Raw genomic sequence first — 57,671 nt, forward strand, 5'->3', positions numbered from 1 at the left:
TTTCCAACTTCAATTTTAAAGCCCCAGTTTTGCATAAGTTGAATGGCTGGCTGGCATTCTTCCAACGTAATAAAACCGGCCGGGCAGGTGATTCCGATTGTGTGCCCAACCTGCAAATACGGCGGAATTTTGATGTGCCGGCGAAAATCTGTTTCACCCGCGTATAATTTTGCAGTAGAAAGTGTAAAAGCAGCTGGTAAAAGTGCAGACAAAAAGTGTTTACGTTTCATGTTGATGAACGAAAATTACAAAAAATCCGGTTCTGAAACGAAAAACAGACAATTGCCGTTTAGTTACCTGCTGAGGACTTTATACTAATCCATGAAATTTTTGAAACCACGCATACTGTTTTTACCCATGTTTTTTTTGCTGCTAAACGAAGCATCGGCACAAAAAAAAGTGGATTATACCAAATTAGTCGATCCTTTTATCGGCACCGGCGGCCACGGGCACACTTTTCCGGGCGCAACTTTACCGTTCGGGATGGTGCAATTAAGTCCGGACACAAGATTAAATGGCTGGGACGGCTGCTCTGGCTATTACAGTACAGATACGCTGGTTTACGGTTTTTCGCACACGCATTTGAGCGGTACCGGCATCCCGGATTATTGCGATATCTTGCTGATGCCCACCACCGGAAAACCAAGTTTGAACAACAAAGATTACCGGTCCGGCTTCCAAAAAAAGAACGAAGACGCGTCGCCCGGATATTATACCACGCATCTTGATAAATACAACATCACCGCCGAGCTGACTGCAACCACGCGCGCAGGTATGCACCGCTACACTTTTCCATCGGTAAAAGAAGCAAACATTATCATTGATCTGCAGCACCGCGATCCGGTTATTGATGCGTGGATGGAAGTTGTTAACGATCATGAAGTCCGGGGTTATCGCTGCTCCTCTTCCTGGGCCAAAAATCAGTCGGTTTATTTTTATGCCAAGTTTTCAAAGCCATTTAAAACCTATGGCCTGGCCAATGATGATCAAATCAGGGCAAACGAAAAAAAATTACAGGGCAAAAACACCAAGCTTTTTGTACAGTTTGATAATCCGGGCGAAGTAATTGTTAAAGTCGGTATTTCATCCGTAAATGCTGATGGTGCGCTGAAAAACCTGGATGCCGAAATGCCGGATTTTGATTTTAAAAAAGTAATGAAAACCGCCAAAGAAACCTGGCAGGCGGCATTGTCCAAAATTCAGGTTGAAGGTGGTTCGCCGGTTTTGCCTCCGCAGCAGCAATCCAACATGGGTTTTGGTTTCGGTGGTTTTGGCGGAAACCGGCCTCCGCAGCGAACAAAAACCATTGATTACGGCCGGCGCAAACAAACGATTTTTTACACGGCTTTGTACCATTCCATGCTTGCCCCAAATATTTACAGCGATGTGGACGGGCAGTATCGCGGCCTGGACCAGCAGATCCACAAAGCAGAAGGTTTTGATTATTACACCGTTTTTTCACTTTGGGACACGTACCGTGCAGAACATCCATTGCTTCTTTTAATCGATAAAAAACGGACGCTGGATTTTATTAAAAGCTTTATGGCGATGCAGGAACAGGGAGGCGTGCTACCGGTTTGGCCGCTGGCAAGTACCGAAACTTACTGCATGATCGGCAACCATTCCATCCCGGTTATTGTAGATGCATATGCCAAAGGTTTGCGCGGTTTTGATGCGGAGAAAGCTTTTAAAATGATGAAAGATGCTGTAAACCGAAATCAATTCGGTCTGGAATCTTACCGTAAAAATGGTTTGGTTTTGGCCGAAGATGAAAAGGAATCAGTTTCTAAAACACTGGAATATGCTTATGACGACTGGTGCATTGCCCAAATGGCTAAAATGTTAAAGCACGATGACGATTATGCTGATTTTATCCGGCGTGCCCAAAACTGGAAAAACGTGTACAACAAACAAACCGGTTTTGTGCAAGTCAAGATGAACGGTGCCTGGCTTTCCAACTTTAAACCAAGCGACGTGGACGATAATTTTACAGAAGGAAATGCCTGGCAGTTTTCGTTTTTTATGCCGCAGGACGTAAACGGTTTGATTAAAATATTGGGCGGAAAAGAAAACCTGGAAAATAAACTGGATGCTTTATTTGCCGCCAGTTCTGCGATGACGGGCAAAAGTTTGCCGGACATTACCGGAACCATTGGCCAGTATGTGCATGGCAACGAGCCAAGCCACCATATTGCTTATTTATATAATTTTACTGATGATCCTTATAAAACGCAGTATTACCTCAACAGAATTATGAACGAAATGTACAAAGCAACGCCGGACGGTTTGGCGGGAAATGAAGATTGCGGGCAAATGAGTGCCTGGTATGTGATGAACGCGCTCGGTTTGTACAATATTGCGCCCGGGCAGAATGATTTCCAAATCGGGATGCCGGTTTTTGACCGTGCAACGATCAACCTGGAAAATGGGAAAAAATTTGTGATCACTTCTTCCGGGAACTCCACCAACAGCTATTATCTGCAAGGGATGCAAATCAACCAAAAACCTTATAACAAGCTGTATTTGCCCTATGAAACTATAGCAAACGGCGGCAACTGGAATGTTTTTATCGGGAAACTGCCCAACAAATTGTATATGCAAGACCTGGAAAAACCGGTTTCGGCCATTACCGATCATCCGATTGTGATTAATCCGTACTTTGTTTATCCCACAAAAAACTTCAGCAAAAGTATGACCGTTTCGGCAACATCAGCACAAGACAGCGTTCAGATTTATTATACTTTGGATGGAAGCACGCCAAATCTGCAATCAAAATTATATACGCAACCGATCACGATCAGCAGCAGTACAACTATCAAAATTTTAACTGCTAAAAACAGCATCCTGAGCAAAGTGGTTTCGGCAGGTTTTGTTAAAACAAACGAAGCGGCAAAATCCGTGTCAGCCGTAAAAAATGAAGCAGCAAATTAACTTGTATCAATTTGGAAACAGCCGTTTGCAGCTTACGGTAATTTGGCTTAAATGTTTACGTTTGTACACCTCGAAAACGTTCGTTTAAATATGTTTACACGCTTAAAAAACCCGGTCCTGCGATACTTCGTTTACCTGGTATATTTTGTTATCATCCTGTTTTGTGCCGTCGAACTCAACTTTTTGTGGCTGTTCGGTTATTCACCTGATACACAGGATATTAAAAACCCAACGCTTTCTATTGCTTCCGATGTTTACACGGCAGACGGCAAGCTGATCGGCCGATATTACAAGGAAAACCGGCAACCGGTGGAGTTTGAAAAAATCTCCCCAAACCTCATCCATGCGTTGGTTTCTACAGAGGATACGCGCTTTTACCAGCATCACGGCGTAGATTTTTATGGTTTGATCAGCGGCATCGTTTCTACCGCGACCGGCGACAGGCGCGGTGCCAGTACCATCACACAGCAACTGGCCAAAAACCTGTTTCAAACCCGGAAAAAGAAATACCAGGGACCGATTTCACATATTCCGGTGTTGCGCACGGTGGCCTATAAGTTTAAAGAATGGCTTACGGCTTTTAAAATTGAACGGGCATATTCTAAAAACCAAATCCTGACTTTGTACTTCAACACTGTTCCTTTCGGCAACAATTCTTTCGGCATAAAAACAGCATCATTAAAATATTTCGACAAAAATCCCGACCGTGTAAATCCGGCCGAAGCGGCAACGTTGATCGGGATGCTGAAAGCAACTTCAACTTATAACCCGATCAAAAATCCTGAAAAATCCAAAGAAAGGCGGAATGTTGTGCTTTCGCAAATGGAAAAATACCATTACCTCAGCAAAAATAAATTTACTACTTACAGCGCAGAACCGATAAAATTGGATTTAAGTTATGTAGAAAATGAATCGCAGGGCGGTTCTTACATCCGGTCTGCCGTAGATAAATGGCTGGAAAAATGGTGCAAAGACAATGATTATGATCTGTATGAAGATGGTTTAAAAATTTACACCACGATTGATTCGCGCCTGCAGCAATACGCCGAAGAATCTGTTGCCGAAAAGATGAAATTGCTGCAAAAACGTTTTCAAAATGTTTGGGGGAAAGAAAACCCGTGGAGGACTTTGGACGGCAACGAAATCGTGGATTTTCCGCAGAAAGCCGTTCAGCGTTTACCGATTTACAAGATGCTGGAAAAGAAGTATAAAAACAATCCTGATTCAATAGAAGCTTATTTCAACCGCAAAAAAAGAATGCGGGTTTTCAGTTGGAAAAATGAAAATCAGGACACTACTTTTTCTACCTACGATTCCATTAAATATTATGCGCGATTACTGAACACCGGCATGATGACCATGCAGCCCGCAACCGGGGAAATCAAGGTTTGGGTTGGCGGTATCAACCACCAGTATTTTAAATATGACCACGTGAACCAGGCTAAAAGGCAGGCCGGTTCCACATTTAAACCGTTTGCTTACCTGGCCGCCATTGATAACGGTTATACGCCTTGCGATAAATTTACGGACAAGCCGGTTTCCATTAAATACACGCTTAAAAGTACCGGGGAACAAGAGGTTTGGGAACCAAAAAACGCGGATTTTCATTTCTCTTATAATGAAATGAGTTTGCGCTGGGCGATGGGCAAATCCGTTAATTCCATCACGGCACAAATAACTGAAAAAGTTGGCTGGGACAAGGTAGTTGAATATGCGCACAAATGCGGGATCGAAAGCGATTTGGAATCTGTGCCCTCGGTTTCTTTAGGGTCTAATGATGTTTCCGTTTATGAAATGGTGCGCGCTTACAGTACGTTTTTAAATAAAGGTGAGCGTATCGACCCTATCCTGGTTTCAAAAATCACAGACGATAAAGGCAACGTTTTGGCCGAATTTAAACCTACAAACACACCGGTTTTGAGTGAAGAAACAGCCTGGCTGATGTTGTATATGTTTCGCGGGGGAATGGAAGAACCGGGCGGCACATCGCAGGCTTTGTGGGAATACAATGATCTGTGGAAGAACGGCAATAACCAGATCGGGGGTAAAACCGGCACCACTTCCGGCTATGCGGACGGCTGGTATATGGGCATCACCAAAGATTTGGTGACCGGCGTTTGGGTTGGTGCCGATGAGCGCAGCGTTCACTTCAAAACCTCACAAACCGGTGAAGGCTCGCACACGGCTTTGCCAATTTTCGGTTTGTTTATGGAAAAGGTTTATGATGACCCGAAATCCGGTTTCGGCCCCGGCCCTTTCCCAAAACCCTGGAGCAAAATCACCAAACAATACAATTGCCCAACGCCGCGGCCGCGCGCAGATACCACAAAAACCGATAGCACAATTGTTGCACCGATAGATTCTTCGGCAGTACCTGTACCGGAAACTGAACCATGATAATTTTTTGGGTTGAACTACCGTTAAAAGGGTAATTCAAACTGAATATCCCGAAACCAAAAAAAGTATCATAAAAGAAGCATCACCCCAAACCGGATTTATGAAAAAAACGGATATCTTCAACTTTCTACCAAAAAAAATATTTTTACTGTTTGCTTTGGTGATGCTGTTTTTAGCACATAAAAATGCGCAGGCACAATACTTCGGGCAAAATAAAGTCCGTTATAAAAACCTGAAATTCAAGGTTTATCAAACGCCGCATTTCCAGATCTATTATTACCTCAAAAATGACAGCGTGATCAAGCGTTTTGCCCAGGAAACCGAACTTTGGTACACCATCCATCAGCAGGTTTTCCAGGATACTTTCAGAAAGTTCAACCCGATTATTTTATACAACGACCATCCTGATTTTGAGCAAACTACCGCCATCCAGGGCGAAATTGGCGTGGGCACCGGCGGCGTGACTGAAGGCTTAAAAAACCGCGTAGTAATGCCGCTGATGGAAACCAACCAGACCACACGCCATGTCATCGGCCATGAGCTGGTGCACGCTTTTCAGTACCATCTTTTGCTTGACCGGAATGGCAACGGCAATATCGGCAACCTGGGCAATTTGCCGCTGTGGATGATTGAAGGGATGGCCGAATATCTTTCCCTCGGTAAAAAAGATGCTTACACGGCAATGTGGATGCGCGATGCGTACCTCAACAAAGATATCCCAAGTTTAAAAGACCTGACAACCAGCAACAAATATTTTCCGTACCGTTACGGCGAGGCTTTCTGGAGTTATGTGGGTTCTACTTATGGCGATTCGGTAATTGTGCCGCTGTTCCAAAATACGGCACGTTTTGGTTTGGAATACGGCATCCGGAGAACGTTCGGCTATGATGAAAAAACGCTTTCCAGTTTGTGGAAAAACTCCATTGAAGCTACCTATAAACCCTATTTAAAAGACACCGTGCAAACGCCTGTTGGTTTTCGCGTGATCGATGATAAAAACAGCGGTAAAATGAATGTTGCCCCGGCCATCAGTCCGGATGGAAAATACATTGCTTTTTTATCCGAGAAAAATTTGTTCAGCATTGACCTTTTTCTGGCAGATGCCAAAACCGGTAAAATTTTGCGCAAGCTGACCAGCAAGGTCTCCAACACACATATTGATGAATTTAATTTTATCGAATCTGCCGGTGCTTGGTCGCCCGACGGGAAACGTTTTGCGTTCAGCGTTTTTAACGAAGGAAGGAATAAACTCGTTATTGTAGATGTTGGTTCCGGCCGGGTTTTAGAAGAAACTTCGATGGGCAAAGCAAAGCAGTTCAGTAATTTAAGCTGGTCGCCGAACGGAAACGACATTGTTTTCAATGCACTGGCAGAAGGGCAAAGCGATCTGTATTTGTACAATATCCCTACAAAAAAAGTAACGCAGCTAACCAATGATAAATACACCGATTACCAGCCCAGTTTTTCGCACGATGGAAAAAAAATCGTTTTCAGCAGTGATCGTACAACTTATGATCATTTTTTAACGCAAACCATTCCGTTTAACCTGGCGGTTTATGATCTTTCTACCAAAACCACCACGGATATTAAAGTTTTTAACGGGGCAAATAATCTTAATCCGGCTTTTTCTTCGGATGATCAATTTGTGTATTTTTTGAGCAACCGCGACGGCTTCCGGAATATGTACCGTTACAAGCTAATTACCGGCACAACCGAACAGATGACGGATTTGTTTACCGGGATTTCCGGCATTACCGAGTTTTCACCGGCGTTGAGTTTATCGGCCAATAATGATGTGATTTATTCTTACTACCGATCTCAAAAATATGCCATTTATAACGCAAAAGTTTCTGATTTTAAACCGAAACCAGTTGAAAACCAAGCCATAAATTTTGATGCGGCCTTACTTCCGCCGCCAAAATCAGTTGGTGTGGATTTGATCAATACAAACCTGAACAACTTCCTGGCTTATCAAAAAATCCCGGTTGATTCCATCAACAATATTCCTTTTAAACCGCAATTTAAGCTGGATTACTTGGGCAGCAGCGGCATTGGTGCTGGCGTGAGCCGTTATGGTGCCGGTTTGGCAAGTGGTATTCAGGGCTTGTTCAGTGATATCATCGGAAGAAATCAGATATATGCCGGTGCCGCCATAAACGGACAGATTTACGATTTTGGGGCGCAAGTGGCTTACATTAATCAGCAGGGCCGCTGGAATTTTGGCGTGGGTGCTTCTCATGTTCCGTATCAATACGCTACTTATCGGGAGGGCATTACCAATATCACCCAAAACAACAAACCGGTCAGTGTTTACGAAACGCGATATGATTTAACCCGCACTTTTCAGGATGCCTTGCAGGTTTTCACCTCCTATCCTTTCTCTAAAGTTACCCGGATTGAGTTTGGGGCAAGTGCTTCCCAATATTATTACCGGGTTGACCGGTACAGCACGTACTACAATTATGTTACTTCAAACAACTACATCACGCCAACAAATGGTTTATATTCAGATCATACCAAAATTTCACGCGAGCAATACCGAAACGAAACCGGTTATGATTTGATGCCTTTTAACTTGTACCAGCTTAGCACGGCTTTAATTGGCGATAATTCTTATTTCGGCATTGCTTCCCCATTGGCCGGTTATCGTTACCGGATTGGGATTGAAGGAAATGTTGGCGATTATAAATTCTTTGCCCCAACTATTGACCTGCGGAAATATGTGCGCACCAAACCCTTCACTTTTGCCGGTCGAATTTATGGTTACGGTCGGTTTGGCAACAGCAGCCAGGCATTATTCCCACTATTTATCGGTTATCCGTATCTGATCCGGGGTTATGAAGCAACCAGTTTTTACAACCACAATTCGCGCAACACGGGCAATTTTACCATTAATCAGTTGCAGGGAAGCCGAACGGCCGTAGCCAATTTTGAGGTACGTTTGCCGTTTACCGGACCGGAAAAACTATCGCAGATCAAATCCAAGTTTTTGTTTACCGAACTGAACTTCTTTTTTGATGCCGGTTTGGCCTGGAACGCCGGTGATAAAATCGCTTTTAAAAAAGAGCCTGACGCCAATCAGTATTTAGTTGATGCCAGCGGAAACCCGGTTTACGATCGTTTTGGCCAGTTGGTTTATCCTGCGGGATACAACCGCGTTCCGGCGTTTTCTACAGGTATTTCACTGCGGATAAATCTTTTCGGCGCATTTGTGCTGGAGCCTTATGTGGCCATCCCGTTCCAGCGGACGGATGTGCAGAAACCTGTTGTTGGCTTAACCTTTGCACCGGGCTGGTAATGCTGTTTTTATCGGCATAAAAAAAGCGGTTCATAGTTGAACTGCTTTTTTGTTTTTAGTGAAGGTTTAAAACCGCTGTATTTCTGATGGTGCCGGTGTTCCGGGATATTCCGGGCTGATTTTGGGCAGTGGGTTTTCCTCCGGAACGTGATCCGGTTCAGGCATTTCCGGGGAACGCATCGGTATCGGATTTTCTGTCGGGATTTCGGGTTGAGGGCTTTCCTGCGGTGTTTGCTCCGGTGTAATTTCCGGGTCGGGTATTTCCGTATTGTAAACTGAGGTTGTGTTCATGATGCTTCTTTTATCGGTATAAAACTGGTGCGGCCGCAAAATGTTTTTCTGCGGGGATTTAGCCATCTTTGCCAACCAAATTTATTTTTTTGAACATCAAGCAGCAACTTTACCGGCTTTGTGCCGAACATATCCAGCATAAAATTACCGAAGCAGAAAACGCGATTGCCGATGCACGCAAAGCATCCGGAAACGAAACCAAAAGCAGTGCCGGTGATAAATACGAAACCGGCCGCGCCATGCTGCAGCAGGAAATCGACTTAAATTCGCGCCAGCTTTCAGAAGCCCGGAAACAGCAAGCACAACTGCAGCAGATCAGTCCGGATTCGGAACATACTCTTGCGCAAGCCGGAAGTTTAGTGGAAACCGATCAGCAGCATTTTTACCTCGCCGTTGGTGCCGGTGCATTTTTTATCGGGCAAAAACAGTATTACGCCATTTCGCTGGCTTCGCCGATCGGCTTGCAGATCAAAGGCAAAACTACCGGCGAAAGTTTTAAGCTGAATGGTAAGGCGTTCAAGGTTTTAAAGGTTTGTTAACTGATTTTATGCCGATAAAAGAAGCATCCACTTTCTATCCTAAATCAAGTGCCAGTTAGGCCATACTTCTTTTATCAATGTAAAATTGACTTACAATAGAACTAACCATGCTTGTATTTCTTGCTGTTTGATACTTTTGTACCGATTGGTTTTATTCTGATCTACTCATTTCTGATTGCATCACCATGAAAAAAATTTCAAAATCCTACGCCATGCTGCACGCCAAATGCCCGCGCTGCCGCAAAGGCAACATGTTTGCCAACAGCATGTACGGCCTGCATACCCAAAAAATGCACGAACGCTGCCCTTATTGCGGCTTTGTTTTTGAGCAGGAACCCGGTTATTTTTACGTGGCCATGTACGCCAGCTACGCTTTAAACGTGGCCGAAATTGTGGCAACCGTTATCGCAACTTATGTTTTTACGCAAAATACCACTTCGCCCTGGCTGTATATTTTTGTGATTTTTGGGATGACGCTGATCCTGGCCCCGTTCAATTTCCGGTATTCCAGGGTGATGCTTTTGTACTGGCTCACCCCGAAACAGGTAAAATACCAGCCGGAAATAAAACCTTTGCCAAGCTATAAAGCCTGATCCTGACTGAAATTTACCCGATAAAAACAGCATCCTGACGGTATTTTGATCTTTACCGAAGAACAAAGGCCGCTTCAAAACTGTTGGTTTTGATATATTTAAACAACATATCATGAGCACAACTTTTGAAAAAACTTACACCATCGGCAGCGATTTGACCATAAACCGTTTGGGTTACGGTGCCATGCGCATCACCGGTGAAGGTATTTGGGGCCCGCCAAAAGATAAAGCCGAAGCTATCCGCGTATTGCAAAAAGCCGTAGAACTGGGCGTAAATTTTATTGACACGGCCGATAGTTACGGGCCAAACGTATCCGAAGAACTGATTGCCGAAGCGTTGCAGCCTTACAAATCCGGTTTGGTCATTGCCACAAAAGGCGGTTTGCTGCGCACCGGGCCAAACGAATGGCCAGTCAATTCTTCTCCTGAGCATTTAAAAGAAGCTTTGGAAGGCAGCTTAAAACGCCTCAAACTGGAACAGATTGATTTGTACCAGCTACACCGGATAGACCCAAATGTACCTTTTGAAAAAACGCTGGGATTTTTGCAGAAAGCACAACAGGATGGCAAAATCAAGCATATCGGTTTATCCGAGGTTTCTGTGGAAAATATTAAAAAAGCGCAGGAATTTGTAGAGATTGTTTCTATACAAAACATGTACAGCGTGGACAACCGCAAATGGGAAGCCGAGCTACAATATTGTGCCGAAAACAATATTGCCTTTATTCCCTGGTTTCCTTTAAATGGTGGAAATGAGGACGGTATGAAAAAAATCAAGGCATTGGCAGATCAAAAAAACGCAACCGTACAGCAAATTGCTTTGAGCTGGCTGCTGCACCATTCGCCAAATATTTTGCTGATCCCCGGAACTTCCAGCGTGGCACATTTGGAAGAAAACATGAAAACTGCTTCGATAGAGTTATCCGCAGAAGATTTAAAAGAACTGGACAATTTAGCTGCTTAAAAACAGCATCAACTTAAAAATAAAAAAGGCTGGTATTGCTATCAGTCTTTTTTTGTGTTATAAAAATTTTGTTTTTGGCGAAGATCAATTCTTTACATAAATCAGTTTTGCCGTATTGCTGCTGTTAGAATGAGTGTCTGCCATTTCTATAGATGCAAAATAAGCAGTAAAAGCGATGATATCTGTTGTGTTTATCAATCGGTTTTGTACTTTAACAGCCTCAGCAGCAGAATTATAGCTTTGCTTGTACACAAACGTGCGGACAATGCGTTTTTTAACAAACAATTTATTATTGATCAGCGTGTCTTTACTACTGCGGATAATTACGTTGTTCAGGTTGTCATCCACCCAATCAGCAGCGTTCACACCAAACTTTGTCATCGAATTATAGTGATAATCAGCCAGTTGCGTTCCGGTAAAATCTTCTTTTAAATGGATGGCCCAATTGCTGTTCAGTTTGCCCGAATCTGCAATCAGTGTAACGTCTTCATTATATATTAAATTTAAAACATTGGCATCTACGGCAACTTTTACCACCTGCGTGCTGGTTTTAATGTTTAAAGCGGTATAGTTTTCGGTGCTGACGGTTGAGGAAGAAGGATTGCCTTCGATGCCTGATTTTTGGCAGCTTGCTAAAGTTGCAGCAGCAAAAGCAAAAAGTAGTAATTTTTTCATGCCCGTGTTTTTTGTGTGATCTGCGGAGGAATATCCAAAGCAAATGCCGCAAAAAATTTTACCCGCAAAGCATAAAAATCAGATGCTTCTTTTATCAGGTAAAATTTGTGCAAAATTAATTACTGCGGATTGTGTTATTGTTTCAGCTAATAAAATACTTAAATAAGGTTATTTTTTAAACAGGCAAACAACGGTTTTCTGCTGGCGAAAAAATATTTTGTTCAAATTTTTAGTGGATTGGAAGGAAAATCTTGTGGGATAACTCATCCAGAGCAACCTAAAATCAAATCGGGCAGTTTTGGGGAATTTTGGGTAATTGCTTTAAAACTTAAACTTAACCGGCCACAATCGCAAATTTCCACAAAAAAAGCCTGCATCGGTTTGATACAGGCTTTCTGAAATTTAGGTGATAAAAACAGCATCAGCCTTGATTGATAATCAGCATAAAATCGCGTTGTCGGTTTTCAAAGCTTCTGCAAACAACTGATAAGAATGCAGCCTGGCCTGATGATCAAAAATATGCGAAGTTGCCATCACTTCGTCCACTTGGGTTTTGGCCAGAAAACTTTCCATTTCCTGTTTTATTTTTTCCGGTCCGCCGATAAACGAATAACCCAGCATCTGCATCACGGCTTCTTTTTCGTAGATGTTCCAAACTTTGTCCATATCGGCTACCGGCGGCGATAATTGTTTCCGTTTTCCGGTCACAATCCCTAAAATCAACTGCTTTAATGAGGTGGCCAAATGTTCTGCTTCGGCATCTGTATCCGCAGCAACCACGTTAATGCACGACAGCACATAAGGGTTTTGCAAATGATGGGAAGGCTGGAAATTTTTGCGGTAAATATCAATCGCTTTTAAAAACATGGCCGGTGCAAAATGACTGGCAAAAGCGTAAGGCAAGCCCATTTTGGCGGCCAGGAACGCACTATCGGTGCTGGAACCTAAAATCCAGATCGGAATGTCCAGGCCTTCGCCGGGGTTGGCGCGCACTTGTCCGTTTATGTTTTCGTCCGAAAACAGCAGTTGCAGCGTTTCCACATCCTGCGGAAAATGGTAAGATGCCTGCATGTTTTCTCCGCGGATGGCCATTGCCGTAACCTGATCTGAACCGGGCGCACGGCCCAACCCGAGATCAATACGGCCGGGATAAAGTGAAGCCAGCGTACCGAATTGTTCGGCCACAATCAGCGGCGCATGGTTGGGCAGCATGATGCCGCCGGAACCAACCCGGATTGTTTTGGTGCCGCCTGCCACATAACCGATCAAAACCGGTGGTGCAGAACTGGCCACGCTGGCCATGTTATGATGTTCGGCAAACCAGTAGCGTGTATAACCGGCAGTTTCTGCGTGTTGTGCCAGATCAAGACTGTTGCGAAAAGTATCTGCGGCTGTGCTTCCCTGTGCAACAGAAGCGAGGTCGAGCACAGAATATTTTACAGCTGAAAGTTGTTTCATGTCCATGTTTTGTTTTGATAAAAAACAGTGCTAAAAGAAGCATTGCCTTGCTGATCAAACTTAACAAATCTGCTACGGGATAGCTTTTGAAATACAGATAAATGACTTTGGTTTCACACTGCACGTTAAGCCAACAAACTTTAAACAAGCATCATAACAGCCACAGGTATTTTTCGGCCAGAAGAAATAATTGCTATGGTTCCAGGTTCAGTCCGTTTAAAACAGATGCTTCTTTTACCACTATAAATTCTGCCTGATTTTAGGTGATAAAAGAAGCATCGATCTATTTTTGCCGAACCACGCCTTTGGCATCATCGGTTACAAAACCGGTCCCTTTTCCCAAAAATATGCGGGCGGCTGTTTTATTTATCGGGGAAGCGCCTCCAGTAAAATGATCAATCCGCAGGTTTTCAAAATTTTCAGCTTCAATACCATGTGTGTAAAACGGCATTCTCGGGTTTTTCCAGCTTAGTTTGAAGTTGTTTATGCTGATATTTTTTGCATTTTCGATCAGCAAACCCGGGATATCACGCTTAAAAATTTGATTTTTTTCGCCCAAAACCCCGCGCAAATCCACATTTCCCCCGGCAACATCGTTCAGTTTGCTGTCGGTTAGTTCAAAATTTACATCGTTAAAAACAACATCTTCAATCACACTTTCGGGAGTTCCGTAAATCAGCATACCGTTTTCGCCGGTGCAATTGATGTGGTTAAATTTCACATTTTTGATTTTGCCCAGTTTTACGTTTTCTTTTCCGCGGATGGCCGAAATATGGATCGGTTCGCCGTTTCCCCACCAATCGCCGGTGCGAAATTTGGTTTCAATGTTGATGTTGGAGAAAGTAAGGTTTTCCAGCGAACCTTCGTCCCGCAAAAAAATACCGATGCCGCGCGTAGAATTGGTAATGTTGACGTTGCTTACCTGCACGTTCCTGACCGTATTTTGATCCAGAAAGCCGATGCGGATGCCGCTGGAATACGATTGCAGGTTACAGTTGGAAACGATGATATTTTCGGACAAATGTCTTTTCCCGCTAAAACCCGGGATTTCAAAATGATGGTTGTAACCCACAATCGCCAGCGCATCATCGCCGGTACGGATATCGCAACCGGTAATGATCACGTTGCTGCAACTGGTTACGTCAATCCCATCGGCGTTAGGCACCAGCAAACCGCTCCACAGCCGGATGCCCGAAACCAGCACATCATCGCAATCGGCAAAATGCATCGTCCAAAACGGCGAATTGAGCAGCGAAACATTGCGCACCTGCACATTTTTACAGTCGGAAAAAATAACCATCTGGTGCGGCCGGTCTTTGTTGGGCACCACCGGCCCGTCCCCTATCCCGCTGTCAACTTTGCGGTAATTGTTTTTTTGCCGGGAGAAATGCGTGGAAACCGTATCAATTTTTTTTGCGCGGGTAAAATCATGGAAAGCCGGGTTGTTGCCATCGATTGTGCCTGCGCCGGTGATGGAAACATTTTCGGCCTGATTGGTGTAAAGTATTCCGAAATAAGTGATACCATAAATTGGCTGCGTAAAATGGTCATAATCAGCCAAATCCGGGCTTCCTTTTAAAACAGAACCGCTTTCCAAAAACAAATTGATGTTACTTTTTAGGTGAAAAGTGCCTGTTAAAAACGTGCCCTGCGGAACATAAACCATGCCGCCGCCAGCCGCGCTGCAGGCATCAATTGCTTTTTGGATGGCTTTAGTGTTGATGGTTTTTGCATCTGCAACTGCACCAAAACTAACGATGTTAAAAGTTTTGTTTTGTGCGAAAACAGGCAAATTTATACCGCATAAAAACAGTATCAGTAAATATTTTTTCATAGAAAACATGGAAATTTTTGAGTTGAAAATTCTTTCAAACTTAACCATTTCCGGCTCAAAAAACCTAAACCAAAAGCGGCGTTGCTTTTACAGAACGCAATGTTTTAAGCTGATGCACGAATTTGAATTTTAGTTGTGGCCTGCAAATCTTATTTAATGTAAAAAATCACGCCAACAAAAAATAGCTGTAAGTTTGACTGATTTTATCAGCATAAAAAACCAAATTTACCCTTATAAAAACAGCATGACACTTTTTATCATTATCGCCATTGTCCTTGTATTTCTGTTGATGTCGTTGCGGATTGCGCAGGAATATCAGCGTGCCATTGTTTTTCGGCTTGGCAGGTTTGAATCCATCCGCGGGCCGGGTTTGTTTTGGCTGATCCCTTTTATCGAGCGGGAACAACGGGTGGACATCCGTACCAAAACCGTTGATCTGGAGCAACAGGAAACCATCACCAAAGATAGCGTAACGATTAAAGTAAACGCTGTTTTGTGGTTTAAAATTACCAATCCGGAAGATGCGATTATTAAGGTTGCGGATTACAACAAAGCGGTTTACCAGTTTTCCGTTACGGCATTGCGCAACATTATCGGCCAGCATACTTTGGATGAAGTGCTGCGCGAACGGGAACAGATTAACGGCACGCTGCAAAAAATGGTGGACTCGACCACAGCACCCTGGGGCATAAAAATTGAAATGGTGGAGATGAAAGACGTGGAAATACCGGAAGCGATGCAGCGTGCCATGGCGCGGGAAGCAGAAGCTATCCGCGAAAAACGCGCCCGGATTGTTAAAGCTGAAGCGGAACTGGAAGCATCGATCAAACTAACGCAAGGCGCTAAAGAAATGGAAGGCAGCCCTATTGCGCTGGAGTTGCGGCGGATGCAGATGTTGTCGGAAATTGGGATCGATAATAATACCACAACCGTTATTTTGATGCCTTCGGAGTTTAGCAACGCTGCGAAAAGCTTTACCGAACTCGTAAATAAAAGGAAAGCAGAAGATGATGCCGATCCTACAAAACCAGAGTTTTAAAAGCGTTTGTGCACGGTGCTTCAGCGGGTTAAGAAACTGTTTTTGATGCTTCTTTTATCACCATAATTTTTGACTATTATTTCAGGATTTCTGCAAAAAACAATAAAGAAGTTTTGATATGTTTCTCCCAGTAAGCCCATTCATGTGCGCCGGGATACTCTTTGTAAACATGTTTTATTTTTGCTTCGGTCAGTTTAAAATCCAGATCGCGGTTTGCAGCAATCAACAAATCTTCATTACCGCAATCAAAATAAATGGGCGGCAAATGTTCGCGATGCTGAACAATTGTTTCAAAAACATCTTCATCTGATGGGTCGGGCTGTTTGTATTCTTTCAAATCCTCTTCTACAAAAAGCTTCATCTGCTGCAAATTAGTAATGGAAGAATGGCCCGAAACCGCTTTAAATTTTTGGTGATATTTTACGCCAATCCTTAAAGCGCCAAAACCGCCCATGGACAATCCTGAGATAAAAAATGCCGAACCTTCGGTAACACCATCAATATATTGCTGCAATAATTCGGGCACATCTTCTGCAACCCACTTTTCAAAATCTTGATTGTGGTGCGCCAGGTAGCCCGAACCATCGCCCCAAAGCCCGTCAGACGGCATGGCGATAATCATTTCGGGCAATTCCTTGTTTTGTATCATTCTTAAAACCTGAATATGCACGCCGGTTTTGTAAGCCCAGCTCCAGGCACTTCCGTAAACGCCGTGAAGCAATATCACTACCGGACAAGGTTTGGCCGGATCAAGGTTTGGCGGCACAAAAACGCAAATATCACCGCGGCCCTGAAGATGATTACTTTTTACCGTGATAAACCGCAGATAATTGGTTTCAAACCTTGGATCGGAAATTTCAACGGTTCTGAATTTCTTCATCATTTTAGCTATGGAAAGACAACAACACCTTTTGCATTCCGTCCTTTTGATAAATCGTCAAAAGCTTCAAAAATGTTTTTTAACGGATAAGTGCGTGTAATCATTTCTTCCAATAAAAGGCTGCCTTTATCATATTGGTTTATGATTTTAGGAAAATCAATTTGCGGGCGGCATTTGCCGTATAATGGGTTGATATATATTTTATCCCATTCAAACAAACGCATATCTATAGTGATTTCCTGCTCGATACCACTTACCTGAACGGCCGTTCCTGCGTTTCTGACCATGGCCAGCGGTGCCGCACCAAGCTGAGGGATTGCAGTGCATTCAAAGGCATAATCTGCGCCGTTCCCGCCCAGTAATTTTTTCACTTCCTGGGCTGCGTTCAAAAGCCCGGTGTCGTTTTTTTCGGCAATTATAAAATCAGTGGCACCAAATTGTCCGGCCATTGCTGATTTTTCCGGGTTGATATCAACTACAATAATGCGCACTGCACCAGAAATTTTTGCGGCCTGGACCACATTTAGGCCAACGCCGCCCGCACCCAAAACAACAACAGCAGAGCCAGCCTTAACTTTTGCCGCATTTACAACGGAGCCATAACCCGTCATCACGCCGCAGCTGATGATGCTGGCCGCCGTGAAAGACATTTTTGGGGAACCGTTTTTTACTACCGCTGATGATTTGACCAGTGTATATTCTGATAAAGTACCCAGATTAAAAGACCGGATGATGGGCTGGCCCTTCCACCTGGTACTTTGTAAAGTTGCATGTCCGGGCGTGTATCCGTTGCCGCCGGCCACAACCGGAGAATTGTTTTCACAGATATTCTGGTTCCCTTCCAAACACTGGAAGCACTGGCCGCAGGGTGTGGCCCAGTTTAAAATCACGGCATCGCCTTCTTTTATATGGCTTACTTTGCTGCCGGTTTTTGCAACAATGCCCGAACCTTCGTGCCCCAAAACCATCGGCTTTCCCCAGGCCAAAGAATCATGATCTGTATGGCACAAACCGGCTGCTTTTAATTGCACAAGCACTTCATCTTCTGCGGGTTCCAGTACCTCAATTTCATCCAGCACAATATTTCCCCGGCCATCTGTAATAGCGGCGTTACAGTACATAGTAGTTTAATATAAAGTTTTTCATAAATGATTTTGTGGTGTTTAAATTTGATCAGTCAGGTCTGATGCTTCTTTTATCGCCTAAAAATTAGCCCTGTCTTTTTGCTGCCGGTTAATCAGCAGGTTGTTAGTTGTCGTCAACATAAATATCGCTTTGGCCAATCACGGTTTTAATGCCTAAATAACTGTTTATAAAAGAAGCGTTCAAGGTAAAAAATGGACTTTTAATAGTTCATATTATCCTTTTTCCAAAAAAAATATCGGCATAAACATTTGTTCCTGATCATTTCCTTTTTGGCGATTTTTCGGTCAACACAACGTATGATGCTGTTTTTATGGCCATAAAGTTACCAGCGGATTTTTTTTGCAGGTAAAAAAGTATATAAACTTTTGGTTTTTTAGGTGATAAAAGAAGCATCGGGAACAATCAGGAGAAAACGTAAACAACCCGTTAAATTTGCCCCGCAAACTTTTTCCGGTAACCCAAAGGGCTTAGTCTGGTTTTCCTTTTGAACAGTTTATAAAAATGAGACACGTCACTAAAACCACTTTCAAAAGAAATATCCGAAATACTTTTATCAGAATAAATCAACTGCTGGATGGCGTAATCGATGCGGTAACCGGTCACCGTTTCCATAAACGTTTGCCCGGTTATCTTTTTGTAATATTTGCAAAATGCATTGGGCGACATGTTTGCGATTGCTGAAGCTTTGTTCAGGAAAACTACGTCTTTAAAATTGTCCACTATATAACCAATCACCAAGTTGATCCTTTGCTGTCTTACCGCAGATTTTTCGATCGTCATGCCTTTTTGGTGCAGCAACACAAATCGTTTGGCCGTAGCCAGCGTATGGAGGATTTCCAACAGTGAAATCAATCTTTTAAACGGTTCTTCTTCAGAAAGCTTTAACATCTGAGCCTTGACATCGCCAACAGTTTCGCCCAAAAACTGTATGCCGTGCGCGCTCCGTTCCAAAAGTTGCAGGATTGCGGCCAGTTCCGGAGTTGAAAAGAAACCGTTACCCAAAAAATCTTTGTTGAACTGCACCACGACCGACGAAGCGTTCAATGCCTCAGGTCCGCCCGGTCCGGTTTTCCAGCAATGCGGTAAATTTCCGCCAAGCAAAACCAAATCGCCTGCGCCGTAAACAGCCATGCCATTGCCAACGTAGCGGTTCCCTTCGCCTTTGACGATCAGCGTCAGTTCAAACTCCGGATGAAAATGATAAGGAGAGGTGAACTCCTTTTGCTCGAATTTGCGGACCGCGAAGGAATAATTAGTGTTTGGGTTAACTGGTTCAAAAGCTGCTCTTGTCATGTTGCTTCTTCATATTTTCATAAAAATAAGCTTTCAATATTAAAAATGGATAATAAATGCCACAAAAAATCACATTTATACCCTGAAAATCAGTTTTGTAAAGACTTATTTAGTAACGTAAACCGAAGATCAATTTAGCGTTCAAAGCCCGTTGCTTTTGTTGTTTGGCAGGAAAGCACATATTGGCAAATTAAAGTTTCAAGCTGTTGACCAATTTTTTCATGGCATTTTTGGGGCCTGGATTTGTTGGTTCAAGAGCCTGTAAATAAAAAATAATCCGACCAAAATGATCTGGTAAAAACAGTATAACCATTATATATTATGAGAAGAACATTTACCTATTGTCGAAATTCAGTTGAGCCAAGGTCATTCCCCAAAATTCCCTTGATTCCAAAACTTTTCTTTTTAATCCTGATTGGAATAACTGACAAGGGATTTTCGAAAAGCCCATTGACGCTCAATCGTAAAACACTGGTTGAGATTACCCACAAACATTTTGCCTGGACATCAGAAAAAAACAATCAAACAGTGCCTATAAGTGGAAAGGTGACCGACGACACTAATCAGCCCCTTCCTGGCGTTAGCGTAACGATAAAAGGGACCAAAATTGGCGCACAAACCGGTCTTGACGGAAGATATTCCCTCAATGCGCCAAACGCTAATGTAACACTTGTTTTTTCGTCCATCGGATTTTCAAGCCAGGAAGTATTGAGCAATGGCCTTATTATTGTCAACGTCCAAATGAAAGCCAAAGCAAATTCTTTAAATGAAGTTGTTGTGGTTGGTTACGGTACACAAAAGCGCGCCTTGGTTACCGGTGCTGTGGCAAGTGCAAATATCGATGCCTTCCGGGATGTGCCCAACACCAATATTGCACAGTCATTGCAGGGAACAGTTCCGGGCTTAAATGTTGGGCCGGTTACATTTGCCGGATCAACGCCTTCAATATCCATACGTGGTTTAAATACCATCTCAGGCAATAGAAGTGTATTGATCATTTTGGATGGAATACAATATAACAACTCTTTGTCATCCATCAACCCGGATGACATTGCTTCTATTGACGTTTTAAAAGATGCCAGTTCTACAGCAGTATATGGTGCGCAGGCAGCAAACGGTGTTATTTTGATCACGAGCAGAAAAGGGCGCGATAATTCAAAACCAAGAATAAACTTTTCAACTTCTTATGCCACATCTACGCCTTCCGGCAATATCCGGCCTATGAACCGGCAGGAATACCTGGACCATGTGCGCAACCTTTATTATACCAGTGCTTATCTGGCACCGGATTATACAACGCCCAATCCTGCGTTCAACTTAGCGAGTAAAATTGATGCGTCGGAAAAGGATGCCTCCGGCAATATCCTGCCCAATAATTTCAATTGGTACGATGCAGCTACAAAAACAGGTTATGTAAATGACAACCAACTCAGCATATCAGGCGGCGGCAACAAAGTCAACTATTTGATTTCGGGCGGACTGACCAACCAGGCAGGGTTTATCATCAACGATTTGTTTAAAAGAAAAAATATCAGGATCAATGTGGAAACCAAACCGGCAGACTGGTTAACAGTGGGTGTGCAGTCTTTCGGCTCGTTTGTAAACAACGATGGTGCCGAACCAAATTTATCATTAATCCTTAACCAGGCACCATTATTAACTCCGTATAATGCTAATGGAGATTTAGTCCCATATCCTTTTAACACGCTGGATCCAAATCCTTTCGCAACTTATGATGTAAGTGATTATGAAAGGCACAATTATTTGTTTGCAAACATCTATACTGAAATAAATTTTCCATTTTTAAAAGGATTAAAATACCGGATGAATTTTGGCAACAATGCCCGCACAGACGAGCATTATCAGGCAAGTAAATATGGCGCAGGGTTAACAGGCAACGCTTATAAATATAATGAGCAATACTATGATTACACCATCGACAATATTTTGACATACAACAGGACATTTAAAAAACACGGCGTAACGGCCACCCTTTTATATGGTGCAGTAAAACGTAAGGACGAATCTACAAATGCTTCTGCAACTGGTTTCCCAAGACTGACTTTAGGCTACAACAGCCTGCAACAGGGAACTAACCAGTTCACCAATTCAAATGCGTATTCAGAAGCATTGAATTATCAGATGCTAAGGCTTAATTACAATTACAGTGGTAAATATTTACTAACGGCTACGGCACGGCGCGATGGGTTTTCTGGCTTTGCCGCAAATAATAAATATGCAGTTTTCCCTTCTGTTTCAACAGGATGGATTTTAACAGAAGAGCCTTTTTTCAAAATGTCCTGGGTTAATTTTCTTAAACTACGCGCCGGATATGGCGTGAGCGGCAACCAAACTTCCCGTTATTCTTCCTTAGATCAGGTATTTACTCAACCTGCTTATGTTTTTGGCAACGGCGGGACAACCCAACAAGGTCAATTTGTAAGTACACTTTCAAACCCAAACCTGAAATGGGAAAAAACATACGAAGTGGATTTAGGGCTTGACTTTACTTTGCTGAAAGGAAGATTGTCTGGTAGTTTTGATTATTATAACCGCCATACCAAGGATTTACTTTTTAGCGTTCAGATTCCAAACATTACCGGCTTCGGAAGTATCAATACCAATGTTGGCGAAGTTGGGAACAAAGGTGTCGAGCTATCATTAAATTCGACCAATATTGACACAAAAGAATTTAAATGGAGCAGCACTTTTAGCTTTTCGAGGAACGTCAACAAGATTATTTCCCTGTTGGGTACCGGAGATTTGATCGCAAGCAATTTATTTATCGGCCATCCAATCAATACCATATACGACTACAAAACCAACGGTATCTATCAAATTGGAGAGCAAAATATTCCAGCAGGATATTCCCCCGGAACCTACCGTATTGTAGATACCAACGGCGATGGTAAAATTACGGTAGCCGATAGGGTTATACAAGGTTCAGGGGACCCGGCTTTCCGTTTTAGTGTTCTAAACAATTTCCAATATAAAAACTTTACCTTTAGTTTTTTCGTCAACTCTATTCAGGGCGGCGTAAACGGTTATTTAGGTGGTAACGCTCAATCACTTGCATTAAATGATAATTCCGTGCGATGGAATTATATCAGTTCTGTAAACTTCTGGTCGCCAATAAATCCAAATGGGGAATACCCTATGTTTATGGTAGGGCCAACGGTAAACCCTAACGTGTACAGGAACAGGAGTTTTGTAAGGTTACAAGATGTTACCTTGTCTTACAAAATCACGGGAAATTTTGTCAGGAAACTGGCCATACAGAACCTTAGTGTGTTTCTAAGCGGTAAAAATTTAAAAACCTGGACCAATTGGGAAGGCTGGGACCCGGAAATAGATAATGGCGGGCTAACCATTGGGGGCAGGCCACTTTTAAAATCATATTCATTAGGTCTTAACGTAACATTTTAATCTTAACGATAATGAAAAAAATATTTAGTATCACTTTTATATTGCTGATCAGCACATTTTTCTCCTGCAAAAAAGGGTATCTTGATGAAAAACCGCTTGATTTTCTAAGTTCTGCAAATGCACTGGTTACCAACGTAGATTTTAATATTGCCATTAACGATATGTACCGGGTAACCAGGATAGAGTTTTTCAGCCGTGACGAACAGCGGCCGTTTGATTATATATTCGGGACCGATATCGTTTTTGACGGGCAGCCGGATGTAGCCCGCCATACTAATATGGCTGCGGCTTATGCGCCTTCTGGTGGCCTGAACATCTCTTTGTCCCATTGGTCTGCTTTGTATAAAATCATTTCCGAGGCCAATACCATTATCGGCCGTATTCCTGCATCTTCGATGACAGACGCACAAAAAACCCAGGCAGAAGCCAAAGGAAGGTTTTTCAGGGCATTTGCCTATCGCACTTTAGCTTATCTTTATGGGGGCGTACCTTTAATACTATCTGAAGTAACCACCCCTAAAACGGATTTTGTGCGGGCAACAAAAGCGGCCGTATTAAACCAATGCATAGACGACCTGAAATTTGCAGTAATCAATTTGCCTGCAATAACTGCAGTTCAGGATGGGGAAATAAGTAATTTAGCAGCAGGTCATTTGCTTGCTGAGGTTTATCTGGCAGCAGGCCAATTCCAGAATGCCGCAGATGCGGCAACGGTTGTAATCAATAATCCGGCAGTTGCTTTAATGAAAAACAGGTTTGGTTCTAAATCTACGGTTACTCCCGGCGATGTGTACTGGGACCTTTTTCAACCTGGCAACCAAAACAGGAAGTCTGGAAACACAGAGGGCCTTTGGGTGATCCAGTTTGAAACCGATATTCTTGGCGGAGGTTCCACTTCAACAGCAATGGCAGGGTCTTACCTGCTGGAAAGACAACATGCACCTTTAGTGCGGGATTTAACAGTAAACGGCAAGGCGCCATTTTTGTGGCCGGTTGATGATTATACTGGCGGACGTGGCATCGGCTGGGCAATATCCACCAAATATTTCAGCGATGTGATCTGGCAAAGTGATTTTACCAATGACATCCGTAATTCCAACAACAATTTTGTACGCAACTTTATAAGCAACAACCCTGCTTCGCCGCTTTATGGAAAAGTGGTTTCTACCCAAAACCCACCTGCAGGCGTTACTGTACCTTCCCGTGCTTTTTACGCTTACCAATCCAAATGCACCACGCCCGGCGGTCATCCTACCAATTTAATATTAGATCCGGTTTTGCATACGCTCAAGGCCACGGCAGGCGGTACTTATTTAGACCAGTATATGTTCAGGCTCGCCGAAACCTATCTGATCCGGGCGGAAGCTTATTTAGGTTTAAATAACTTGGTGAACGCTGCTGCAGATATCAACGTGGTAAGGGCAAGATCCAAAGCTTCTCCTGTATTCCCGACAAATGTAAATATAGATTACATCCTTGACGAACGCATGAGGGAATTTGGTGTAGAAGAAAAAAGAAGGCTCACATTGATGCGTTTAGGATTATTGTATGACCGCGTAAAACGTTTTAATCCGTATTACAACGATGTACTGCCTAAATATAACCTTTGGCCAATTCCGGCAGATGAAATTGAACGGAACAATACCGGTAAACTGGAGCAAAACCCCGGTTACTGATGTGCCGATTTCCAACCAGTTTCAACCTTTAATCCTTCATTAAAACCTTACGTGGCCAACATGCTTCTTTTATCGGTATAAATTCAGTTTTAAAAGATTTTTAGTCATAAAAGAAGCTTGTTGGTTTTTTGCTTGATATAAAAAATCAACTATTGTCACAAAATTTATTCTTCGATTTTTTACCAGTAAAAGAAGCATTGCACAGCAGGTACGGACACCTTTTGTTAGTTAACTAAAATGATCAAATCATTCACTATTGCTAGAGTAAAACGGGTTATGAAAAAATTTATGTTTACATTATGTTGCTGTTGTATTCTTGTTGTTTATACAGGCAATCCTTTGCTTGCACAAGCCGTTCCCGTAAAAGTTTCTTACAATTCCAACAGCGGCTATTTTCCATTGGTAAATAAAAGTAAAGCAGCTTCTTTATATATTGATGCTGCTGATGCGGAAGTGGTAAGTATTGCAGCAACGGCATTTCAAAACGACATCAAATTGATGGCAGGATTAAGTCCGGCCATTATCAGAAACAGCAAAAATTTAATTGCTTATCCGGTCATCATCGGCACGATCGGGCAATCAGCTTTGATCAACCAGCTCATCAAAAGCAAAAAAATACAGGCAGAAAAAGTACGTGGTAAATGGGAAACGTTTTCAATAGCAGTAGTCAATAATCCTTTTCCTAAGGTAAAACAAGCATTGGTTATTTTTGGGAGCGATAAGCGCGGAACTGCTTTTGGCGTGTTTGAACTTTCGCGGATGATGGGCGTGTCGCCATTTGTTTGGTGGGCCGATGTTGTACCGGCTCACCATGATGCAGTTTACATCACGCCCGGCAAAAGTATAGAAGGGCCGCCATCTGTAAAATACCGCGGTATATTTTTAAACGATGAAGACTGGGGTTTGCGCCCTTGGGCAGCCAAAAACATGGATGTCGATAAAAAAGACATCGGCCCGAAAACGTACGCACATATTTTTGAGCTAATGCTGCGGTTAAAGGCAAATTATTTGTGGCCGGCCATGCATCCAGGAACCAAAGCTTTCTGGTATTATAAAGAAAACCCGGTGCTTGCACGTAAATACGCCATTGTAATGGGTTCTTCCCATCATGAACCCATGCTTCGGAACACCGAATTTGAATGGAACGAAAATTTTAAAGAAGAATATGGCAAAGCGCATGGCGATTGGCGTTACGATACCAATAAAGAGGAGATTTATCGTTTTTTTGATGACCGGGCAAAGCAATCCGTAAACAATGATGCAATTTACACGGTAGGGATGCGCGCCACAAAAGATGGCGCCATGTCTGGCCCGCCAACAGTACAGGGCAAAATAAAAGTCCTGGAAGACGTAATCCATGATCAGCGGGAAATCCTGGCCAAACGTTTGGGCAAGCCTGCCGATGAAATCCCGCAGCTTTTTTGTCCGTACAGAGAAGTGCTGCCGCTTTACCAGGCCGGTTTGAAAGTTCCGGAAGACGTTACGATTTTGTGGGTGGACGACAATCACGGTTATATCCGCCAGCTATCTAACCCGGCCGAACAAAAGCGTAGTGGCGGCAGCGGCGTTTATTATCATTTTTCTTACTGGGGCACACCGCAGGATTATTTGTGGCTGTGTTCAACCTCGCCTACATTAACTTCTTACGAGATGACCAAGGCCTATCAGTTTAACGCCCGCAGGATATGGGTTTTTAACGTGGGCGATTTAAAACCCGCTGAACTGGAAACGCAGTTTGCCATGGACCTGGCCTGGGACGTAAATAAATGGCCGCCCGAAAAAGCCGGTGATTATGCACTGTCCTGGGCAAAAGAAACTTTTGGCGAAGCTTATGCGCTTCGGATTGCGGCCATCAAAGCTGAATATTACCGGTTGGCGGCGGCCGGAAAACCGGAACATATCGATCTTGTATCTTATACGGAAGCCGAAGCTGACCAGCGGTTGAAAGATTATCAGGAGCTGGCTAATCAGGCTCAGGAACTGGCCAAAAGCATCCCTGAGCGTTTGCAGGATGCTTATTATGAACTGATCCTGTACCCGGTTGAAGGCGCGAAACTGATGAACGAGAAGATTTTATATGCTAAAAAGAGCATCGGTGCCGATGTAAATGCAAACGCGGCCGTTTCCTATCTAAAAAAAGCACAACACGCTTATGATCAGATACAATCCCTCACCAAAAAATATAATGATAGCATAGCTGGCGGCAAATGGAGCGGCATGATGGACGCGCATCCGCGTGAGATCCCCATGTTTAACGCGCCACAAAAATTATTGGATCAAAACAGGCAAAACCCAGCATATAGTCTTGTTAAAGACAGCAGTATAGACCATATACCGGCATCTGCTTATCAGCGCAAACAGGATTTGAAGGGTTTTTCTATCAAAACCATAGCAGGGTTAGGGATTACCGGCCGTGGTGTGACCGTGTTGCCCTTCCCGGACAAATCTTTTGCAGAAAACGAAATAAGCAAGGCACCTTACGTAGCGTACAAAGTTAAGCTTGCCAAAGGCAACAACCGGATAACCGTAAAATGCCTGCCTACTTTTCGGGTTTACGACGGCTTGCTGATGCGTTACGGCATCGCTGTGAACGATGGTCCGGTGCAAGTGGTCGGTTTGAAATCTTTTTCCGAAACCAAGCCCTGGGAAATCAATGTTTTGAGGGGTTACACACAAGGCGAAACGGTTTTTAAAGCGGACAAAAACGAAGAAACAACAGTAAAGATTTATTTGCCCGATCCGGGATTGGTGATCAACGAGCTGGAAGTAAAGCCGCTATAACCAACCTAAAAGGGGAACAAATCTTTCATGCTGTTTTTATGGCTGTATTATCTTTAAACATAAAGGCAGGATGAAAGATGTTCAATTTCTGAATAAATTGAATATCAGAAACTTATGCACAGTTCGGTGAGTGTAAAAATCCGTTAATTTACTCACCGAATCACGCACTTTTTTACCGGGAATCGGTGAATAAACACGGATTTGGACTAAAACAAAAAAGCCTGCAATCATTTGATTTGCAGGCTTTTAATACGTTTTGTTATCAAAATTTGCGGAGAAAGAGGGATTCGAACCCTCGGTACAGTTGCCCGTACACCAGCTTTCCAAGCTGGCTCATTCGACCACTCTGACATCTCTCCGTGGTTTTGGGACGGCAAACTTAGGGTTTTATCATTATAAAGCCAATAAAATCTTAAATTGGTTTTTGACTGAAATTTAGGTGATAAAAACAGCATCGGCAAAACCTTTAATCTTGCCAAAACCGGTTTCGGCACAAAACAAATTTCTTAATTTCGGCAATAACAAATTTAACCCGATAAAAGAAGCATGAAGCTTTACGTAATTAAAATTGGCGGCAACGTGATCGACAATTCCGAAAATTTACACCAGTTTCTGAAGGATTTTGCCGCGCTGGAAGGGCTGAAAATCCTGGTGCACGGCGGCGGGAAAGTGGCCACGCAAATATCGTCTGCTATGGGGATTGAAGCCAAATTGGTTGATGGCCGCCGCATCACCGATATTGAAACTTTGCGCGTGGTCACGATGGTTTACGCCGGGCTGATCAACAAAAACTTGGTGGCGCAATTGCAGCGTTACGGCAACAATGCAATCGGTTTGACCGGTGCCGACGGCAATTTTATCCGGGCAAAAAAACGCCCCGTTAAAACAATTGATTACGGATTTGTGGGCGATCTGGACAAGCATTCTGTTCGGGCAGAAAGTATTGGCAGATTACTGGATGCTTCTTTTACACCTGTTTTTTGTGCGTTGACACATGACGGCGAAGGACAAATGCTCAACACAAATGCCGATACGATTGCGGCCGCTGTGGCCGTGGCATTGGCCAAAATTTACGAAACCACATTAATTTACTGTTTTGAAAAGAAAGGCGTTTTGCAGGATATTGATGATGAAGATTCTTTGATCAGCGAGATTGACCCCGAACGTTATGAGCAGTTAAAACTGAAAAAGATTGTTTCTGAAGGAATGCTGCCCAAGCTTGACAATGCTTTTGATGCCATAAAAAGTGGTGTAAAAGAAGTTATAATTGGTCAGGCTGATGAGCTGCACCTGCTTGGAAAAAAATCAGCGTTTGGCACGACATTAAGAAACTGAAGTCCTGCAGATCAGTTCTATTTCTGCTCAAACCTGATTATTATTCAGCTTAAAATCAAATAAATACATAATTTAACTAAACAAATGATCAACAAAAATATCACAATCCTCGGCAGCGGCAACATTGGTTTATCTTTGGCAAAAGGCTTGGTAAAAGCCAATATTTCCAAACCTCAAAACATCACCCTGACACGCCGTAACCTTGCCGCTTTGCAGGCACAGGCCGATACCGGTTTTAAAACTTCCAACCAAAATTTACATGCGGTAAAAGAAGCAGACATTGTGATTATCGCCGTATTGCCGCAGCAGCTAAACCGCTTGCTGGAAGAGATTAAACCCGGTATCAACATTCAAAAACAGTTGTTCATTTCGGTGATTTCCGGCGTAAGTTGTGCCGACATCCGCAAACAATTAGAAGCTGATGTGCAGGTGGTGCGTGCGATGCCGAATACGGCCATTGCCATCGGCCAGTCCATGACTTGTATTGCCACTGACAATGCTTCCGCAGAAAACCTGAAACTGGTCAAATCCATGTTTGACACTGTTGGCATTAGTATCGAAATCAACGAAGAACTGATGACTTCGGCTACGGCTTTGTGTGCCTGCGGAATTGCTTTCTTTTTAAGATCGATCCGGGCAGCATCGCAAGGCGGAACAGAAATTGGCTTTCATGCGCACGATGCTTTAAAAATGGCGGCGCAAACGGCCAAAGGCGCGGCAGATTTATTGCTGCAGCTTGCCTCTCACCCCGAACAGGAAATTGATAAAGTAACGTCGCCAAAAGGCTGTACTATTGCCGGTTTGAACGAGATGGAACATAACGGTTTCAGTTCGGCCATGATCAAAGGCATTAAAACATCGGCCATCAAAGCCGGGGAATTGTACAAAGAGGACTGATGCTGTTTTTATCGCCTAAATTTTATAATTTGCTTCTACCCTAACCCGTCATTGTTATGGCTTCCCCGCGAAAAGCTGCACTTGGTTTTATATTTATAACGCTGCTGATTGATGTAACCGGTTTCGGCATCATTATCCCGGTACTGCCTAAGCTTATTGCCGAAATGATCCAGGGCAATTTAAGTCAGGCTTCGGTTATTGGCGGCTGGCTTACTTTTGCTTATGCCATCATGCAGTTTATGTTTGCGCCGGTTTTGGGCAATTTGAGCGACCGTTTTGGCAGAAGGCCGGTTTTGCTGTTTTCGCTTTTGGGTTTTGGCTTGGATTACCTCTTTCTCTCTTTTGCACCATCGGTCGGCTGGCTGTTTGTCGGCCGTACCATTGCAGGGATCACAGGTGCCAGTTTTACCACCGCTTCGGCCTACATTGCCGATATCAGCACGCCGCAAAACCGGGCGCAAAACTTCGGGATGGTTGGTGCTGCTTTTGGCATCGGTTTTATCATTGGCCCGGTTTTAGGCGGATTGCTGGGACAATATGGTTCGCGCGTTCCGTTTATGGCAGCCGCCGGGCTGAGTTTGCTCAATGCTTTGTACGGTTATTTTGTGTTGCCTGAATCGCTTGCTCCAGAGAACCGGCGGCCGTTCCAACTGAAACGCGCCAACCCGGTTGGTGCTTTGATGCAATTGAAAAAATATCCGGCCATCAGCGGCTTGGTCGTTTCCCTGATTTTGCTTTACACGGCAAACAACGGAATGCAAAGCACCTGGAGTTATTACGGCATGGAAAAATTTAAGTGGAACGAAGCCATGGTTGGTTTTTCACTTGGTTTTGTTGGTTTGATGACGGCTTTGGTGCAAACTGTTGTCATCCGCTGGACGATCCCGAAGTTGGGAACCGAAAAAAGCTTGTATGTTGGTTTCATTTTGTATGCGATAGGTTTGTTTCTGTTTGCGTTTGCTTTAAACGGATGGCAGATGTTTGTTTTTATTATTCCGTATTCGCTTGGTGGAATTGCTGGTCCGGCTTTGCAAAGCATCATGTCGGGCTTTGTTCCAGCAAACGAACAAGGCGAACTGCAAGGTGCGTTAACCAGTTTGATGAGCGCCACCACCATTTTTGCACCCGTAATGATGACGAGTTTGTTTGCTTATTTTACCAGTTCCAAAACGCCTTTTTTATTTCCCGGTGCGCCGTTTTTTGTTGGTGGGGTTTTGATTTTGGTTAGTACGGTGTTGGCTTATCGGAGTATGAAAAGGGTTCCGGTAGAAAAAAAAGTTTAGGCTGATGCTTCTTTTATCGGCTTAAAATTGTATCAAAGCGGGCTTTCAACCCTTGTTTATATTCTTTTCCCTTGATGGAAAAGAACCAAAAGATCAAGACAAACCCAATCCCTTTGGGCGTTTTGTTGACCCTACGCTCCTAGGCGGAGACTTTGCAATCGGAATGTCTGCTTTGTTATCTTTCAATTGTTGAAAAATATCTTCTCAAATGCTTCTTTTATCAGTATAAATTAAGTGGGCTTAAAAAAGGATTTGTTTTTTTATTAAAAAGGACAAGCCGTTTGCAAGGTAGCCACCCAGGCGCGCTGGGATGAATGCCGCCTGGAGGCGATCCGGCATTCTTGAATTTTTGGTTCTTTTTGTTCAAGCAAAAAGAACATAATACCGGCAACCGCAGGTTTGCTAAAATCAACAGCGCAAGTATTTCTAATAATTAAACAAGTGGTAATTGTTTGCAGCTTTAAAGTGGCTGATAGCTACAAACTCACGCTCTAAATATCATACTTACTCAGCCGTCGGTACAAAGCCGTGCGCGTGATGCCGAGTTCTTTGGCGGCTTTGGTAATGTTGCCGCTGTTTTTTTCGATCACCCGCAAAATTGTGTTTTTTTCGATAGAACTCAGGCGCAGTTCGTCCGGTTCGCTCATTTCAGGTGCTTGTTCTATGGGCGAAAAAATCAGGTCTTTGGCTTGCAGTACATGGTCATCAGCCATAATCACTGCCCGTTCCATGGTGTATTGCAGTTCACGCACATTTCCCGGAAAACCATATTGCAGCAGTTTTTCGGTCGCTTTGGTATCGAATTCAGGTTCTGGTTTCAAGTATTTTTTGCTGTAAACTTTTCCAAAATATTTAGCCAGCAATAAAATATCGGTTCCGCGTTTGTACAGCGGCGGAACAGTGATTTCTACTGTATTGATACGGTACATCAAATCCCGGCGAAACCGGGATTCGTTGGCCAGTTCCATCAGGGGCACGTTTGTGGCACAAATCAAACGGATATCCACTGCCACCGGCTGGTTGCTGCCAAGCCGTGTAACCTGCCGGTTTTGCAGCACACTCAATAATTTGGCCTGCTGGTGCAAAGCGATATTTCCTATTTCATCCAAAAATAAGGTGCCGGTATTTGCAGCTTCAAACCTGCCTTCCCGGTCTTCACGCGCATCGGTAAAAGCACCTTTTTTATGGCCAAAAAGTTCGCTTTCAAACAAGTTTTCAGACAATGCGCCCACATCCACTTTCACATAAGGTTTTGCTGCACGAAGGGATTGCTGATGTATAGCTTTGGCAATCAAATCTTTACCTGTACCATTTTCGCCTAAAATCAAAATATTGGCATCAGTTGGGGCAATTTTTTCAATCTTATAAAAAATATCCTGCATAATAGCAGATTCGCCGATCAGCTCGCTGCCTACAACCGGATTTTTAGCCGCCACAACCTGCGGCGATTTGGTTTTTGCGCGTTTGGCCAATGCTTCTTTTAGCACATTAATTAACACTTCATTGTGCCAGGGTTTCACCACAAAATCCGCTGCGCCTTCTTTCAAACACCTTACTGCCAGATCAATATGCCCGTAAGCGGTAATCATGATCACGGCCGCACCGGATTTGAATTCGCGGGTTTTATTAAGCCAGAACAAACCCTCGTTGCCGGTATTGATGGAACTGTTGAAATTCATGTCCAGCAAAATCAAGTCAAAATTTTGACGGGCTAAAATGGCGCGTAAATTCTCAGGGTTTTTCTCGGTTACTACTTCTTTTGCTTCCGTTTTCAGGAGCAACCGAACGGCGGTAAGCACATCGGTATCGTCATCAATCACTAAAACGGAAGCTTGTTTTAAACTCATAAAAGATTATGTTTTTGTATGGCAAGATAGCTTTTTGTGCTGAGTTTTGAGGTTTTTACATAAGATCGATGCTTCTTTTATCATATATTTTTGAGTGCGGGGAGCGAGGTTTGAGGTGCGGACACACACCAATCTTCACACTCCGCTCCCGGCTCTTTTATTCTGATCTCAAACTCTTCACCGGATTGGCCAATGCTGCTTTTATCGCCTGAAAACTGACGGTGGCCAAGGTAATCGTGATCGTACCCATTGCGGTGATGACGAATATCCAAACGGAAATCCCGGTACGGTACTCGTAATGCTGAAGCCAGTTGTGCATGAAATACCAGGAAAGTGGTATTGCGATCAGGAACGAAATCGACACTAAAACCAAAAAGTCTTTGGAAAGCAAGCCCCAAAGGTTCAAAACACTTGCGCCCAATACTTTGCGGATGCCAATTTCTTTAACACGTTGTTCGGCGATAAACGATGCCAGACCGAAAATGCCCAGACAACTGATCAATACAGCAAAAATTGCAAAAAAGGTTGCCAGGCTTCCGATCCGTTGTTCCATCGCAAACTTTTTGGCAAAATCTTCGTCCACAAACCGAAAATCAAAAGGTGCAGCAGGATCAAGTTTTTCAAAAATGGCTTTTATTTTTGAGATGGATTCGCTGGTACCCATCTTTGGGTTCAGCCGGATCGTGATGACACCAACCTGGTCGTAATTCATGAAAAACACAGTCGGCGGTACTTGTTCGTAAGGCGATTCCATCAGCACATTCCTGATCACACCGATTACACGATAAGGTTTATCATCAAATTTGACCGTTTCTCCAACCGGATTTTTCAGTTTCATGTGTTTTACGGCAGCTTCGTTCAATACCATTGCGGCCGTATCGGTTTTAAATTGTCTGGAAAAATCCCGGCCTCCGTCAAAATGCCAACCAACCGTTTTCCCAAAATCCTGCGTTACCCAAGAAATACTGATAACGGAATTGAGGTTTGGGTCTTTTCCGGGCCATTCAAAACCAATCAAATGGGCGCCAACATTTGTGGTAGAATTGGAAGCTTCGGCCATGTTTATCGCAGCACCTGAATTAAGCAGTTCACTTTGGAGCAAATCATATTTTCCATTTAAATTTGGCGTGGACATGACAACGGTGATCAAGCCATTTTTATCGTAACCAAGCGGCCGGTTTTTGGCATATTGGATTTGTTTGAACACGACGATTGTCCCGATGATGATCGAAACCGAAATGCTGAACTGCAAAACCACCAAAACCTGACGCGGAAGGGCAGCAAAACGTCCGACTTTAAACGTTCCTTTTAAAACTTTGATCGTGTTGAAAGATGATAAATACAAAGCCGGATAACTGCCGGAAATCAAACCGGTCAAAAAAGTGAAAACCAAAACCGTCAGCCAAAATAAACCACTTGACCATGGAAAATGGAGTTGTTTATCCGCCAATTGGTTGAAACTTGGCAGTGCAAGTTGTACCAATAAAACAGCAAGGAGTAAAGCCAAAAATGCAATCAATACCGATTCACTTAAAAACTGAAAAATCAATTGTTTGCGCTGCGAACCAATTGCTTTCCGCACGCCAACTTCTTTTGCCCGGATTTGTGAGCGTGCCGTACTCAAATTCATGAAATTAATACAAGCCAACAGCAAAACGAACAGGCCGATCAAACCAAACATCCAGACATATTGTATCGCTCCGCCGATATTTTTCCCTTGTTTAAATTCATTGTACAAATGCCATTTACGCATCGGTTGCAAAATAATTTCCGGTTTATCATCTCTGTTAGGTTTCCCGGTTAAAATGTTTTTAACTTTTGCGTTCACTTTACTTACCTCTGCATGGTCACTTAATTGTCCGTAAAGCAAAAATGAATTATCGTTCCATTCTGTGTAGTCCTTTTTTATCCATTCTTTTTGTGCAACTAAAGCCGCCCAGGGCATTAAAAAATTGACATCTTTAAATTCCGAATTTTGCGCGAAATCTTTAAAAACGCCGCTCACTTTATATGATTTTTTGTCATCTGTCAAAAGGATTTTGTTGATGGGATTAATGTTTCCAAAAATGATCTTGGCCAGGGATTCACTAATCATGATTCCCGATTCATCTTGTAAGCCAAGCAATTGTCCTCCGATCATCTTTAACGATAAAATCTGAGGTAATTCCGGCTCAGCATAAATTCCGGTTTGGTTCACCTTTTTATCACCGAAGGCCAAAATATGCTGTTCCTGATATCGTGCTAAAGCCAAATGTTTAAAATCAGAAGCGTATTTATTTCGAAGTTCTAAAACCAAAGGAATTGGAATAGTAGGATGCGTGGAAACATCATTTCCATTGGTAGAATTTTGTATAAATTGGACAACACGATCATAATTGTCAAAACTTTTATTGAACGACAATTCATCATAAACCCAAAAACCGATCAGCATGGCAACCGCCATCCCAACGGCCAAACCAACAATATTAATAGCGGAATAAACTTTGTTTTTAATGAGGTTGCGCCAGGCGATTTTTAAATAGTTTTTGAACATAGTGTTTTAGTTTTATAGCTTTCAGTCAATAATTCAATGCTTCTTTTATCGGTATAATTTTGGGTAAGAGGTGTGAGGTTTCAGTTATGAAACATTACAAATCCCTCTTACCTCTCAGCCCAAACCTCACTCACTCCGCAAACTCTTCACCGGATTGGCCAATGCTGCTTTTATGGCCTGAAAACTGACGGTTAATAAAGCGATGATGATGGCCAGCGTTCCGGCCAAAGCAAATGTTACCCAACTGATATTGATCCGATAATTATAATCTTGTAACCACTTATGCATGGCATACCAAGCTACGGGTGTTGCAATTAAAATAGCAATTGCTACTAATACAACAAATTCCCAGGTAAGCAATTGCACAATATTGGCAACGTCAGCTCCCAAAACTTTCCGGATGCCGATTTCTCGAGATCGATTTTCGGCCATATAAGCAGCAAGGCCAAACAAACCCAAACAGCAAATCACAATTGTTAACCCGGCAAACAAAGCCGCCAACTCGCCGGTGCGTTGCTGCTCTGCAAATTTCTTTCCATATTCCTCGTCCACAAATTTATATTCAAAAGGATAAGCCGGATTGTATTTTTTAAATATAGCTTCCGCTGCTTGCAGGCTTTTCGCTATGGATTGGTTGGCGTTTAAACGAATAAGCATGTTACCATAATACCAGCTTTTTGTGCCGTAAACTACCATCGGACTGACCGGTTGATAAGGCGAACCGACAATAAAATCTTTAAAAACACCAATAATTTTGAGTGATTTGTTATTAGCGGTAATGGTTTGTCCAATTGGGTTTTTGATTTTCATCCAGTCGATTGCAGTTGCGTTAAGTAACACGGCGTTACTATCAGTTGGATAATTTGCAATATCGATGTCTCTTCCTGCAATTATCTTTAAACCCATTGTTTTGGCAAAATCGCCGGTACTTGCAAACTGCGTGAAGGCAATCTTTGAATGATCTGGATTTTGGTCGCCCCATTGTAAGCCTTGTGATATACTGCCTTCAATGGTAATTGTCATGCTGGTTTTACTTACAGCTGTCGCGATACCTTGGTTTAAAAGATCGTTTTTAATTAGGTCGAAATTTTTTGAAATATCACCTTCAATTGGATGTTCCAATAAATTATCCTGCGTGTAACCGGTATCTCGTTCTTGTGTGTATTTTATTTGTTTATAAATGATTAAGGTTGAAGTAATTAAAACAACAGCAATTGTAAATTGAACAACCACTAATATTTTTCGTGGCGTGATGATTTGTTTTTCAGCCTTAAAAACACCTTTCAAAGCACGTACAGGATTAAATGACGACAAATAGAAAGCCGGATAACTGCCTGCCAACAAACCGGTTATCAATATAAAACCAATTCCGGCAAGCCAGAACAAAAGATTTCCATATTCTATTGTCAGCTTTTTATCTGTGATATGATTAAATGCCGGAAGAAATATCTGCACAAGTATCAAGGCGATGATTCCGGAAATAGAAGCTAAAAGGACCGACTCGCCCAAAAACTGTTTGATCAGCGTCCATCTTCCGGCACCAATTGTTTTGCGCAAACCAACTTCTTTTGCACGTTTTTCACTTTGTGCCGTGCTCAAATTCATAAAATTGATACAGGCAATCAACAAAATTAGGCAGGCGATCATAAAAAGTAATCTAACCGTTTCAATCCTGCCACCAACAACTTTTCCGTTATCAAACCGGGAATATAAATGCCATTTGCTGGCCGGATGCAAAAATATTTCTTCCGCTGTTGTCGAATCATGATCGAGTACTAAGTCTTTTATCTTTTGATCCAATTTTGCCAGCGAAGCACCGGGTTGCAACTGCACATAAGTATGGAAGGCGTTGGTATTCCATTTGGTTTCCATACTTGCCGTGTAAGGGTTTGCGGCAAGCGAAACCAGATATTCAAAGTCGAACTGCGTGTTGTTGGGCAAGTCTTTCATCACCCCGGTAACTTTATAAGCATCTTTGTTATCGATCTTTACAATTTTCCCCATTGGATCCTGATTACCGAATATTTTTGATGCCAAAGTTTGGGTGAGTACAACGCTGTTCACATCGTCCAGAGCATGAGTGGAACTGCCTTCCGACAGCGGGAAGCTGAACATGGTCAAAAATGGTTTATCTACGTCCAATCCTGTCGCTTTAATTGCTTTATTTGAAAAGTTGAACAACCTCGGCGTAGGCCAGCCGGTTCGGGTAACCGCTTTCACTTCCGGAAACTGCTGTTTTAAAGTCGGCCCAACTGCGCCGGAAGTAACGTCCCAGGTATAAACTTCGCCTTTGGGTGTATTGCGGTTCCAAACTTTATAAAGTGTGTTTTTATTGGCATGGAACTGATCGAAACTTAATTCGTTTTGTATCCATTCAAAAATCAATATTGCCCCAGCCATCCCAATGGCCAACCCAACAATGTTGATGATCGAAAATGCTTTGTTGCGGATCAGGTTCCGCCAGGCGGTTTTTAGATAATTTTTGAACATGGTTTTTAGTTTTTTATTAATGCTTCTTTTATCGGTGTTTTTTGGGTTTGAGGTAAGAGGTTTGAGGCAAGTTTATGAATCAGCTATCGTTTCATAGCTCAAACCCCGCACCTCATACCTCACTCTGATCTCAAACTTTCCACCGGATTGGCCAATGCTGCTTTTATCGCCTGAAAACTGACGGTGGCCAAAGCTATGGCAAACGTAACCAGCGCAGCCAAAACAAAAACCCACCAATGCAAAGTGGTGCGGTAAGCAAAGTTTTGCAGCCATTTTTCCATTACGAAATAAGCAAGCGGAATGGCAATAAGGGTAGAAAGCAGAACCGGCTTCAACAAATCCTTGGATAACAGCAGCAGGATGTTTTGTACCGATGAACCCAATACTTTCCGTACGCCAATTTCTTTTGTGCGTTTTGCTGCTGTAAAAGAAGCTAAGCCAAACAAACCCAGGCAAGCCACCAGAATGGCAAGTCCGGAGAATATGGTTAAAATGGTTTGCTGGCGGAGATCAGTTTTATAAGTAGTCTCAAATTTTTGGTCGAGAAAGGTATATTCAAAAGGATAAACAGGCGCAATTTTGCTATATACTTCTTTTATGCTTGCTAATCCGGCGGCTATATTTCCTGGTTTAAGCTTAATAACAGCTACACGATGGTCTTCCGCCGACGAAATCACCAAAGCATCCATGTTTTGTTTTAACGAAAGGAAATTGTAGTCTTCAACCACACCAATAATTGTTCTTTTGGTGCTGTCGCGCATTTTATCAGATAACTGTTTGCCTAAAGCTTGTTCTGGTGTAAAACCAAGCTTAGTAGCAGCCGTCCGGTTGATTAAGACCGACTTCGTGCTGTCTGTTGCATATTGCGCAGAAAAATTTCTTCCGGCAATTATTTTTAAGCCTAAAGTTTTTACAAACTCAAAATCGGCAAATTCAGTTCGGGATTTCCAAACATCCTGCTGGCCTTGTGCTTCAAAAGTGTGGAGGTCGTAGTAACCGCCTGGCTCGCCTGACATCAACGAAACTGATGCAATTCCATTCGTATTTTGCAGCTCGGTTTTAAAGGTTTTGCGGTGGTCATAAATATCGTCGTTGTCAATTTTAACGATGACCGTTTGTGATTGGTCGTAACCCAAAGCTTTACTTTTTACATAGCTCATTTGCTTCATGATCACAATGGTACCGATAATTAGAAAAACCGAAATGCTAAATTGTACAACCACCAACATTTGCCTAAAAAATGCACCGCCTTTGCCCAAGCGCAGTTTCCCTTTTAAAGCCTGCACCGGAGAAAAAGCAGAAAGAAAAAATGCCGGATAACTTCCCGCCAGGAAACCAACCAACACAATTACGCCAAGTAAAAACAGATATATTGGAAGCGAATTGAAGGAAATATTCAAATTGTAACCGAGCAGATCATCATAAAAAGGCATCAGTAAAAACAGTAGTGCGACAGATAATATGCAGGAAATAAGCGTGATCAAAATAGATTCGCCGATAAACTGCCAGATCAAATGGTTTCGCAAAGCACCCAAAACTTTGCGCAGACCAACTTCTTTAGACCGCTCTACTGCCCGAATGGTAGAAAGGTTGGTAAAGTTGATACAGGCAATCAGCAAAATCAAAACCGCGATGGAAAGGAAAATGTACACCACGGTTTTATCACCATGCTTCACATTGTCGAAATCATAAACGTGTTCAAAATAGATGTCGCTTAAAGACGTAAGGGAAAGCGAGAACTTTGCGCCCGAACGCGCCATATCTTTCCCCATGTACTTGTCCATAAAATGCGGGAACTGCTTTTCTACTTGTGCTTTACTTACACTCGGATCAAGCAAAACATAAGTAAACATGGAGTTATTGAACCAGATATTAAAATCTTCTTGTTTAGAATAATTAGCAATTGGCACGATCAAATCAAAATCCAAATGTGAGTTGGAAGGGACATCCTTTGCAATACCTGTAACCTTTAATTGCAAATGTTTATCCATTTCAATTACCTTTCCAACTGCATTATTGATGTTGCCGAAATATTTTCTTGCTGTTTTTTCAGTTAGTACAACACTTAATGGATCATTTAAAACAGTTGCAGCATTACCTTTTATAAGCGGAAAAGAGAAAAGGTCGAAAAAATCGGAATCTGTAACGTATATATTTTTTTCAGTAAAGGCTTTATTATCAAAAGAAATTAATCCGCTGGTTGGCTTTACACGTACTGCTTTTTTTATTTCACCCGGAAAATCATTTAACAAAGCAGGTGCATAAGGGCCTGACAAATAAGGAACACTTGCCTTTAACGCATCATAACCACGCATCACACGGTAAATATTTTTTCCTTTTTGGTGGAAGTTATCCACGCTAAACTCGTTCAGGATAAACAGGAAGATCATCAGGCAAATGGTGATACCGATGGTTAAACCTGAAATATTAATTGCGGAAAAACCTTTGTGTTTCCACAGGTTGCGCCAGGCGATTTTAAGGTAGTTTTTGAGCATGGTTTTTAGTTTTTTATTGATGCTTCTTTTATCGATATAAAATTGGGTTCGAGGTGTAAGGTGCGCATAAACACCAATCGCCACACTCCGCTCCCGGCTTTTTTATTCTGATCTCAAACTCTTCACCGGGTTGGCCAATGCTGCTTTTATCGCCTGAAAACTGACGGTCAAGACAGCAATTAAAACAGCAATCATTCCGGCAAAAGCAAAAACCCACCAGGAGATGCTGATTTTATAGGCAAAATCTTCGAGCCATTTGTTCATCGCCCACCAAGCCACCGGAACGGCAATTATAATTGCGATGAACACAAGTTTGATAAAATCGATGCTGATCAATGTTACAATATTGGCGACACTTGCACCCAAAACTTTACGGATACCAATTTCTTTTACTTTTACTTGTGCCGTGTATGTAGCCAGCCCGAACAAGCCCAAACAGGAAATAAAAATGGCAATTCCGGCAAAAACATCAAACAGTGTGCCCGCCCGCTGATCGGTTTTATAATGTTCATCAAAACTTTGATCTAAAAAATGGTAACCAAACGGACTGTCGCCTGCATATTTTTTGTATTGAGCTGCCGTTGCGGCAATTGCTTGTTGCGCTTTTGAGCCAGTTGTGCGTACATATAAAATATTGCGGTTGTTCCAAAAAGTAAAAAATATAAGCGGTGTGATTTTTTCTTTTAAAGATTGGAAGTTAAAATCTTTTACAACGCCAATAATAGTTCCTTTGTGATCGTGAAAAGTGATCTGCTGCCCGATTGGCTGTTTTAAGCCCATCTTTTTAGCGGCAGTTTCATTGATGATAAAGTTAGCACTATCCGCAGGCAAACCAGAGAAGTTTTGCCCTTGCAATAGTTTAATTTGCATAGTCGGGATCAGGTCTTTATCGGCTGAAACTTGGGTGATGGTTGTGCTGTTGCCGGGTGTTTTTTCAGGCCACTCGAGATCTCCGCTCATACTTCCCATATCAGAAAAATTATAAGCATCTGATGAGGCTACGTTACTGATACTTGTTTCTTTTTGTAATTCTGATTTTACAGCGTCTAAATGCTTTGCCACTTCGTCCGTCAGCGGAACAGAAAAAACGTAACTTTTATTATAACCTATATCTTTGTTTTTGATAAAATTTAACTGCTTGCCCATTACAATTGTAGAAACCAATAAAATTACAGAAATTGAAAATTGGAACACAACTAAGCCTTTTCTCAGCGAAGCAATGCCAATACCTGAAGTGATTTTACCTTTTAATGCTTGTATCGGTTTAAAAGATGAAAGTAGTACCGCCGGGTAAATGCTTGAAGCGATAAGCGAACCCAAAATTGCAATACCTGCACCTTGAAGAGCCTCTGGGTTTGTAATATCAAACCTTAAATTTTTGCCTGAAATTTGATTGTAAAGTGGCGTAAACAGGTAAATTAAAATCACCGCAAAAACAGTTGCAATAAAAAACAACAAAACCGTTTCGATCAAAAATTGTAAAAACAACTGCTTCTTTTGCGCACCAATTATTTTACGGATACTTACCTCTTTTGCGCGGATCAACGAACGTGCCGTTGATAAATTTATATAATTGATACTTGCGATTGCCAGCAATAAAACAACAACCAGCATAAAAATTTGTACCATCCTAAGCGATGAAGTATTGCCGTCTGCACCGGTTAAATGAATTTTTGCAAGGTTTTGCAACCTGAAATCGGCATCAGTATCGCCGTTCCTGGCTGCTTTAAAAGCATTAGAAAAAAACTGTCCGGTTTTCTTAGGGTCAGTGCCGGGTTTTAATTCCACATAAATATCAAAACTGGAATTGCCCGTATCTTCATCAATCGTTTTCCATTTTCCGTTTCCGCCGCGCTCGGTAAATAGTTTGCCGTAATAGCCCATCGGGAAAATAGCATCATAATTCATGGAAGAGTTCTCCGGGAAATCCTGCAAAATGCCGGTGATGGTAAACAATTCTTTTTTAAAGCCGATAGTTTTACCAATCACATCGGTGCTATTAAAATACTTTTCCGCAAGTGTTTTGGTTACAACAACTGAATTGATATTTGGGAAAAGCGTTCTTATATTTCCCTTTAATAATTGGAAATCAAACATGGAAAAAAAGCTGTTGTCAACATAAGCAATCTTGTTGCCATCAAATATTTTGCTGCGTTTTTTGTTGGATATGTTTTGATCAAACTCTGTTAAAATCCGTACTGTTGATTTAATTGCCGGATTTGATTTCGCATAAACGGCCATAGAAGCGGGTACGCTCGACCAGGTCATTTCGTGTCCGTTGGAGTTAAAATGTTCGCTGAGTTTATAAATCTGCCGGTAATTTTTGTTGAATTTATCATAACTCAATTCGTTTTGCACCCAAAGCAATAGTAAAATGCCGGTAGCTAAACCCACAGCCAAACCGCTGATATTGATTAACGAATAAAACTTGTTTTTTAATAAACTGCGCCAGGCAATTTTAAGATAGTTTTTGAGCATGAAATTTAGTTTTTAGCTTTCGGCAATCAGCTTTCAGCGAATTTATTGTTTAACTGATACTGTTTTTATCGGTGTTTTTTAGCTGAAAGCACAAAGCTGACCGCGAAAGCTATTAACCACACAACAGGCCAGCAATGTAAATAACTAACAATCAATTCATTAAAAAATAAAACATATAAAAACCGTTCGTTAGCGGACAAATGTTGTCCGTTTTCGGACAGTTGTTGTCCTCTACGGAAAGAAACCTCACTGTATCAATACCGAACAGTATTTGTAATGCAAACGTACAAGCCGATACTTCTTTTATCAGGTAAAATATTGTTTTTCAAGCGATTAAGTTGATGGCACACCTTTTCCTATACAACCGGTAAATACACAACACCAAAAAATACCTTATAAAAACAGCATTGTGGACAGAGTTATCGAGAAAAAAACGTGGACAACAAAACGGATTTTAACCATCGCCGGGATTACCGCATTGGTTTTGCTGATCGGCGGCAGCTATTATTTTACTTCCGGCAAATCAAAACTGAACGTTGATACCGAGCGCATTACGATCAGCGAAGTGAAAAATGGCCCGTTTCAGGAATTTATACCGGTAAACGGAGTAGTGATGCCGATTACCACGATCTATCTTGATGCCAACGAAGGCGGCCGGGTTGACCAGAAATTTGTGGAAGATGGTGCCATTATGAAAAAAGGCCAGCCGATCATGAAACTGGCCAATACGGATTTGGAACTGAGTTTAGTGAACCAGGAAACTTCGGTTTTCAACTTGCTCACGCAGATGCAGATTTCACGCAATGCGGCGCAGCAAAACACCATCAGCAAGCTCAACCAAATGGCCGATGTAGATAATGCTTTTAAAGAAGCCGAACGTTTATATTTGCTCAACAAACATCTTTACGAACAGAAAGCTATTGGTTTACAGGAGTTTAAACAATCTCAAATTGCGTATAATTATCAGGTAAAACGCGAAAAACTGACGCAGCGTATTTTAAAACAGGATTCGGTTTCCACAAAACAGGAAGTGAACCAGGCCAAACAATCTTATGACCGCACGCAGAATGCACTCGCCGTGATGCGCGAAAAAGTTGGCGATCTGATTGTGCGTGCGCCGGTTGACGGTCAGTTGACTTCGTTAGATGCAGAGATCGGCCAGAACAAACACCAGGGCGAACGTTTGGGCCAGATCGATGTTTTGAGCGGCTTTAAAGTTCGGGTGGATGTAGATGAACATTATATTTCGAGGATTTTTACAGGATTGACCGGCGATTTTGATTTTGCAGATAAAACCTATAAACTCAAAATCAAAAAAGTTTTTACGCAGGTGACCAACGGCCGGTTCCAGGTTGATATGGAATTCGTGGGCAAAGTGCCGGAAGGTATCCGCAGAGGGCAAACCTTGCAAATTCGTTTGGCTTTGGGCGATGAGACGAAAGCTCTGTTACTGGCCAAAGGAGGCTTTTACCAGCAAACCGGTGGCAACTGGATTTTTAAAGTAAGTGAAGACGGCAAAACAGCTTACAAAGTTGATATCCAACTCGGCCGCCAAAACCCGGATTATTATGAGATATTACAAGGCTTAAAACCCGGCGATAAAGTGGTTACAAGTAGTTATGAAAATTATGGAACGATGCAGGAACTTGTTTTAGGAAAGTAAGGATTGGTATCAAGTATTTAGTATCAAGTGCATGAAAGCAAAACACACCCCTAACCCCTCTCAAGAGGGGAAATATGGCGCATACCTTTCTAAACCATAAAAATCTGAATTAGAAAGGTAGCAAACTATGCTTCCCCTCTTGAGAGGGGTCAGGGGTGTGTCCTTTCTTAATAAAAATATTTTTAAATAAAGAGTTGTAAGATTATAATCCAAACCTCCAAACAATGATAAAAATTACTGACTTAGAAAAAATCTACCGCACCGAAGACATTGAAACTTCGGCTTTAAACAAACTAACCATTCATGTAAACGATGGCGAATTTGTGGCCGTGATGGGCCCTTCCGGCTGCGGAAAATCTACGCTGCTCAACATTTTGGGTTTGCTGGACGACCCGGACGGCGGCAGTTTCATGTTTAACAATATTGAAGTCGCCGGATTTAATGAACGCAAACGTGCAGACCTGCGCAAACGCAACATCGGATTTGTTTTCCAAAGCTTTAATCTGATCGATGAGCTGACCGTTTTTGAAAATGTGGAATTACCGTTGATTTACCTTGGCGTAGATAGCTCCGAACGTAAAACACGCGTGGAAACCGTGCTGGATAAAATGCAGATTATGCACCGCCGCAACCACTTTCCGCAGCAACTTTCCGGCGGGCAGCAGCAGCGTGTGGCCGTGGCGCGTGCGGTGGTCAACAATCCGAAACTGATTTTGGCGGATGAGCCGACCGGTAACTTGGATTCCTCCAACGGTAACGAAGTGATGCAATTGTTGACCGAACTGAACGAACAGGGAACCACGATCGTAATGGTAACCCACTCGGAACATGACGCGCGATACAGCCACCGCATTATCCGGATGCTGGACGGACAAACGGTTACGGAGAATTTGTTGGTATAGGTGTGGGGGTTGAGAGGTTTGAGGTAAGAGGTATTAGTGACTTACAAATCCTCAAACGTCGCTCCCCGCACTTTTCACTAAAAAACATTGATAAAAGAAGCATTAACATTTAACTTTTTATGCAAGAAAAGGATTGATAATAGTCAATTTGTTCCTAATTACTTGCCCGTTCTGTAAATCTTCAGAATACAATATTTTACAATTGTTTTGAAGGGCCGAGGAAATAATCAGACTATCCCAATGAGAATATTGAAACTGAACAGAAATTTCAAAAGCTAAAATAAGTGTTGTTTCGTCAATCAATTTGAGGGCACAAGTATTCATTAAATACCTGCCATGTTGATACGAAACTTCTTTTGAAAACTTAAATTTTTTCAAGCAAATGTTGATACTTTCTAATACAACCTGGGTACTTATGATTGGGTTCTTTTCGATCAGCCCTAAAGCTATTTTGTTTTTAAAAGTTGCCTTATCAAGGGCATACAAGGCAACATTGGAATCTATAAAAAAATCAGTACTCATTGGCCTCGTCCCGGTCAAATTTAAAATTGCCCATATCAATACTGTGCTCCTTCCAAAAGTCAAAAGCTTTTTCAGTTTTAACCTGGCCCGTTACTTTTTCTTCAATTGTGAAGGCAATAATTTCTACTTGCTTGCCAATAAAATCCTCCGGAAACTCGATGGTTTGCTTTGTATTGGTAGGTACTACAATTTCTCTGATCATACAATTTGTCTTTTCTCAAATATACAAATAACACATTAAACTAAAATAAACCATGTTTAAAAATTACATCAAAATCGCCTGGCGCAATCTTGTAAAAAGCAAAGTTTACAGTACAGTAAATATTTTAGGATTGGCTGCCGGATTGGCTAGTTTCATCATCATTTTATTGTACCTTAATTATGAACTGAGTTATGATAAATGGAACCCGGAACTGGGAAAAGTTTACAAAGTTTCCATCTATGAAAAGGGGGATTACCTGCCTGCAAGTTATGCGCCGCTGGCCAGTTTTGTAGCACAAAACTATCCAAATGCAGAAGCTGGTACTGCCGTGCAGGGCGGAATGGACTTTGATGTTTTGCTTGCCGCCAACGATAAAAAGATTTACCAAAAAGGTTTTGTTACGGTGGATTCTTCTTTCTTAAAAGTGTTTCCCTACAAAATTATTAGAGGTGATGCGCGGACTGCGTTAAATAAACCAGATGCTACGGTTATAACTGAAGCGTTGGCGCAAAAATTATTCGGAAATATTGATCCAATAGGTAAACCAATAAAAGTATTTAACGCCGTTACCGGAACCATCACTGCGATAATGCAGGAGCCAAAAACGCCGACACATTTCAATGCCCAGATTTTGATGCGCTATTCTTCCCTGGAAAAGGAACAATATAAAAATTGGGGAAACCAATCTTATCAAACTTACATCAAACTAAAACAACCGGTTGCGGAAGCAAAATTGGAAAATGACATCAACAGGTTGTATTACAATGAACGCCTTAAAAAAGGCAACCAAACCTTTGAGGCTTATAAAAAAGCCGGACAAAAAACTTTCCTTTATACAGATGCGGTTTCTAACATCCACAACTTTCCAAAACATGGGGAAAGCAATTTTAAAACAGTTTCTATCTTGTTAATCCTTGCGGTTTTGTTGCTGCTGGCCGGAGTTATTAATTTTAGTAACCTGGCTATTGCAAAATCTGTTGGCCGTGCAAAAGAAGTTGGGATGCGCAAAGTATTGGGTTCGGACAGGAAACAGTTGGTGTTCCAATTTATGTCCGAAACAATTTTGCAGTGTGTCATCAGTTTAGGCATTGCTGTTTTTATCGTATTTTTTTCATTAAGGTTTATCAATCAATCTTTCAATATTACTTTAAGCTTTTGGTATCAAAATAATACAAGTTCAATATTTGTTCAAATTGCATTGTGCCTGTTGCTGGTGATCTTACTTTCGGGTTTATATCCATCCTTAATTGTATCCAAGTTTAACACGGCAAAAGTTTTAAAAGGGAACTATTCAGCCGGAAACAAAGGGGCTTTTTTTCGAAACAGTTTAATTGTTGTACAATTTATGGTTTCTGCATTTTTTGTGATGGCAGTATTGATTATCAAAAGCCAGATGCATTATATGCAAACTAAAGACAAAGGTTTTTCTGGTGAACAGGTAATGCGGATAGAAACATCGCAAAAAATAAGGGAAGAAGGTTTTTCTAATTTACAAAACACGTTTTCTTCTATAGCAGGTGTAAGTTCGATAGCCAAAACAACCAACGTTCCCGGAGACCAGAAAGAAATGGCAGATACTTCTACCTTCAATTTTAAATATGCCGGGAAAGGTTTGCGTATGGCATCTGTGAAAGTAAGCACAGATTTTTTTAAAACTTTAAAGATTGCATTGGTACAAGGCAGGTTATTTAATGAAAGTTATACCGATCAAAACACAAGATCAGCGGTAATTAATGAAACAGCTTTTCAGAAATTCCATGACAATAACCTCATCGGTAAAACCCTGGCTTTTGATAATTGTGATAGTATCCCGGTAAAAATTGTAGGTGTTGTAAAAAATTTTAATGTGCAAGGATTTGAAAGTGCCGTGCAACCTGTTGTTTATACCATTGGCAACAAAGCTTGCATGCACCAGTCGGGCGGGGCAATTTTGGTTAAGCTTAACAGTAACCACATGCAAAAAACGGTTACAGCTATAGAACAAGCTTGGAAAAAGATTGATCCTGATTCGCCTATCCGTTACTCATTCTTGGATGATAATTTCCAACAATTGTTCTTGTCTTATTCTAGGTTGCAAAGTTTGATCACCTTTTTTGCAATTGTCGCCATTTTGATTTCTGCCATGGGCTTGTTTGCCCTAACCGCCTACTTTACCAAACAACGCACCAAAGAAATTGGGGTAAGAAAAGTATTGGGCGCAACGGTAGCACAATTGGCCACATTAATGAGCAAAGAATTTGTTTTTCTGGTGGTTTTATCTGTCTTACTTATTTCGCCATTTGCCTGGTGGGTAATGAACTGGTGGCTGCAAACTTTTGTATATCGCATCCAAATTAGTTGGTGGCTGTTTGTTTTGGCCGGATTTTTAGTATTGAGCATCGCCCTCATCACCATCAGTTTTCAGGCGGTAAAAGCAGCATTGGCCAACCCGGTGAAGAGTTTGAGGAGTGAGTGAGAAAAGCCATTAGCTGTCAGCTATCAAATGGATGCCCGATATAGAAATTTAATCGTCCCTTTACAAGCTGAAAACTGACTACCAAAACTTCCTGTTCCGAAGGCTGACGAAAACTGTAACAATACCAAACAGGCAACGTCCATAGTGTGCAGCAAGCTATTGTTTTTCATTGTTTACAATCCTGGTATTGTACGTGCAGTTATAAAAAATACAATGGCAAGTTGTTGTTCTTTATATTTAGATGTTAAATAAAGCCGGAAACCCTCTCCTTCGGGAGAGGGCCATGGTGAATTTCGTAACCTTAAGTTTTCAACCTAAAACCCTCAAAACCAACCTGCATCATCACTTTTAAAACTACTGTTTTTTTGTTGCTGTTTAATATGGGCTTAATTACTTCGGCACAAAACTTCAATCAGCAACCTTATGCAAGGTATGCGCCTGGTTCCCACTCTTGAGAGGGGCAAGGGCTGTGTTCCTTAAATAAATCCTATCCGCAAAATAAGTTTAAACAACCTTAGGATATAAACAATCATCCATCAGTAAAAGCCTGAAAAAACATGGGTAAAAGAAGCATTGTACAAGACTGTTTTTTGCTGAAGGCCGACTACTAAAACTACTTCTAAATTTAACCGGACTTAAATTGGGATGCCACAAAAAGGATTGCGGGCCTGTTTAAATTTTATCCGATCTATTTTTGTATGCTTCTTTTATCCTATAAAAAAACGGAAATTTCCATACTTCTTTTATCGGCATAAAATTGGAAAAGTAAGATTTATTGTCATAAAACAAGCATTGTCAACTTATCAATAAACATTTAAAGTTGATTTCTGCACGATCAATAAACGCCCAACGCTCTTCGTCATCCACAAAATATTTATCAAACTTCTTTCGGACCAAAACCTTAATAAATTCTTCAAATGTAGCGTTTGAAATTGCCAATGTTTCTGATGCTTTTACACATGCGGTTTTTTAGTAAATTTTTTAGCTTGATTTGTCTGTTCTGTCATTTAGTAATTAAGAAATCAGATCGGGATGTTCAATTTCTGATCAGAAACTTTGGCTGCAATACTGTTTTTATCACCTAAAAACTTGTATCGATAAAGCACAGAAGTTGTATCAGAACCGGACAGAGATATCCGATCACATTATTACAAATATCTGTAAATCAGTTTTTTATAACACCGGCACAAAATTGATTGTTCTATCCAAAAACAAAACCATGAAAGTTTTAACCTTGCTTCTTTTATCAGCCTTTTCTTTGGGTGCATCGGCACAAACTAAAACCACAACTTCCCGGACTGACGTTTCGCAATCCATCAAAGACGATGGCACAACTTTACACTTCAGCATCAATACAGACCGCGAAAACAAGCATATTCATTATGAGCATAATTTTAATGTTAAAGGAATGAACAGGGCGCAGAAAGATGCTTTAGTAAGAAAAATTACCGATTCTTTGGGCATAGCACCGCCGCCGCCACGTCCTCCTGCACCGCACAGGCCGTAGTGCGATAAGCTGTCAGGTTTCGGCGATTGGCTTAATGGCCAAAACAAATCGGATTAAATTTGAAATAAAAACCCTTAAACATTCCATCCGCTGAAAGCTGCTTGCCGACAGCTAAAAGCTCAAAAAATGTTCAAAAACAACCTTAAAATTGCCTGGCGAAATTTGTTAAAGGGCAAAGTGTTCAATCTGATTAATATTATTGGTTTGAGCGTGGCAGTTGCTTGTTGCGTTTTGCTTTTTTTAACCGTGGTTTACGAGTTTTCGTACGATAAATTCCACAAAAACCTGCCGGACATTTACCAGGTTTACCTCACCCAAAACCGGGCAAAAGGGATTGAACGCGGCACGGCAATGCCCGAACCGCTTACACCAGCTTTAAAAGCAGAATATCCGGATGTGCAGTACATTTCGAGGTTGGGCAATGGCGGCGCAGAGATTACTTACAAAACCAAAAAGATCATGGAATCTATCCGGTTTGTGGACGAGGATTTTCTGCGGATTTTTACTTTTCCGCTTGAAAAAGGATCGGTAAAAACAGCATTGCACGATCTGCACAGCATTGTAATAACCGAATATGTTGCCAAAGCGATTTTCGGAAAAGAAAACCCGATTGGCAAAACGGTAGAAGTAAACCTGTACAACCAAAACCAGAGTTTTGTGGTTAGTAGCGTGGCTAAAGATTTCCCCGATAATTCCAGCTTGAATTTTGATGTGCTGATGCGCTTCGAAAACTACAACAACTATCAGCAAAACTTAGATAAATGGGATGTACAAAACCATGTTACTTATGTAAAGTTAAACGCAGGTACAAATCCGACTTCTTTTGAAAAACGTCTGATTCCATTCGCAAAAAACCATTTTAAAGAAGCCATCAGTGATATTATACGTGACGGCGCCAAGCCGGATGCCAATGGAAATGTGTTTACCGTAAACCTGACGCCTTTCGCCAACAATCATTTTAATAATGAATTGAGCGGGTTGGAAGGCGGCCCGGTTTCCCGTGTTTATGTCACTGCCTTGCTGGCCATCGGTATTTTTATTTTGCTGATTGCCTGCATCAATTTTATCAACCTCAATATTGCCCGCGCTTTTACCCGCGCCCGGGAAGTTGGCGTCCGTAAAACTTTGGGTGCCGGAAAATGGCAATTACTGGTACAGTTTTGGGTAGAAACGGCTTTGGTTTGTTTGATTGCTTTTGGTTTTGGCTTGCTCCTCTCGTCGCTCATTTTGCCGCTGTTTGCACAAAATTTTAAAAGCCATATTCATTTAAAAATGCTGTTGCAACCGGGTTTGCTGCTTGCTTCTTTTAGCACCTTTTTTTTGATCACCCTAATTGCAGGTTTTTATCCGGCCTGGCTGATGCTTCGGTACAAAACAGTTTTGGTTTTAAAAGGAACGGTAAACACTACCAAGCCAGGCCGCGTACGCAATATTTTGCTGGTTACACAATTTGCGCTTTCTACTTTGCTTATTATTTGCACGCTGGTTACCTGGCAGCAAATGCAATACATGCAAAACCTGCCGCTGGGCTATAACCGCAGCGAGGTGATCAGTATTCCGTTGGGCAACCTTTCCGGCACGAATGCTTTAAACATTCTTCGGCAGAAATTACAAGGTTCACCGGAAGTGGAAAGTATTACCGGTTCGGGAAATAACCTGGGCATGGGAAACGATGGTTCCTCTTCAACTCACACGGTTGGATTTAATTTTAAAGGACACGAAATAGATACAGATTGGCAAAATGTAGATTACGATTATTTAAAAACGCTGGGGATAAAACTGTTACAAGGCCGGGATTTTTCCAGGGATTTTGCTACTGATACCAATGCCGTGGTTATCAACGAGCAAATGGCAAAGCAAATTGGTGTTAAAAATCCAATTGGCACTTATTTACCTGTCCACGATAATCAAGCACCAATCCAGATAATTGGTGTAATGCACGATTACAATTTCCACTCCTTGCATGAAAAGGTAGAAGCTTTATCCTTGAGCTTGGAACAAAAAAACCACCTGGAATACGTTTTTGTGCGGGTAAAACCTGCAAGCCTTAATGCTTCTTTTAACCGCCTAAAAACACAATGGCACCAAATTTTCCCAAACACCGAATTTAAAGGTTCATGGCTGAACGAAAACACCGAACGCCAGTATCGCAGCGAAAAACGCCTGGCCAACATTTTTATCGGTTCGGCCATTATTGCCATCCTGATTTCCTGCATCGGTTTGTTGGCGATGGCCATGATCGTGATGGTACAACGCACCAAGGAAATTGGTATCCGCAAGGTTTTGGGTTCTTCCATTTCAGGCATTGTATTGTTGGTTTCTAAAGATTTTATCAAATTGGTTTTGATAGCCAGCGTGTTGGCTTTTCCTATAGCTTATTGGGTGATGAACAATTGGCTGCAAAATTTTGCTTACCGCATTGAAATCAGTTGGTGGATTTTTGGGTTATCGTCTTTAATTGCAATTGTGATTGCGCTGGCAACCATCAGTTTTCAGGCGGTAAAAGCAGCATTGGCCAATCCGGTAAAGAGTTTGCGAAGTGAGTGAAAGCCTCACCCAAACCCTCTCCAAAAGAGAGGGCTTGCAGGGTGGATATATAGCAAACTGTAAAGGTGGTAAACCATAAAAGTAGCCGCCATAGTTCCTCCCTTTTGGGGAGGTTAGGTGGGGCTAAAATTATACCGATAAAAACAGTATCAACATAAATAATACAAAAGCTGAAAGCTGATTGCTGACAGCTAAAAGCCCAAAAACCATGTTCGAAAACTACATCAAAATCGCATTTAGAAACCTCTGGAAAAATAAAGGTTTTGCGGCCATCAATATCCTGGGTTTAGCCATCGGCATTTCGGTTTGCTTCATCATCCTACTTTTTGTGCAGGACGAACTGAGTTATGATCGTTTCAACCAAAATGCCGACCGCATTGTGCGCGTTGTTTTCAAAGCAAACATCAACGGCGGAAAAATTTTTGAAGCCAATGTGATGCCGCCAACAGCGCAAACGCTAAAAAACGATTACCCGGAAGTGGAAGAAGCCACACGCCTGCGCGAAATGGGCAAACCCAAAGTTACTTACGCCAACAAAACTTTTAAAGATGGCAGCTTCGTTTTTGCGGATGCCAACATTTTTAAAGTGTTCACGCTTCCGCTGATAAAAGGTGATGTAAAAACAGCATTGCTTCAAACCAATACGGTGGTAATCACCCAGGATATGGCCCATAAATATTTTGGCAATGATGAGCCAATCGGTAAAATCCTGACCTTGAACAACAAAGATTTATACAAAGTTACCGGCGTAATCGCTTCTGTTCCAAACAATTCTCATTTCCATTTTGATCTGTTTGGTTCGATGCAAAGCTTGCCCGAAGCCAAAGCACCAACGTGGATGTCGTCAGGGTTTTTCACTTATTTACTGTTAAAAAAAGACTTCGACTACAAAAAATTAGAAGCTAAACTTCCCGGAATGGTCGAGAAATACATGGGGCCACAAATTGCACAATCCATGGGCATGAGCTTATCGCAGTTCCGCACCAAAGGCAACGATTTAGGTTTTGCCTTGCAGCCTTTAACCGATATTCACCTGCACTCCAACAGCAATTACGAGTTTGAGCCGGGCGGCGATATTAAATGTGTTTACATTTTCGGCGCAGTTGCCCTGTTTGTTTTGTTGATCGCCTGTATCAATTTTATCAATTTATCCACCGCCGGTGCATCTAAACGGGCAAAAGAAGTTGGTGTGCGTAAAGTTTTGGGTTCTGATAAAAGCCAGTTAATCAAGCAGTTTTTACTGGAATCTGTGCTGCTTACGTTTATAGCGTTGCTGATTTCTGTGGTGATTATAAAGCTTGCTTTACCGGCATTTAATCAGCTTTCGGGCAAAAACTTAATCCTTGGTTATGCCCTAAAACCCTGGGCAGTTTTTATCGGATCAGGTTTACTGATTGGCATTTTAGCTGGAATCTATCCGGCATTTTTCTTGTCTTCGTTTAAACCGCTGGCCATCATCAAGGGTAAAATAAGTACCAGCAACAATAGTTTTGGTTTGAGAAGCGGCTTGGTTGTATTCCAGTTTTTTATTTCTGTCAGCTTGATTGTTTGTACGATTGTGGTTTATCAGCAGATGCAATTTATCCGCAATAAAAAATTGGGCTATAATAAAGAGCAATTGCTGGTGCTGCCCAATTCCTGGGCCTTAGGCAAAAATGAGCAGATTTTTAAAGAAATGATGCTGAAAGACCCGCGTATTGTCAACGTCACGGTTTCCGGTTATAAACCTGTTGGCCCGAGCAACAGCAACAATGCGCTTGCTTATCCCGCAGGTAAAGAAAACCAGATCATGAAAACGCTGGAGTACCACGTAGATGAACAATATTTGCCTACGCTGAGTATGCAACTGGCTGCCGGCAGAAATTTTTCTAAAGCTTTTGCAACAGATTCATCGGCCATGGTTATTAACGAAACGGCTGCCAAAGCTTTCGGTTGGGGAAGCAATGCGGTTGGGCAACGGATCACCCGGCAAAACAGCGATAAAGGGAAGAATTTTACTTATACCGTTATCGGCGTAGTAAAAGATTTCAATTTTAAATCGCTGCACGAACCGGTTACACCTTTGCTAATGGTTTTGCAACCGGAATGGGGTTTGATTTTTAAAGTAAAAACCGGCGACGTTTCGGGTTTGCTGGCCACAATGAAACAGGACTGGGCAAAGTTTAATGTGGATGAACCTTTTACTTATTCTTTTATGGATGAGCTGTACAACAAAACCTATCAGGCAGAAGAAAAAGCCGGCAGTATTCTTAGCATTTTTACTGTGCTAACCATATTTGTGGCCTGTTTGGGTTTATTTGGATTAGCAATTTACACTACCGAACAGCGGACAAAAGAGATCGGTATCCGCAAAGTTTTGGGCGCATCGGTTGCCAGCGTGACCACTTTGCTTTCCAAAGATTTCATCAAATTAGTGCTGATTGCCTGTGTCATTGCCTTTCCGTTATCTTATTGGGCGATGCAAAAATGGTTGCAGGATTTTGCATATCGCATCACCATCAGTTGGTGGGTGTTTGTGCTGGCAGCAATTATTTCCTTGGTGATCGCTCTGGCAACTGTCAGTTTTCAGGCCATAAAAGCAGCATTGGCCAATCCGGTGGAAAGTTTGAGAAGTGAGTGAAAGCCTCACCCAACCCTCTCCAAAGGAGAGGGCTTTTTGCAGGGCGGAAATATAGAAAACCATAAAGGTAGCACGCTTTGGTTCCTCCCCTTTGGGGAGGTTAGGTGGGGCGAAATTATACCGATAAAAGAAGCATCAGCTATAAAAATTAAAATCATGTTTAAAAACTACATCACAATTGCCTGGCGTAACATTATTAAAAACCGTGTTTTTTCGCTGGTGAACATTATCGGTTTATCAACTGGTATTGCTTTTACGCTGCTCATTGGCGCGTATATATGGGGCGAGTTGCAGGTAAACCGCCAGTTGAAGAATGCCGATGAACAATACATTATTCAAAGTAAATGGAAAGACCCAAACATGGGTTTTGAGTTGGCTACATTAGCAGAGTTGCCGAAAGCTTTAAAAACAGAATATCCAAACCTGGTGGCCAATTATTACCATTGGGACGGCGTAACGTCAACCATATCAAAAGGCGAAAAACACTTTCGGGAACATATCCAGATTGGCGACAGCACTTTGCTTACCATGTATGGTTTTAGTTTGTTGTACGGCGATGTAGGTACTATTTTTACCGGTCCTTTTTCAGTAGTGGTTACACAAAATAAAGCCATCAAATATTTTGGCACAACAGATGTGGTTGGACAAACGATCACAATTGAAAACTTCTCCGGGTCGAAACATGATTTTACCGTTTCTGGTGTATTAAAAGAAGCAGACAAAAATTCGGTCCTCAACCTAAATGACAACAATAACAATGATTTTTTTCTTCCGGTTACTGCTGCCAAATTTATGGGCAGAACGGTTGACGGCTGGAACAATACCAGCATGGTGGGCTATATTGAATTGCGGCCTGGCGTAAAACCAGGTGATTTAGAAAAACCAATAAAAAGCCTGCTCAGGAAAAATACAATAGTTCAAATCCAACAAAACTTGACACCCTATCTGGTTCCTTTAAAAACTTATTACTTGTTGGCCAATAATGGTGTGGTAAAAAAGATGTTGTACACGTTATCTTCCATTGCGCTTTTCATTTTGCTGATGGCTGTCGTCAATTTCATCAATATGTGCATAAGTCAGTCCGCAACCCGGATGAAAGAAATGGGCATCCGAAAAGTTTTAGGCGGAATGAAAAAGCAATTGGTTTGGCAGTTTTTGATCGAATCAACGCTACTTGTTTTGCTGGCCACTATTTTTGCATTGATCATTTACACGATCGCGAGGCCGTTTTTTAACGATGTTTTAGGAAAAGAAATCCTTAGCCTTTTTGCATTTCCGGTTTACTTTTTTTTGATACCTTTTTTATTGGCATTATTTATTGGTTTAATTTCCGGCATTTATCCAGCTTTTGTTTTGGCTTCTTTAAAATCCGTTGATTCTTTAAAAGGAAAAGTAAGTTCGGTTAAAGAAAGTGTTTTTATGCGGAAAGCATTGGTCGCTTTCCAGTTCAGTATCGCGGTTATCGTTTTTGTTGGTGCACTGATTATCTCGCAACAAGTAAAACTTTTCTTCAGCAAAAACCTGGGTTACAATAAAGATTATGTGGTTTATGCTTCTGTTCCGCGGGATTGGTCGCGCAAGGGCGTGCAGCGAATGGAGCAGATACGAACCCAACTTGCCCAACTTCCTCAAATCAGCAGCATTTCGCTTTCCTGGGAAATACCCGATGGCAACAATGGCGGTGGGTTTCAGGTGTATAAATTTGGTGCGGATTCTACACAGACTGTTGCTGTTCAGAGCATTGTGGCAGATAACCAATTCGCAGCTACTTATGGCATCCCGCTAAAAGCAGGCAGCTTTTTTACTGATGTTTATGCTCCCGGCGATTCGGCAAAAGTTGTAATCAACGAAACACAAGCAAAAGCGATGGGTTGGAAAGACCTGCAGATGGCGATCGGCCAACAAATCCGCATCACCGGAAATAAGGATCCATTTACCATTTGCGGTGTTACCAGCGATTTTCATTTTGGTTCCATGCAACAGCAAATTCAGCCGGTTACTTTCGTCAACGTCAATTTTTCAAACTTCTACCGTTACTTTTCCATCAAGTTGAAGCCGGGCAACGTGCGGCAGGATCTGGAAGCCGTGCAGAAAAAGTGGGCAACGCTTATGCCTGATGCCCCTTTTGAATATAATTTTATGGATGATACGCTAAAAAAACTGTATCAAACAGAAATCCAGTTGCAAAAAGCATCTTACATGGCTACAGCTTTGGCTATTGTTATTGTGTTATTAGGAATTGTAGGCTTGATCGCACAAAGCATCCAAAAGCGGACAAAAGAGATCGGGATTAGGAAAGTATTGGGTTCTTCAGTGGCCGGTATTATCCTTTTGTTTTTAAAAGAGTTTTTAGTAACCGTGTTGATAGCAGGATTGATTGCTTGCCCGATTGCTTTTTTTATCATGCAAAAATGGTTAAGCGATTATGTTTACCGCATTACGATTACGGCAAAACCGTTTTTGATTGCAGTCGCTATGCTTACGTTCGTTACTGCGCTATTAATTGTAATACAAACAGTAAAAGCAGCATTGGCCAACCCGGTGGAGAGTTTGAGAAGTGAGTGAGAAAGGTTTGAGGTGCGAGGTTGGAGGTATCAGCGACTTGCAAAATCCTCGAACCCCGCTCCCCGCACCAAAAAAGTACCGATAAAAGAAGCTTTTAAAATCACAAACA

At 42.1% G+C, this 57,671-nt stretch carries 36 protein-coding genes and 1 tRNA gene (1 of these 37 cut by a window edge); 20 read left to right on the plus strand and 17 right to left on the minus strand.

Annotated elements, in window-relative coordinates; genetic code table 11:
* Window positions 1-230, minus strand: the beginning of a protein-coding gene (locus ACOFKR_RS10970) for a S66 peptidase family protein (RefSeq protein ID WP_419800842.1). 790 nt of this gene lie to the left of the window's left edge; the window shows 230 of its 1,020 coding nt (coding positions 1-230); the start codon lies at window positions 228-230; the stop codon falls past the left edge of the window.
* 91 nt (window positions 231-321) lie between these two features.
* On the opposite strand from ACOFKR_RS10970, the gene ACOFKR_RS10975 reads away from it, so the two are divergent.
* The 3 genes from ACOFKR_RS10975 to ACOFKR_RS10985 all read left to right on the plus strand — a co-directional run bounded on the left by ACOFKR_RS10975 (window position 322) and on the right by ACOFKR_RS10985 (window position 8,626).
* A complete protein-coding gene (locus tag ACOFKR_RS10975; protein ID WP_419800843.1) occupies window positions 322-2,931 on the plus strand; it encodes a GH92 family glycosyl hydrolase in 2,610 nt (869 codons plus the stop codon).
* A 90-nt stretch (window positions 2,932-3,021) separates the two neighbouring features.
* Window positions 3,022-5,328, plus strand: a complete 2,307-nt coding sequence (locus ACOFKR_RS10980) for a penicillin-binding protein 1A (RefSeq protein WP_419803637.1) — start codon at window positions 3,022-3,024, stop codon at window positions 5,326-5,328.
* Window positions 5,329-5,428: 100 nt separating this feature from the next.
* Window positions 5,429-8,626 (plus strand): tolB protein precursor, encoded by a 3,198-nt coding sequence (locus ACOFKR_RS10985; RefSeq protein ID WP_419800844.1) that lies wholly within the window; start codon window positions 5,429-5,431, stop codon window positions 8,624-8,626.
* Window positions 8,627-8,692: 66 nt separating this feature from the next.
* Here the strand turns inward: ACOFKR_RS10985 and ACOFKR_RS10990 are convergent, their stop codons facing one another.
* Window positions 8,693-8,983, minus strand: a complete 291-nt coding sequence (locus tag ACOFKR_RS10990; RefSeq protein ID WP_419800845.1) for a hypothetical protein — start codon at window positions 8,981-8,983, stop codon at window positions 8,693-8,695.
* A 23-nt stretch (window positions 8,984-9,006) separates the two neighbouring features.
* On the opposite strand from ACOFKR_RS10990, the gene ACOFKR_RS10995 reads away from it, so the two are divergent.
* From ACOFKR_RS10995 to ACOFKR_RS11005, 3 genes are all read left to right on the plus strand, one after another.
* A complete protein-coding gene (locus tag ACOFKR_RS10995; RefSeq protein WP_419800846.1) occupies window positions 9,007-9,456 on the plus strand; it encodes a 3-oxoacyl-ACP synthase in 450 nt (149 codons plus the stop codon).
* 185 nt (window positions 9,457-9,641) lie between these two features.
* Entirely contained in the window at window positions 9,642-10,049 is a 408-nt protein-coding gene (locus ACOFKR_RS11000; RefSeq protein WP_419800847.1) for a DUF983 domain-containing protein, read from the plus strand.
* Between the two features lie 112 nt (window positions 10,050-10,161).
* On the plus strand, window positions 10,162-11,013 hold the full coding sequence (locus tag ACOFKR_RS11005) for an aldo/keto reductase (RefSeq protein WP_419800848.1): 852 nt from the start codon (window positions 10,162-10,164) through the stop codon (window positions 11,011-11,013).
* Between the two features lie 84 nt (window positions 11,014-11,097).
* On the opposite strand, the gene ACOFKR_RS11010 is transcribed toward ACOFKR_RS11005, so the two are convergent.
* The 3 genes from ACOFKR_RS11010 to ACOFKR_RS11020 form a co-directional block, all read right to left on the minus strand.
* Window positions 11,098-11,688, minus strand: coding sequence for a lipoprotein (locus tag ACOFKR_RS11010; protein ID WP_419800849.1), 591 nt, complete (start codon window positions 11,686-11,688; stop codon window positions 11,098-11,100).
* A gap of 438 nt (window positions 11,689-12,126) precedes the next feature.
* Window positions 12,127-13,146, minus strand: a complete 1,020-nt coding sequence (locus ACOFKR_RS11015; protein WP_419800850.1) for an LLM class flavin-dependent oxidoreductase — start codon at window positions 13,144-13,146, stop codon at window positions 12,127-12,129.
* 283 nt (window positions 13,147-13,429) lie between these two features.
* Entirely contained in the window at window positions 13,430-14,980 is a 1,551-nt protein-coding gene (locus ACOFKR_RS11020; RefSeq protein ID WP_419800851.1) for a glycoside hydrolase family 28 protein, read from the minus strand.
* Window positions 14,981-15,224: 244 nt separating this feature from the next.
* On the opposite strand from ACOFKR_RS11020, the gene ACOFKR_RS11025 reads away from it, so the two are divergent.
* Complete coding sequence (locus tag ACOFKR_RS11025; protein WP_419800852.1) at window positions 15,225-16,019, plus strand: SPFH domain-containing protein; 795 nt, start codon at window positions 15,225-15,227, stop codon at window positions 16,017-16,019.
* A gap of 76 nt (window positions 16,020-16,095) precedes the next feature.
* Here the strand turns inward: ACOFKR_RS11025 and ACOFKR_RS11030 are convergent, their stop codons facing one another.
* From ACOFKR_RS11030 to ACOFKR_RS11040, 3 genes are all read right to left on the minus strand, one after another.
* Entirely contained in the window at window positions 16,096-16,902 is an 807-nt protein-coding gene (locus ACOFKR_RS11030; protein WP_419800853.1) for an alpha/beta hydrolase, read from the minus strand.
* A 5-nt stretch (window positions 16,903-16,907) separates the two neighbouring features.
* Window positions 16,908-18,020, minus strand: coding sequence for an alcohol dehydrogenase catalytic domain-containing protein (locus tag ACOFKR_RS11035; protein ID WP_419800854.1), 1,113 nt, complete (start codon window positions 18,018-18,020; stop codon window positions 16,908-16,910).
* A gap of 451 nt (window positions 18,021-18,471) precedes the next feature.
* On the minus strand, window positions 18,472-19,338 hold the full coding sequence (locus ACOFKR_RS11040) for an AraC family transcriptional regulator (RefSeq protein ID WP_419800855.1): 867 nt from the start codon (window positions 19,336-19,338) through the stop codon (window positions 18,472-18,474).
* Between the two features lie 450 nt (window positions 19,339-19,788).
* On the opposite strand from ACOFKR_RS11040, the gene ACOFKR_RS11045 reads away from it, so the two are divergent.
* From ACOFKR_RS11045 to ACOFKR_RS11055, 3 genes are all read left to right on the plus strand, one after another.
* Complete coding sequence (locus tag ACOFKR_RS11045; protein WP_419800856.1) at window positions 19,789-22,764, plus strand: SusC/RagA family TonB-linked outer membrane protein; 2,976 nt, start codon at window positions 19,789-19,791, stop codon at window positions 22,762-22,764.
* 11 nt (window positions 22,765-22,775) lie between these two features.
* Complete coding sequence (locus ACOFKR_RS11050) at window positions 22,776-24,440, plus strand: RagB/SusD family nutrient uptake outer membrane protein (RefSeq protein WP_419800857.1); 1,665 nt, start codon at window positions 22,776-22,778, stop codon at window positions 24,438-24,440.
* 288 nt (window positions 24,441-24,728) lie between these two features.
* Window positions 24,729-27,221, plus strand: a complete 2,493-nt coding sequence (locus ACOFKR_RS11055) for a glycosyl hydrolase 115 family protein (protein ID WP_419800858.1) — start codon at window positions 24,729-24,731, stop codon at window positions 27,219-27,221.
* A 272-nt stretch (window positions 27,222-27,493) separates the two neighbouring features.
* On the opposite strand, the gene ACOFKR_RS11060 is transcribed toward ACOFKR_RS11055, so the two are convergent.
* Window positions 27,494-27,580 (minus strand) — tRNA-Ser (locus ACOFKR_RS11060).
* A gap of 187 nt (window positions 27,581-27,767) precedes the next feature.
* Here ACOFKR_RS11060 and argB point away from each other — a divergent pair.
* The 3 genes from argB (at window position 27,768) to ACOFKR_RS11075 (ending at window position 30,736) form a co-directional block, all read left to right on the plus strand.
* On the plus strand, window positions 27,768-28,556 hold the full coding sequence (argB, locus tag ACOFKR_RS11065; protein WP_419800859.1) for an acetylglutamate kinase: 789 nt from the start codon (window positions 27,768-27,770) through the stop codon (window positions 28,554-28,556).
* Window positions 28,557-28,640: 84 nt separating this feature from the next.
* Window positions 28,641-29,453: a pyrroline-5-carboxylate reductase gene (gene proC / locus ACOFKR_RS11070; protein WP_419800860.1), complete on the plus strand. Its 813-nt coding sequence runs from the start codon at window positions 28,641-28,643 to the stop codon at window positions 29,451-29,453.
* Between the two features lie 56 nt (window positions 29,454-29,509).
* Complete coding sequence (locus ACOFKR_RS11075) at window positions 29,510-30,736, plus strand: TCR/Tet family MFS transporter (RefSeq protein ID WP_419800861.1); 1,227 nt, start codon at window positions 29,510-29,512, stop codon at window positions 30,734-30,736.
* Between the two features lie 491 nt (window positions 30,737-31,227).
* Here ACOFKR_RS11075 and ACOFKR_RS11080 read toward each other — a convergent pair whose 3' ends face one another.
* From ACOFKR_RS11080 to ACOFKR_RS11100, 5 genes are all read right to left on the minus strand, one after another.
* Complete coding sequence (locus ACOFKR_RS11080) at window positions 31,228-32,583, minus strand: sigma-54-dependent transcriptional regulator (protein ID WP_419800862.1); 1,356 nt, start codon at window positions 32,581-32,583, stop codon at window positions 31,228-31,230.
* Window positions 32,584-32,740: 157 nt separating this feature from the next.
* Entirely contained in the window at window positions 32,741-35,116 is a 2,376-nt protein-coding gene (locus ACOFKR_RS11085; protein ID WP_419800863.1) for an ABC transporter permease, read from the minus strand.
* A 126-nt stretch (window positions 35,117-35,242) separates the two neighbouring features.
* The gene (locus ACOFKR_RS11090) at window positions 35,243-37,606 is read right to left on the minus strand and encodes an ABC transporter permease (RefSeq protein ID WP_419800864.1); all 2,364 of its coding nucleotides are present in this window, start codon (window positions 37,604-37,606) and stop codon (window positions 35,243-35,245) included.
* A gap of 119 nt (window positions 37,607-37,725) precedes the next feature.
* On the minus strand, window positions 37,726-40,101 hold the full coding sequence (locus ACOFKR_RS11095) for an ABC transporter permease (RefSeq protein WP_419800865.1): 2,376 nt from the start codon (window positions 40,099-40,101) through the stop codon (window positions 37,726-37,728).
* Between the two features lie 102 nt (window positions 40,102-40,203).
* Window positions 40,204-42,579: an ABC transporter permease gene (locus tag ACOFKR_RS11100; protein ID WP_419800866.1), complete on the minus strand. Its 2,376-nt coding sequence runs from the start codon at window positions 42,577-42,579 to the stop codon at window positions 40,204-40,206.
* A 409-nt stretch (window positions 42,580-42,988) separates the two neighbouring features.
* On the opposite strand from ACOFKR_RS11100, the gene ACOFKR_RS11105 reads away from it, so the two are divergent.
* Both ACOFKR_RS11105 and ACOFKR_RS11110 read left to right on the plus strand, forming a co-directional pair.
* Window positions 42,989-44,242: an efflux RND transporter periplasmic adaptor subunit gene (locus ACOFKR_RS11105; protein ID WP_419800867.1), complete on the plus strand. Its 1,254-nt coding sequence runs from the start codon at window positions 42,989-42,991 to the stop codon at window positions 44,240-44,242.
* A gap of 224 nt (window positions 44,243-44,466) precedes the next feature.
* On the plus strand, window positions 44,467-45,144 hold the full coding sequence (locus ACOFKR_RS11110; protein ID WP_419800868.1) for an ABC transporter ATP-binding protein: 678 nt from the start codon (window positions 44,467-44,469) through the stop codon (window positions 45,142-45,144).
* A 117-nt stretch (window positions 45,145-45,261) separates the two neighbouring features.
* On the opposite strand, the gene ACOFKR_RS11115 is transcribed toward ACOFKR_RS11110, so the two are convergent.
* Both ACOFKR_RS11115 and ACOFKR_RS11120 read right to left on the minus strand, forming a co-directional pair.
* The gene (locus ACOFKR_RS11115) at window positions 45,262-45,666 is read right to left on the minus strand and encodes a PIN domain-containing protein (RefSeq protein ID WP_419800869.1); all 405 of its coding nucleotides are present in this window, start codon (window positions 45,664-45,666) and stop codon (window positions 45,262-45,264) included.
* Window positions 45,656-45,868, minus strand: a complete 213-nt coding sequence (locus ACOFKR_RS11120; RefSeq protein WP_419800870.1) for a hypothetical protein — start codon at window positions 45,866-45,868, stop codon at window positions 45,656-45,658. The genes ACOFKR_RS11115 and ACOFKR_RS11120 overlap by 11 nt, the downstream gene beginning before the upstream one ends.
* Window positions 45,869-45,920: 52 nt before the next feature.
* Here ACOFKR_RS11120 and ACOFKR_RS11125 point away from each other — a divergent pair, with 52 nt between their 5' ends.
* The gene (locus ACOFKR_RS11125) at window positions 45,921-48,323 is read left to right on the plus strand and encodes an ABC transporter permease (RefSeq protein WP_419800871.1); all 2,403 of its coding nucleotides are present in this window, start codon (window positions 45,921-45,923) and stop codon (window positions 48,321-48,323) included.
* A gap of 795 nt (window positions 48,324-49,118) precedes the next feature.
* Here ACOFKR_RS11125 and ACOFKR_RS11130 read toward each other — a convergent pair.
* On the minus strand, window positions 49,119-49,262 hold the full coding sequence (locus ACOFKR_RS11130) for a hypothetical protein (RefSeq protein WP_419800872.1): 144 nt from the start codon (window positions 49,260-49,262) through the stop codon (window positions 49,119-49,121).
* 280 nt (window positions 49,263-49,542) lie between these two features.
* Here ACOFKR_RS11130 and ACOFKR_RS11135 point away from each other — a divergent pair, with 280 nt between their 5' ends.
* The 4 genes from ACOFKR_RS11135 (at window position 49,543) to ACOFKR_RS11150 (ending at window position 57,562) form a co-directional block, all read left to right on the plus strand.
* Window positions 49,543-49,830 carry a hypothetical protein gene (locus ACOFKR_RS11135; protein WP_419800873.1) on the plus strand — a complete coding sequence of 96 codons (288 nt, stop codon included), beginning with the start codon at window positions 49,543-49,545 and terminating at the stop codon, window positions 49,828-49,830.
* A gap of 126 nt (window positions 49,831-49,956) precedes the next feature.
* The gene (locus ACOFKR_RS11140) at window positions 49,957-52,377 is read left to right on the plus strand and encodes an ABC transporter permease (protein ID WP_419800874.1); all 2,421 of its coding nucleotides are present in this window, start codon (window positions 49,957-49,959) and stop codon (window positions 52,375-52,377) included.
* A 208-nt stretch (window positions 52,378-52,585) separates the two neighbouring features.
* The gene (locus tag ACOFKR_RS11145) at window positions 52,586-54,997 is read left to right on the plus strand and encodes an ABC transporter permease (RefSeq protein ID WP_419800875.1); all 2,412 of its coding nucleotides are present in this window, start codon (window positions 52,586-52,588) and stop codon (window positions 54,995-54,997) included.
* 156 nt (window positions 54,998-55,153) lie between these two features.
* On the plus strand, window positions 55,154-57,562 hold the full coding sequence (locus ACOFKR_RS11150; RefSeq protein ID WP_419800876.1) for an ABC transporter permease: 2,409 nt from the start codon (window positions 55,154-55,156) through the stop codon (window positions 57,560-57,562).
* Window positions 57,563-57,671 lie beyond the last annotated feature (109 nt).

The sequence above is a fragment of the Mucilaginibacter sp. genome (assembly GCF_965201005.1).
In the GTDB taxonomy this organism is placed as follows: domain Bacteria; phylum Bacteroidota; class Bacteroidia; order Sphingobacteriales; family Sphingobacteriaceae; genus Mucilaginibacter_A.

What these genes read in the sequence shown, in the direction of transcription:
- ACOFKR_RS11090 (WP_419800864.1), bottom strand. Translation starts at nt 37,606, where the DNA reads ATGTTCAAAAATTATCTAAAAACCGCCTGGCGGAACCTGATCCGCAAC.
- ACOFKR_RS11025 (WP_419800852.1), top strand. Translation starts at nt 15,225, where the DNA reads ATGACACTTTTTATCATTATCGCCATTGTCCTTGTATTTCTGTTGATG.
- ACOFKR_RS11125 (WP_419800871.1), top strand. Translation starts at nt 45,921, where the DNA reads ATGTTTAAAAATTACATCAAAATCGCCTGGCGCAATCTTGTAAAAAGC.
- ACOFKR_RS11150 (WP_419800876.1), top strand. Translation starts at nt 55,154, where the DNA reads ATGTTTAAAAACTACATCACAATTGCCTGGCGTAACATTATTAAAAAC.
- ACOFKR_RS10980 (WP_419803637.1), top strand. Translation starts at nt 3,022, where the DNA reads ATGTTTACACGCTTAAAAAACCCGGTCCTGCGATACTTCGTTTACCTG.
- ACOFKR_RS11075 (WP_419800861.1), top strand. Translation starts at nt 29,510, where the DNA reads ATGGCTTCCCCGCGAAAAGCTGCACTTGGTTTTATATTTATAACGCTG.
- ACOFKR_RS11055 (WP_419800858.1), top strand. Translation starts at nt 24,729, where the DNA reads ATGTTTACATTATGTTGCTGTTGTATTCTTGTTGTTTATACAGGCAAT.
- ACOFKR_RS11000 (WP_419800847.1), top strand. Translation starts at nt 9,642, where the DNA reads ATGAAAAAAATTTCAAAATCCTACGCCATGCTGCACGCCAAATGCCCG.
- ACOFKR_RS11095 (WP_419800865.1), bottom strand. Translation starts at nt 40,101, where the DNA reads ATGCTCAAAAACTACCTTAAAATCGCCTGGCGCAACCTGTGGAAACAC.
- ACOFKR_RS11050 (WP_419800857.1), top strand. Translation starts at nt 22,776, where the DNA reads ATGAAAAAAATATTTAGTATCACTTTTATATTGCTGATCAGCACATTT.
- ACOFKR_RS11020 (WP_419800851.1), bottom strand. Translation starts at nt 14,980, where the DNA reads ATGAAAAAATATTTACTGATACTGTTTTTATGCGGTATAAATTTGCCT.
- ACOFKR_RS11010 (WP_419800849.1), bottom strand. Translation starts at nt 11,688, where the DNA reads ATGAAAAAATTACTACTTTTTGCTTTTGCTGCTGCAACTTTAGCAAGC.
- ACOFKR_RS11100 (WP_419800866.1), bottom strand. Translation starts at nt 42,579, where the DNA reads ATGCTCAAAAACTATCTTAAAATTGCCTGGCGCAGTTTATTAAAAAAC.
- ACOFKR_RS11120 (WP_419800870.1), bottom strand. Translation starts at nt 45,868, where the DNA reads ATGATCAGAGAAATTGTAGTACCTACCAATACAAAGCAAACCATCGAG.
- ACOFKR_RS10975 (WP_419800843.1), top strand. Translation starts at nt 322, where the DNA reads ATGAAATTTTTGAAACCACGCATACTGTTTTTACCCATGTTTTTTTTG.
- argB (WP_419800859.1), top strand. Translation starts at nt 27,768, where the DNA reads ATGAAGCTTTACGTAATTAAAATTGGCGGCAACGTGATCGACAATTCC.
- ACOFKR_RS11035 (WP_419800854.1), bottom strand. Translation starts at nt 18,020, where the DNA reads ATGTACTGTAACGCCGCTATTACAGATGGCCGGGGAAATATTGTGCTG.
- ACOFKR_RS11040 (WP_419800855.1), bottom strand. Translation starts at nt 19,338, where the DNA reads ATGACAAGAGCAGCTTTTGAACCAGTTAACCCAAACACTAATTATTCC.
- ACOFKR_RS11005 (WP_419800848.1), top strand. Translation starts at nt 10,162, where the DNA reads ATGAGCACAACTTTTGAAAAAACTTACACCATCGGCAGCGATTTGACC.
- ACOFKR_RS11080 (WP_419800862.1), bottom strand. Translation starts at nt 32,583, where the DNA reads ATGAGTTTAAAACAAGCTTCCGTTTTAGTGATTGATGACGATACCGAT.
- ACOFKR_RS11085 (WP_419800863.1), bottom strand. Translation starts at nt 35,116, where the DNA reads ATGTTCAAAAACTATTTAAAAATCGCCTGGCGCAACCTCATTAAAAAC.
- ACOFKR_RS11015 (WP_419800850.1), bottom strand. Translation starts at nt 13,146, where the DNA reads ATGAAACAACTTTCAGCTGTAAAATATTCTGTGCTCGACCTCGCTTCT.
- ACOFKR_RS11115 (WP_419800869.1), bottom strand. Translation starts at nt 45,666, where the DNA reads ATGAGTACTGATTTTTTTATAGATTCCAATGTTGCCTTGTATGCCCTT.
- ACOFKR_RS10990 (WP_419800845.1), bottom strand. Translation starts at nt 8,983, where the DNA reads ATGGCTAAATCCCCGCAGAAAAACATTTTGCGGCCGCACCAGTTTTAT.
- ACOFKR_RS11135 (WP_419800873.1), top strand. Translation starts at nt 49,543, where the DNA reads ATGAAAGTTTTAACCTTGCTTCTTTTATCAGCCTTTTCTTTGGGTGCA.
- ACOFKR_RS11110 (WP_419800868.1), top strand. Translation starts at nt 44,467, where the DNA reads ATGATAAAAATTACTGACTTAGAAAAAATCTACCGCACCGAAGACATT.
- ACOFKR_RS10985 (WP_419800844.1), top strand. Translation starts at nt 5,429, where the DNA reads ATGAAAAAAACGGATATCTTCAACTTTCTACCAAAAAAAATATTTTTA.
- ACOFKR_RS11145 (WP_419800875.1), top strand. Translation starts at nt 52,586, where the DNA reads ATGTTCGAAAACTACATCAAAATCGCATTTAGAAACCTCTGGAAAAAT.
- ACOFKR_RS11140 (WP_419800874.1), top strand. Translation starts at nt 49,957, where the DNA reads ATGTTCAAAAACAACCTTAAAATTGCCTGGCGAAATTTGTTAAAGGGC.
- ACOFKR_RS11030 (WP_419800853.1), bottom strand. Translation starts at nt 16,902, where the DNA reads ATGATGAAGAAATTCAGAACCGTTGAAATTTCCGATCCAAGGTTTGAA.
- proC (WP_419800860.1), top strand. Translation starts at nt 28,641, where the DNA reads ATGATCAACAAAAATATCACAATCCTCGGCAGCGGCAACATTGGTTTA.